This is a genomic window from Pseudomonas putida S13.1.2, assembly GCF_000498395.2.
Classification (GTDB): Bacteria; Pseudomonadota; Gammaproteobacteria; order Pseudomonadales; family Pseudomonadaceae; genus Aquipseudomonas; species Aquipseudomonas putida_Q.
Genome location: NZ_CP010979.1, coordinates 6,489,324 through 6,545,775 on the forward strand (window position 1 = coordinate 6,489,324; position 56,452 = coordinate 6,545,775).

General features: G+C 63.0%; 54 protein-coding genes and 1 pseudogene (2 of these 55 only partly in view). 30 read left to right on the top strand and 25 right to left on the bottom strand.

Annotated elements, in window-relative coordinates; all coding sequences use genetic code 11:
* The 3 genes from N805_RS28740 to N805_RS28750 form a co-directional block, all read right to left on the bottom strand.
* Positions 1-702, bottom strand: partial view of a TonB-dependent siderophore receptor gene (locus N805_RS28740; protein ID WP_019473517.1) — the 5' end (the start) only. The gene continues 1,734 nt to the left of window position 1, outside the view; the window shows 702 of its 2,436 coding nt (coding positions 1-702); its start codon is at positions 700-702; its stop codon lies beyond the left edge, outside the window.
* 258 nt (positions 703-960) lie between these two features.
* A complete protein-coding gene (locus N805_RS28745; RefSeq protein ID WP_019473516.1) occupies positions 961-1,926 on the bottom strand; it encodes a FecR domain-containing protein in 966 nt (321 codons plus the stop codon).
* Between the two features lie 4 nt (positions 1,927-1,930).
* Positions 1,931-2,461 (bottom strand): sigma-70 family RNA polymerase sigma factor, encoded by a 531-nt coding sequence (locus tag N805_RS28750; RefSeq protein ID WP_019473515.1) that lies wholly within the window; start codon positions 2,459-2,461, stop codon positions 1,931-1,933.
* A 332-nt stretch (positions 2,462-2,793) separates the two neighbouring features.
* Here N805_RS28750 and mqo point away from each other — a divergent pair, with 332 nt between their 5' ends.
* Positions 2,794-4,431 carry a malate dehydrogenase (quinone) gene (gene mqo, locus N805_RS28755; protein ID WP_019473514.1) on the top strand — a complete coding sequence of 546 codons (1,638 nt, stop codon included), beginning with the start codon at positions 2,794-2,796 and terminating at the stop codon, positions 4,429-4,431.
* 139 nt (positions 4,432-4,570) lie between these two features.
* Here the strand turns inward: mqo and N805_RS28760 are convergent, their stop codons facing one another.
* Positions 4,571-4,906, bottom strand: a complete 336-nt coding sequence (locus tag N805_RS28760; RefSeq protein ID WP_016488623.1) for an ArsR/SmtB family transcription factor — start codon at positions 4,904-4,906, stop codon at positions 4,571-4,573.
* A gap of 49 nt (positions 4,907-4,955) precedes the next feature.
* Between N805_RS28760 and xenA the strand changes: the two genes are divergently transcribed.
* Positions 4,956-6,047 (top strand): xenobiotic reductase XenA, encoded by a 1,092-nt coding sequence (gene xenA, locus N805_RS28765; RefSeq protein ID WP_019473513.1) that lies wholly within the window; start codon positions 4,956-4,958, stop codon positions 6,045-6,047.
* 133 nt (positions 6,048-6,180) lie between these two features.
* Here xenA and N805_RS28770 read toward each other — a convergent pair whose 3' ends face one another.
* The 5 genes from N805_RS28770 to N805_RS28790 form a co-directional block, all read right to left on the bottom strand.
* Positions 6,181-7,428, bottom strand: a complete 1,248-nt coding sequence (locus tag N805_RS28770) for an NAD(P)/FAD-dependent oxidoreductase (RefSeq protein ID WP_019473512.1) — start codon at positions 7,426-7,428, stop codon at positions 6,181-6,183.
* A 2-nt stretch (positions 7,429-7,430) separates the two neighbouring features.
* The gene (locus N805_RS28775) at positions 7,431-9,008 is read right to left on the bottom strand and encodes an aldehyde dehydrogenase (NADP(+)) (protein WP_019473511.1); all 1,578 of its coding nucleotides are present in this window, start codon (positions 9,006-9,008) and stop codon (positions 7,431-7,433) included.
* 197 nt (positions 9,009-9,205) lie between these two features.
* Entirely contained in the window at positions 9,206-10,153 is a 948-nt protein-coding gene (locus N805_RS28780; RefSeq protein ID WP_028613413.1) for a dihydrodipicolinate synthase family protein, read from the bottom strand.
* A 44-nt stretch (positions 10,154-10,197) separates the two neighbouring features.
* Complete coding sequence (locus N805_RS28785) at positions 10,198-11,124, bottom strand: 4-hydroxyproline epimerase (RefSeq protein ID WP_019472076.1); 927 nt, start codon at positions 11,122-11,124, stop codon at positions 10,198-10,200.
* Between the two features lie 23 nt (positions 11,125-11,147).
* Complete coding sequence (locus tag N805_RS28790; protein ID WP_019472075.1) at positions 11,148-12,761, bottom strand: APC family permease; 1,614 nt, start codon at positions 12,759-12,761, stop codon at positions 11,148-11,150.
* 377 nt (positions 12,762-13,138) lie between these two features.
* On the opposite strand from N805_RS28790, the gene N805_RS28795 reads away from it, so the two are divergent.
* Positions 13,139-13,921: an AraC family transcriptional regulator gene (locus N805_RS28795; protein WP_019472074.1), complete on the top strand. Its 783-nt coding sequence runs from the start codon at positions 13,139-13,141 to the stop codon at positions 13,919-13,921.
* Here N805_RS28795 and N805_RS28800 read toward each other — a convergent pair.
* Entirely contained in the window at positions 13,909-14,796 is an 888-nt protein-coding gene (locus N805_RS28800) for a LysR family transcriptional regulator (protein ID WP_019472073.1), read from the bottom strand. The two genes, N805_RS28795 and N805_RS28800, sit on opposite strands and share 13 nt — an antisense overlap.
* A gap of 139 nt (positions 14,797-14,935) precedes the next feature.
* Here N805_RS28800 and moaB point away from each other — a divergent pair, with 139 nt between their 5' ends.
* Positions 14,936-15,475 (top strand): molybdenum cofactor biosynthesis protein B, encoded by a 540-nt coding sequence (gene moaB / locus N805_RS28805; RefSeq protein WP_028613412.1) that lies wholly within the window; start codon positions 14,936-14,938, stop codon positions 15,473-15,475.
* 130 nt (positions 15,476-15,605) lie between these two features.
* On the opposite strand, the gene N805_RS28810 is transcribed toward moaB, so the two are convergent.
* Positions 15,606-16,505, bottom strand: coding sequence for a bestrophin family protein (locus N805_RS28810; protein WP_019472071.1), 900 nt, complete (start codon positions 16,503-16,505; stop codon positions 15,606-15,608).
* A gap of 20 nt (positions 16,506-16,525) precedes the next feature.
* Positions 16,526-17,530, bottom strand: a complete 1,005-nt coding sequence (gene moaA, locus N805_RS28815; RefSeq protein WP_019472070.1) for a GTP 3',8-cyclase MoaA — start codon at positions 17,528-17,530, stop codon at positions 16,526-16,528.
* Between the two features lie 339 nt (positions 17,531-17,869).
* Here moaA and N805_RS28820 point away from each other — a divergent pair, with 339 nt between their 5' ends.
* Complete coding sequence (locus N805_RS28820; RefSeq protein ID WP_019472069.1) at positions 17,870-20,200, top strand: FdhF/YdeP family oxidoreductase; 2,331 nt, start codon at positions 17,870-17,872, stop codon at positions 20,198-20,200.
* 126 nt (positions 20,201-20,326) lie between these two features.
* Here N805_RS28820 and N805_RS28825 read toward each other — a convergent pair whose 3' ends face one another.
* On the bottom strand, positions 20,327-20,788 hold the full coding sequence (locus N805_RS28825; RefSeq protein ID WP_019472068.1) for an Lrp/AsnC family transcriptional regulator: 462 nt from the start codon (positions 20,786-20,788) through the stop codon (positions 20,327-20,329).
* A gap of 92 nt (positions 20,789-20,880) precedes the next feature.
* Here N805_RS28825 and N805_RS28830 point away from each other — a divergent pair, with 92 nt between their 5' ends.
* Positions 20,881-22,062: a trans-sulfuration enzyme family protein gene (locus N805_RS28830; protein ID WP_019472067.1), complete on the top strand. Its 1,182-nt coding sequence runs from the start codon at positions 20,881-20,883 to the stop codon at positions 22,060-22,062.
* A 236-nt stretch (positions 22,063-22,298) separates the two neighbouring features.
* A complete protein-coding gene (locus N805_RS28835; RefSeq protein WP_028613411.1) occupies positions 22,299-23,252 on the top strand; it encodes an IS110 family transposase in 954 nt (317 codons plus the stop codon).
* A gap of 175 nt (positions 23,253-23,427) precedes the next feature.
* On the opposite strand, the gene N805_RS28840 is transcribed toward N805_RS28835, so the two are convergent.
* Complete coding sequence (locus N805_RS28840) at positions 23,428-23,664, bottom strand: YdcH family protein (protein ID WP_019470635.1); 237 nt, start codon at positions 23,662-23,664, stop codon at positions 23,428-23,430.
* Positions 23,665-23,915: 251 nt separating this feature from the next.
* On the opposite strand from N805_RS28840, the pseudogene N805_RS28845 reads away from it, so the two are divergent.
* The 4 genes and pseudogenes from N805_RS28845 to N805_RS28860 all read left to right on the top strand — a co-directional run bounded on the left by N805_RS28845 (position 23,916) and on the right by N805_RS28860 (position 28,026).
* Positions 23,916-25,552, top strand: a pseudogene (locus tag N805_RS28845) (phosphoethanolamine transferase).
* A 115-nt stretch (positions 25,553-25,667) separates the two neighbouring features.
* Positions 25,668-26,801, top strand: a complete 1,134-nt coding sequence (gene rnd, locus N805_RS28850; RefSeq protein WP_019470633.1) for a ribonuclease D — start codon at positions 25,668-25,670, stop codon at positions 26,799-26,801.
* Positions 26,798-27,091 (top strand): YcgL domain-containing protein, encoded by a 294-nt coding sequence (locus N805_RS28855; RefSeq protein WP_016498370.1) that lies wholly within the window; start codon positions 26,798-26,800, stop codon positions 27,089-27,091. The genes rnd and N805_RS28855 overlap by 4 nt, the downstream gene beginning before the upstream one ends.
* Before the next feature lie 2 nt (positions 27,092-27,093).
* Positions 27,094-28,026 carry a D-2-hydroxyacid dehydrogenase gene (locus N805_RS28860; RefSeq protein WP_019470632.1) on the top strand — a complete coding sequence of 311 codons (933 nt, stop codon included), beginning with the start codon at positions 27,094-27,096 and terminating at the stop codon, positions 28,024-28,026.
* A gap of 159 nt (positions 28,027-28,185) precedes the next feature.
* On the opposite strand, the gene N805_RS28865 is transcribed toward N805_RS28860, so the two are convergent.
* On the bottom strand, positions 28,186-28,779 hold the full coding sequence (locus N805_RS28865) for a nitroreductase family protein (RefSeq protein WP_016498372.1): 594 nt from the start codon (positions 28,777-28,779) through the stop codon (positions 28,186-28,188).
* Positions 28,780-28,922: 143 nt separating this feature from the next.
* Here N805_RS28865 and N805_RS28870 point away from each other — a divergent pair, with 143 nt between their 5' ends.
* Both N805_RS28870 and N805_RS28875 read left to right on the top strand, forming a co-directional pair.
* Positions 28,923-29,372 carry a YcgN family cysteine cluster protein gene (locus N805_RS28870; protein WP_026034370.1) on the top strand — a complete coding sequence of 150 codons (450 nt, stop codon included), beginning with the start codon at positions 28,923-28,925 and terminating at the stop codon, positions 29,370-29,372.
* A gap of 41 nt (positions 29,373-29,413) precedes the next feature.
* Entirely contained in the window at positions 29,414-30,622 is a 1,209-nt protein-coding gene (locus N805_RS28875) for a hypothetical protein (RefSeq protein WP_019470630.1), read from the top strand.
* A gap of 187 nt (positions 30,623-30,809) precedes the next feature.
* Here the strand turns inward: N805_RS28875 and N805_RS28880 are convergent, their stop codons facing one another.
* Positions 30,810-31,148 carry a YgaP family membrane protein gene (locus N805_RS28880; RefSeq protein ID WP_019470629.1) on the bottom strand — a complete coding sequence of 113 codons (339 nt, stop codon included), beginning with the start codon at positions 31,146-31,148 and terminating at the stop codon, positions 30,810-30,812.
* Between the two features lie 301 nt (positions 31,149-31,449).
* Between N805_RS28880 and N805_RS28885 the strand changes: the two genes are divergently transcribed.
* The 5 genes from N805_RS28885 to N805_RS28905 all read left to right on the top strand — a co-directional run bounded on the left by N805_RS28885 (position 31,450) and on the right by N805_RS28905 (position 37,530).
* Complete coding sequence (locus N805_RS28885; RefSeq protein ID WP_019470628.1) at positions 31,450-32,166, top strand: GntR family transcriptional regulator; 717 nt, start codon at positions 31,450-31,452, stop codon at positions 32,164-32,166.
* Between the two features lie 61 nt (positions 32,167-32,227).
* Positions 32,228-33,547: an NAD(P)/FAD-dependent oxidoreductase gene (locus N805_RS28890; RefSeq protein ID WP_026034369.1), complete on the top strand. Its 1,320-nt coding sequence runs from the start codon at positions 32,228-32,230 to the stop codon at positions 33,545-33,547.
* Between the two features lie 183 nt (positions 33,548-33,730).
* The gene (locus N805_RS28895) at positions 33,731-35,059 is read left to right on the top strand and encodes an MFS transporter (protein ID WP_019470626.1); all 1,329 of its coding nucleotides are present in this window, start codon (positions 33,731-33,733) and stop codon (positions 35,057-35,059) included.
* Positions 35,060-35,132: 73 nt separating this feature from the next.
* Positions 35,133-36,026: a dihydrodipicolinate synthase family protein gene (locus tag N805_RS28900; protein ID WP_019470625.1), complete on the top strand. Its 894-nt coding sequence runs from the start codon at positions 35,133-35,135 to the stop codon at positions 36,024-36,026.
* Between the two features lie 13 nt (positions 36,027-36,039).
* A complete protein-coding gene (locus N805_RS28905) occupies positions 36,040-37,530 on the top strand; it encodes an aldehyde dehydrogenase (RefSeq protein ID WP_019470624.1) in 1,491 nt (496 codons plus the stop codon).
* A gap of 185 nt (positions 37,531-37,715) precedes the next feature.
* Here the strand turns inward: N805_RS28905 and N805_RS28910 are convergent, their stop codons facing one another.
* The gene (locus N805_RS28910; RefSeq protein ID WP_028613410.1) at positions 37,716-38,186 is read right to left on the bottom strand and encodes an RNA methyltransferase; all 471 of its coding nucleotides are present in this window, start codon (positions 38,184-38,186) and stop codon (positions 37,716-37,718) included.
* 71 nt (positions 38,187-38,257) lie between these two features.
* Positions 38,258-38,629 (bottom strand): YajD family HNH nuclease, encoded by a 372-nt coding sequence (locus N805_RS28915; RefSeq protein WP_016488597.1) that lies wholly within the window; start codon positions 38,627-38,629, stop codon positions 38,258-38,260.
* A 132-nt stretch (positions 38,630-38,761) separates the two neighbouring features.
* Here N805_RS28915 and N805_RS28920 point away from each other — a divergent pair, with 132 nt between their 5' ends.
* Positions 38,762-39,040, top strand: a complete 279-nt coding sequence (locus tag N805_RS28920; protein WP_028613409.1) for a hypothetical protein — start codon at positions 38,762-38,764, stop codon at positions 39,038-39,040.
* Positions 39,041-39,212: 172 nt separating this feature from the next.
* Here N805_RS28920 and N805_RS28925 read toward each other — a convergent pair whose 3' ends face one another.
* A complete protein-coding gene (locus N805_RS28925) occupies positions 39,213-41,255 on the bottom strand; it encodes a S9 family peptidase (RefSeq protein ID WP_028613408.1) in 2,043 nt (680 codons plus the stop codon).
* Positions 41,256-41,501: 246 nt separating this feature from the next.
* Here N805_RS28925 and N805_RS28930 point away from each other — a divergent pair, with 246 nt between their 5' ends.
* The 5 genes from N805_RS28930 (at position 41,502) to N805_RS28950 (ending at position 44,585) form a co-directional block, all read left to right on the top strand.
* A complete protein-coding gene (locus N805_RS28930) occupies positions 41,502-41,999 on the top strand; it encodes a hypothetical protein (protein WP_028613407.1) in 498 nt (165 codons plus the stop codon).
* A 17-nt stretch (positions 42,000-42,016) separates the two neighbouring features.
* The gene (locus N805_RS28935; RefSeq protein ID WP_028613406.1) at positions 42,017-42,790 is read left to right on the top strand and encodes a class II glutamine amidotransferase; all 774 of its coding nucleotides are present in this window, start codon (positions 42,017-42,019) and stop codon (positions 42,788-42,790) included.
* Positions 42,791-42,799: 9 nt separating this feature from the next.
* Positions 42,800-43,321, top strand: coding sequence for a DUF2937 family protein (locus N805_RS28940; RefSeq protein WP_028613405.1), 522 nt, complete (start codon positions 42,800-42,802; stop codon positions 43,319-43,321).
* A gap of 62 nt (positions 43,322-43,383) precedes the next feature.
* A complete protein-coding gene (locus N805_RS31120) occupies positions 43,384-43,743 on the top strand; it encodes a transposase (RefSeq protein ID WP_019471226.1) in 360 nt (119 codons plus the stop codon).
* A gap of 8 nt (positions 43,744-43,751) precedes the next feature.
* Entirely contained in the window at positions 43,752-44,585 is an 834-nt protein-coding gene (locus N805_RS28950; RefSeq protein WP_028613177.1) for an IS3 family transposase, read from the top strand.
* A 184-nt stretch (positions 44,586-44,769) separates the two neighbouring features.
* On the opposite strand, the gene N805_RS28955 is transcribed toward N805_RS28950, so the two are convergent.
* The gene (locus N805_RS28955) at positions 44,770-45,681 is read right to left on the bottom strand and encodes a LysR family transcriptional regulator (protein WP_019474013.1); all 912 of its coding nucleotides are present in this window, start codon (positions 45,679-45,681) and stop codon (positions 44,770-44,772) included.
* A 130-nt stretch (positions 45,682-45,811) separates the two neighbouring features.
* Between N805_RS28955 and N805_RS28960 the strand changes: the two genes are divergently transcribed.
* The 4 genes from N805_RS28960 to N805_RS28975 are packed head-to-tail and all read left to right on the top strand — an operon-like array spanning position 45,812 to position 49,484.
* A complete protein-coding gene (locus N805_RS28960) occupies positions 45,812-47,098 on the top strand; it encodes an MFS transporter (RefSeq protein WP_019474012.1) in 1,287 nt (428 codons plus the stop codon).
* 9 nt (positions 47,099-47,107) lie between these two features.
* Entirely contained in the window at positions 47,108-47,887 is a 780-nt protein-coding gene (locus tag N805_RS28965; protein WP_019474011.1) for a 5-oxoprolinase subunit PxpA, read from the top strand.
* Positions 47,884-48,570, top strand: coding sequence for a 5-oxoprolinase subunit PxpB (pxpB, locus tag N805_RS28970; protein ID WP_019474010.1), 687 nt, complete (start codon positions 47,884-47,886; stop codon positions 48,568-48,570). The genes N805_RS28965 and pxpB overlap by 4 nt, the downstream gene beginning before the upstream one ends.
* Positions 48,567-49,484, top strand: coding sequence for a biotin-dependent carboxyltransferase family protein (locus N805_RS28975; protein ID WP_019474009.1), 918 nt, complete (start codon positions 48,567-48,569; stop codon positions 49,482-49,484). Before pxpB ends, N805_RS28975 begins: the two co-directional genes overlap by 4 nt.
* A gap of 114 nt (positions 49,485-49,598) precedes the next feature.
* On the opposite strand, the gene N805_RS28980 is transcribed toward N805_RS28975, so the two are convergent.
* The 3 genes from N805_RS28980 to N805_RS28990 form a co-directional block, all read right to left on the bottom strand.
* Entirely contained in the window at positions 49,599-50,777 is a 1,179-nt protein-coding gene (locus N805_RS28980) for a vWA domain-containing protein (protein WP_019473479.1), read from the bottom strand.
* 13 nt (positions 50,778-50,790) lie between these two features.
* Positions 50,791-51,636, bottom strand: coding sequence for an AAA family ATPase (locus tag N805_RS28985; protein WP_003254658.1), 846 nt, complete (start codon positions 51,634-51,636; stop codon positions 50,791-50,793).
* A gap of 229 nt (positions 51,637-51,865) precedes the next feature.
* Positions 51,866-52,939, bottom strand: a complete 1,074-nt coding sequence (locus N805_RS28990; protein ID WP_019473480.1) for a DUF748 domain-containing protein — start codon at positions 52,937-52,939, stop codon at positions 51,866-51,868.
* 133 nt (positions 52,940-53,072) lie between these two features.
* On the opposite strand from N805_RS28990, the gene cysK reads away from it, so the two are divergent.
* Together cysK and N805_RS29000 are read left to right on the top strand one after the other, a co-directional pair.
* Positions 53,073-54,047: a cysteine synthase A gene (gene cysK, locus N805_RS28995; RefSeq protein WP_019473481.1), complete on the top strand. Its 975-nt coding sequence runs from the start codon at positions 53,073-53,075 to the stop codon at positions 54,045-54,047.
* Between the two features lie 173 nt (positions 54,048-54,220).
* The gene (locus tag N805_RS29000; RefSeq protein WP_019473482.1) at positions 54,221-55,156 is read left to right on the top strand and encodes an aspartyl/asparaginyl beta-hydroxylase domain-containing protein; all 936 of its coding nucleotides are present in this window, start codon (positions 54,221-54,223) and stop codon (positions 55,154-55,156) included.
* A 157-nt stretch (positions 55,157-55,313) separates the two neighbouring features.
* On the opposite strand, the gene N805_RS29005 is transcribed toward N805_RS29000, so the two are convergent.
* Positions 55,314-56,171: an Ig-like domain-containing protein gene (locus tag N805_RS29005; protein WP_019473483.1), complete on the bottom strand. Its 858-nt coding sequence runs from the start codon at positions 56,169-56,171 to the stop codon at positions 55,314-55,316.
* Between the two features lie 64 nt (positions 56,172-56,235).
* Positions 56,236-56,452, bottom strand: the final stretch of a protein-coding gene (locus N805_RS29440) for an RCC1 domain-containing protein (RefSeq protein ID WP_050551691.1). The gene runs 3,677 nt beyond the window's last position; only the last 217 of its 3,894 coding nucleotides appear in the window; the start codon falls outside the window, past its right edge — the gene reads right to left on this strand; the stop codon is at positions 56,236-56,238.

Genomic DNA, 56,452 nt, shown 5'->3' on the forward strand with positions numbered 1-56,452 from the left:
ATACCGGTTGCCCTGCACCCGCAGGCCATCGCGCAGCAGGCCATAGCCATAGTCGGTGGCGTTGAAGCCACGGATGAAGAACAGGTCACCCGCTTGGCCATCACCGCCGGCAAACGGCGGTGAGAAAATACCTGGTACATAGCCCAGCACCTCAGTGAGGGTTTGCGATTGCTGGTCATCCATGCGCTGGCGGGTTACCACCGAAACCGAGCGCGGGGTGTCGGCCAGGGCGCTGCTGGTTTTGCTGGCGGTGGCACTGGCGACGGCGCGGTAGCCACTATCGCCCTGGCCGTTGCTGGCGAGCAGGGTAGCGGCGTTGATCGAGGTGGCGTCCAGTTGTAGGGCCGTGCCATCGGCAAGGGGTTGCAGCACATAACCCGCGCTACCTTGGGGCACGGCTTGCAGGCCGCTGCCCTGCAGCAGCCGGGCCAAGCCTTGGGCGATGCTGTAGTGGCCTTGCAGCCCCGGGCTGGTCTTGCCGGCGGCCAGTTCGTTGCTGCCGGCCAGGTAGATGCCGGCCTGGCTGCTGAACTGGTTGAGGGCGCTGGTGAGCGAGCCGGGTGCGATGTTGAAGCGGGTTTCTGCGTTGGCTGTCTGTTCGGCGTGGGCCTGGCTGGCGGGCAACAGCAGTGGGGCGGCGGCGCACAGCGAGAGGGGCGCGGCAAGTGCCAGGCGAAGCGCGGGGTGGAAGGGCGTCGGCATGCTGGTCTCTGGGATCGGAAGGGTGAGTTGGGAGGGCTATGCCGGGTTAACCGAACGAGATTGGAAAAAGGGAACCGGGTTGGAAGATTTTTTGACCGGCTCCAACAAATTTGTCAGCACCGGCACAGCGGGATCCAAATACCGTGTCGCCTGCTTCGCGGGCTTGCCCGCTCCCACAGGTACTACGCAGGCTGCGGGTTCACACCGCATCTGTGGGAGCGGGCATGCCCGCGAAGAACCCAGCGCGATGTACCGGTATCAAACCGGCTCGACTGTGACCCACCAGGGCGTCAGCCGCTGCACCCGCACCGGCAATGCCGCTTGCAACAAGGCCAGTGCGCGGTCGGTATCGTTGAGCGGGAAGGCACCCATCACTGACAGCTTGGCGACATCCGGGTGCCAACCCAGGTGCCCGTGGCGATAGCGCCCCAGCGTTTGCAGCAAATGCGCCAATGGCATGTCTTCGGCATTGAGGCGGTGATAAATCCACGACTCGCCCGCGCTTTGGGCCGGGCGGGTGTTGCTGATTGCCTCAGCGCTAAAGTCCACCTGCTGGCCCGCTGGCACGATGCAGCGCTCGCCGCTTTGAGCCGTGCACACCTCGACCGCGCCGGCGTACACATTCAGCCGGGTATTTTCGCCCAGCTGGCTAACTGCAAAGCGTGTTCCCAGGGCCTGCATGCGCCCTTGCGCAGTGTCGACGAAGAACGGGCGGCGCGGGTCGTGGGCGGTTTCCACCAGCAGCTCGCCAAAGCGCAGCCGCAGTACCCGGCTGAGGGTGGAAAACTCCATGTCCACGGCGCTCTGCGCCCCCAGCCACAACTGGCTGCCATCGGCCAGACGGGTTTGGCGGGTTTCACCGATGCCGGTGGCCATGTCGGCATCCCAGCCCGACAACGGGGCGCCGTGCCACGCCCGCCAGCCAAGCAGGGAGCCTGCGCCAAGCACCAGCAGCGACTTGAGCCCGGTGCGCCGGCTGAAGCGACGCGCGTCGTGCTCGCGCAGTGCCCGGCCCGCAGCGGCGCCTTCGGCTTGCAACGGGGCAAAACGCTGGCCGACCCGTTGCACATAGTGCCAGGCCGCCTGATGGTCGCCGTGCTGGTCAAACCAGTGCTGCCACTGCGTGCGCAACTGCGATGCGGCGTTTTCGTCCTGCAACTGCACGTACCAGTGCGCGGCTTGCTGCAGGCTGGCGTGGCTGAGTTTTTGCGCGGGCGAGGTCATGGCGTCACTCCACCAGCAAGCCGTCGAGTTCGGCTTCGAGAATGGCGCAATGCAGAAACGCCTGGGCCAGGTATTTCTTGATCATGCGTTCGCTCACCCCGACGCGTGCGGCGATATCGCGGTAGGCCAGGCCATCGATCTGCGCCAGCAGGAATGCCTGGCGCACCTTGCTCGGCAAACGCAGCAGCATGGCGTCCACCTCGTGCAGGGTCTCGACAATGATCGCGCGCTGTTCGGGGGAGGGCTGCAGTGCCTCGGGCTGCAAGGCCAGCTGCTGCAACCAGGCCTGTTCCAGCTTTTGCCGGCGCCAGTGGTCCACGCACAGGCCGCGGGCGATGGTCGCCAGGTACGAGCGCTCGCCGCGTGCTCCGTCGAACTGCCTTGGGCGGTTGAGGATGCGCACGAAGGTGTCCTGCACAAGGTCCGCGGCATCGCAGCGGCTGCCCAGGCGGCGGTACAGAAAGCCGAGCAACCAGCGCGAGTGGCTGTGGTACAGGGTATGGAGCGAGGTGTTCAACTCTGGGATCGAAACCACGGCGGCATCCGGCGCGAGCGCATAATGGTGCGAATGAGAAATGATCGCAATAGTAGGGGCGCCGAGAGAATACTGCAATCACTGCAAAGTTTGCGGGTATACCCTGGGACAACCCGTCACCTTGACGCGAGGACCGGCAATTTGTTTGCGCTGGCATTTCGGATACAATCAGAAAAACGATTCAGCCCTGTCGGTCAATTCGACAAAAGGCCGAGTCGTTTTCTGGTTCTCTGGCTGCCGAACAATGATCAACAACAAGCCTGCGCTGAAGAACACGGAACACCTGGGCCAGCCACAGGCCCTCCCTCCGTTCTCCTGACTGGAATAGATCAATGTTCAAGAAAGCTGGCAAGACCTTGCTGGGTCTGGCTGTCGCTGCGAGCTTCATGCAAGCGCACGCCGCAGAAACCAAAAAAGTAGATGTGCTGCTGGTCGGCGGCGGCATCATGAGCTCCACCCTGGCTGTGTGGCTGCACGAGCTGGAGCCAAGCTGGTCGATGGAGATGGTCGAGCGCCTGGACGGCGTGGCTGAAGAAAGCTCCAACGGCTGGAACAACGCCGGTACCGGCCACTCCGCGCTGGCCGAGCTGAACTACACCCCGGAAGACAAAGACGGCAACGTCAACATCTCCAAGGCCATCGAAATCAACGAAGCCTTCCAGATCTCCCGTCAGTTCTGGGCCTGGCAGGTTCGCCAGGGCGTGCTGAAGAACCCGCACTCGTTCATCAACACCACTCCGCACATGAGCTTCGTGTGGGGCGATGACAACATCAAGTTCCTGAAAAAGCGTTACGACGCGCTGCAGGCCAGCCCACTGTTCCGCCCGATGCAGTACTCCGAGGACCACGCGCAGATCGCCAAGTGGGTCCCGTTGATGATGGAAGGGCGCGACCCGAACCAGAAGCTGGCCGTGACCTGGACGCCAATCGGCACCGACGTCAACTTCGGCGAGATCACCCGCCAGATGGTCGGCCACCTGAAGACCCAGGACAAGTTCGACCTGAAGCTGTCCAGCGAAGTGCAGGACATCACCCGCAACAAGGACGGCTCCTGGCACGTCGAGTACAAGAACCTGAAGGACGGTACCGAATCGGCTACCGACGCCAAGTTCCTGTTCATCGGTGCCGGCGGCGGCGCATTGAAGCTGCTGCAGAAGTCGGGCATTCCTGAGGCCAAGGAATACGCAGGCTTCCCGGTGGGCGGCTCGTTCCTGGTGACCGAGAACCCGACCGTGGCCATGCAGCACATGGCCAAGGCCTACGGCATTGCCTCGACCGGCGCGCCACCCATGTCGGTACCGCACCTGGACACCCGCGTGCTGGACGGCAAGCGCGTGATCCTGTTTGGCCCATTCGCCACCTTCTCGACCAAGTTCCTGAAGAACGGCTCGTACCTGGACCTGCTGAGCAGCACCACCACCCACAACGTGTGGCCGATGACCAAGGTCGGTATCGAGCAGTACCCGCTGGTGGAGTACCTCGCTGGCCAGCTGATGCTGTCTGACGATGACCGCTTCGAAGCCCTGCGCACCTACTTCCCGAATGCCAAGAAGGAAGACTGGCGCCTGTGGCAGGCCGGCCAGCGTGTGCAGATCATCAAGCGTGATGCCGAGAAGGGCGGCGTGCTGAAGCTGGGCACCGAAGTGGTCGCGTCCGAAGACCGCACCATTGCCGGCCTGCTGGGCGCCTCGCCAGGTGCTTCGACTGCTGCGCCGATCATGCTGAACGTGCTGGAAACCGTGTTCAAGGAGAAGGTCGCTACCCCAGAGTGGCAGGCCAAGATCAAACAGATCGTGCCGAGCTACGGCACCAAGCTGAACGATTCGGCAGCGGCCACTCAGAAAGAGTGGAACTACACCGCTGAAGTGCTGCAGCTGGAGAAACCGCCGGTGATCGACGCCAGCGTCGACTTCGGTGGCGCGGCCAGCGAGCCGGTTGAAAGCAAGCCTGAGAACGACATGGCGCTGTAATCGGCCATTGGCATGAAAGAAGCCACGGGGGAAACCTCGTGGTTTTTTTTTGCCTGTTCGGGCCTTTCCGCGGCGGTTCGATGCATCGATGAACCCGCTCCCCCAGGTTCATCACTACCCCCAGGGCCTGCAGCAAGAATCATCTCTGGCGCAGGATGCACTCCAGCAGCCCGGGAAAACGCTCGCCCAGCATTTCGCTGCGCAGTGAATTCATATGGGTCGTCCCCACATTGCGGGTGTGCACCAACCCCGCATCACGTAGTACGCGGAAGTGGTGCGACATGCTCGACTTGGGCCGCCCACCGTCAAGCTCGCCACAGCTGGCCTCGGCAACGCCGGCCAGATGGCGGACGATTTCCAGGCGCACGGGGTCGCTGAGCGCATAGAGCAGGCGTTCAAGGATCAGGTCTTCAGCGTTGGGATGTTTATAGGCTCGCATGGCCGACATGATAACGGGGGTTTCACTAATTGCCATAGTTCGATTATGATCGAACAACAGTATTGAAATGAACCCGGAGTTTCCCATGTCCGCACTGTTCGAACCCTACAGCCTCAAAGACGTCACCCTGCGTAACCGCATTGCCATTCCGCCGATGTGCCAATACATGGCCGAAGACGGCATGATCAACGACTGGCACCACGTGCACCTGGCCGGCCTGGCCCGTGGCGGTGCCGGGCTGCTGGTGGTCGAGGCCACTGCGGTGGCACCGGAAGGCCGTATCACCCCCGGTTGTGCCGGTATCTGGAGCGATGCTCACGCCCAGGCATTCGTACCGGTGGTGCAGGCCATCAAGGCTGCAGGTTCCGTGCCGGGGATTCAGATCGCCCACGCCGGGCGCAAGGCCAGCGCCAACCGCCCGTGGGAGGGTGACGACCACATCGCCGCCGACGACGCGCGTGGCTGGGAAACCATCGCCCCGTCTGCCATTGCCTTTGGCGCGCACCTGCCGAAAGTGCCACGCGAAATGACCCTGGACGACATTGCCCGGGTCAAGCAGGACTTCGTCGATGCCGCCCGCCGTGCGCGTGATGCCGGCTTCGAATGGATCGAACTGCACTTTGCCCACGGCTACCTGGGCCAGAGCTTCTTCTCCGAGCATTCCAACAAGCGGACCGATGCCTACGGTGGCAGCTTTGACAACCGCAGCCGCTTCCTGCTGGAAACCCTGGCTGCGGTGCGTGAAGTATGGCCAGAGAACCTGCCGTTGACCGCGCGCTTTGGTGTGCTGGAATACGATGGCCGCGACGAGCAGACCCTGGAAGAGTCGATCGAACTGGCGCGCCGCTTCAAGGCTGGCGGCCTGGACCTGCTGAGCGTGAGTGTCGGTTTCACCATTCCCGAGACCAACATCCCGTGGGGCCCGGCGTTCATGGGGCCGATTGCCGAGCGTGTGCGCCGTGAGGCGAAGCTGCCGGTGACTTCGGCGTGGGGCTTTGGCACGCCGCAACTGGCTGAGGCCGCGTTGCAGGCCAACCAGCTGGACCTGGTTTCGGTAGGGCGTGCGCACCTGGCCGACCCGCACTGGGCGTACTTTGCCGCGAAGGAGCTGGGGGTGGAGAAAGCTTCCTGGACCTTGCCGGCGCCGTATGCGCACTGGCTTGAGCGCTATCGCTGAGAATGCCGGGGCCGCTGCGCAGCCCAATCGCCGGCAAGCCAGCTCCTACAGGTATTGCACAGGGCTTGAAGCCTGTGATGATCCTGTGGGAGCTGGCTTGCCGGCGATTGGGCCGCACCGCGGCCCCCCCAATCTAGAACCGATCCAGACGGTAGGCTGCCATCCCAGGCCCAGCGGCCCGCTCAGCCAACCGCCCCACCCACTCCGCCGTCACCGCCGCCTGGGTCAACCCCAGGTGCTGATGCCCAAACGCCAACAGCACTCGCCCATCACACACCCTGTCGATCACCGGCAACGAGTCCGGTAACGAAGGCCGCAAGCCCATCCACGGCGTCGCCCCTTCGACGCTCAAGTCTTGCCGGAACAACCCCTTGCTCAACCGATGCAACTGCCAAGCCCGTTGCATGCTAGGCGGTGCCTCCAGCCCGGCAAACTCCACCGTACCGGCCAGGCGCAAGCCTTCGGCCATGGGTGTCATGATGAACTTGCGCTCCAGCGAGGTGACTGCAAACGGCAGGCGCTGGTGCTCACCCGGCAACATCAGGTGGTAACCGCGTTCGGTGTCCAGCGGCACCCGCTTGCCCGTCAGCGCGGTGGTCAGTTTCGCAGAATGGGCACCACAGCTGATCAGCACCTGGCGGGCATTGAGCGTGCCCTGGTCGCTGGCCAGGCTAACGCCGGCACTGTGCAACTGCCCGCCATCGACCTGCGCCTGAACAAAGCGCACGCCGCTGGCCTTGGCCGCTTCGAACAATTCGCACACTACCCGGTAAGGGTCGATGAAGTGCCCGGTACGCGGAAAGAACAGCCCACCCAGCAGTGTCGGGCTCAGTTGCGGCGCCGCCTCGCGCACGGTGTCGGCCGACCAGAAGTCCACTGGCACCGCCTGCTGTTGCATGCGTGTACGCAACGCCTCCAGTGCCTGGCGGGACTCAGGCTTCTCGAACACCAGCAACGAACCATCCTCTTGAAACAGTTCGCTGCGCCCGATCGAGCCCAGTAGCCGCTGCCAGGCACCCAGGCTGGCCTCGTTCAGCGTGCGGATGCCGGCCACACTGCGCTGGAACGGGGCCGGGCGCAGGTTGAGCAGCAGGCGGGTGAACCAGGGCATGGCCTTGGGCAGGTACTTCCAGTCAAGGCGCAGCGGGCCCATCGGGTCGAGCAGCATGCGCGGCAAGCGCTTCAGAATAGACAGGTCGGCAATCGGGAACACCTGCTCGGTGGCGAGGTGCCCGGCGTTGCCATAGGACGCGCCCTGGCCCGGTGCCTGACGGTCCACCAGCAGTACCCGGCGGCCCTGGCGGGCCAGTTGCAGGGCACAGGCGACGCCGACAATGCCGGCGCCGACCACGGCGATATCGGCTTCAGGGGTCTGGACCATGCTTAGCCTTCCCGTTTGCCGTCGAGCAGGCGCCGCAGTTGCAGCGGGTTGCCGTGTTTCAGCGCCTGCGGCAGCAGCGCATCCGGGAGGTCCTGGTAGCACACCGGGCGCAGGAAGCGCAGGATCGCCGCCGTGCCCACCGAGGTGGTGCGGGCATCGGAGGTGGCCGGGAACGGCCCGCCGTGGACCATGGCATCGCACACCTCGACACCGGTCGGCCAGCCATTGACCAGAATGCGCCCGGCCTTGCGTTCAAGGGTTGGCAGCAGCGCACGGGCGCTGTCGATGTCGGCATCGTCCAGTTGCAGGGTCGCGGTCAACTGGCCCTCCAGATGCTCGGCCACTTGGCGTACCTGTGCATCACCTGCGCAGGCCACCACCAGCGACGCTGCGCCGAACACCTCGGCCTGCAGGGTCGGGTCGGCCAAAAAGGCTTCGGCCTCGGTCACGAACAACTGCGCCTGGCATTGGTTGGGGCCTTGTCCGTCCTGGCCACTGGCCGCAGCCCGGGCATTGGGGTTTTCCGCCAAGGCACCGATACCGGCCTGGTAAGCACTGAAGATGCCCGGGGTGAGCATGGTCTGCGCAGCGGCCTGGCGAACGTGTTCGCTGGCCGCGTCGATAAACCGCTGCAACGCCGGCCCTTGGCGGGCAATCACCAGGCCGGGGTTGGTGCAGAACTGGCCGGCACCTTGGGTCAACGAGGCGACGAAGCCTTGTGCCAGCGCTTCGGCGCGGGCCTGCAGGGCTGCCTCGAACAGAAACACCGGGTTGATCGAGCTCATTTCGGCGTACACCGGGATCGGCTCCGGGCGGGCCTGGGCCGCCTGGCACAGCGCGATACCACCGCTGCGTGAGCCGGTAAAGCCAACGGCCTTGATGCGCGGGTCGCTGACCAGCGCGATGCCCACTTCACGGCCGGAGCCGTACAACAGCGAGAATACGCCGGCCGGCAAGCCGCACAGCTTCACCGCCTGCGCCACCGCCTGGCCGACCAGCTCGCTGGTGCCAGGGTGGGCGCTGTGGGCCTTGACCACCACTGGGCAGCCAGCAGCCAATGCCGATGCGGTATCGCCACCGGCCACCGAGAAGGCCAGCGGGAAATTGCTGGCGCCGAACACGGCTACCGGCCCCAGAGCCACCTGGCGCTGGCGCAGGTCGGCGCGGGGCAAGGGCTGGCGTTCTGGCTGGGCGTTGTCGACCCGCACATCCAGCCATTCACCGGCCCGCACTACCCGGGCGAAGGTGCGTAGCTGGGTGCAGGTGCGGCCACGCTCGCCCTGGATGCGCGCCTTGGGCAGGCCGCTTTCGGCCATGGCGCGGTCGATCAGGGTATCGCCCAGCGTTTCGATCTGGGTGGCGATGGTTTCGAGAAACTGTGCCCGTTGTTCCAGCGTGGTTTCGCGGTAGGCATCGAACGCCGCCCAGGCCAGGGCGCAGGCCTGAGCCACGTGTTCGCCGGTGCCACCGAGGTAGGCCGGTTCCAGCGTCTGGCCAGTGGCCGGGTTGATGGCGCGGATGGCTTCGCGGCTGCCGGTTACCGGCGTCTGGCCGATCAGCATGTTGCCGGTGAGGGTCATGTAGCCTCCTTGGAAATCAAATTCGGGTATCAAGGGCGTTGTGGGAGCAACTGTCTTGCTCAATATCTGGAAGCTTGCGCGATCATTGTGGGAGCGGGCTTGTCCCGCGAACACCGGCAAAGCCGGTGCCAGGCACCGCGTCGCCTGCTTCGCGGGACAAGCCCGCTCCCACAGAGAACGCGGCGGGGCCTTGGTAATCAGGCGATGTTCTGCTCTGCCGACCAGCTGGCGTACCAGCTGCGGAACAGCGCGTACTGCTGCTCGGCGTAGTTGCGCTGGGCGTCGGTCAGCACGTCGGTTTCGTTGAAGTGCAGGCTGTACTCGCTGTCGCCGTTCAGCACCATCAGGTGCTTGTAGTACAGCACCAGGTCGCAGCCCTCATCGAATGACGACAGCACCGCCAGCGCCGCTTCCAGCTCGCGGGCCAGGCGGCGGGCCTTGGCGTCGCCCTTGGCCGCCTGCTTGCTCAGGCTTACCAAGTGCAGCACCTCACGGGGCAGGGCGTTGCCGATGCCGGTGATGGCACCGGTGGCGTTGCAGTTGACGAAGCCATGCACCACCTGGGTGTCCACGCCCACCATCAGGGTCACGTCGTCATCCTTGGAGGTGATGTGCTCGGCGGCGTAACGCAGGTCGGCACCGCCACCGAATTCCTTGAAGCCGATCAGGTTGGGGAATTCGCGGCGCAGCTCGAAGAACAGATCGGCGCGGGTGGCGAAGCCGTAGTAGGGGCTGTTGTAGATCACCGCTGGCAGCTTGGGCGCGGCGGCGAGGATGGCCGAGAAGTGGTGCTTCTGGGCGATCAGCGAGGCACCGCGGCTGAGCACGCGAGGGATGACCATCAGGCCGGCGGCGCCGACCTTGGCCGCGTGGGCGGCATGCGCTACCGCTTCACGGGTGTTCACCGCGCCAGTGCCGACAATGGTCGGGATGCCGGCGGCCACCAGGCGCGCCACGCCTTCCTGGCGCTCGGCCTCGGTCAGCAGTGGCCAGTCGCCCATCGAACCGCAGTACACCACGGCGCTCATGCCGGCCTCGATCAGCTGGTGGCCCTTGCGCACCAGGGCGTCAAAGTCCGGTTTGCGCTCGGCGGTGCACGGGGTCATCAGGGCGGGCATGGTGCCGGTGAAGATGTTGTCAGTCATTGTTGTTACTCCTGGCGAAATTGGGTTTTCGATAAAGCCGGGGCTCAGATGCCCCAGGCGAACGGGTCCTGTTCGTCGATCAGCAGGGTGCTGTCGGCGGTCATGTAGGCGCGGCCGGTAATGAACGGGCGAATGTGCTCGCCGTCGCGCTCGTAACGGCCATGGAACTGGCTACCGGTGATGCTGGCTTGTACCCAGGTCTGGCCCTCGGCAAGCTTGCCGTCGGCGGCCAGGCAGGCCAGCTTGGCGCTGGTGCCGGTGCCGCACGGGGAGCGGTCGTAGGCCTTGCCGGGGCACATCACGAAGTTGCGGCTGTCGGCGTTGGCGTCGTCGGCAAACAGCTCGACGTGGTCGATAGGCGCGCCGTTTTCGCCGGTGATGCCCTGGGTTTCGAGGGCCTTGAGCATGGCCCAGGTGTACTCGGTCAGCGCCTCACGGTTGCCCAGCTCGATACGCTGGCCGTGTTCGGAAACCAGGAAGAACCAGTTGCCGCCCCAGGCGATGTCGCCATGCACCACGCCATGGCCAGGCACCTCCACCGCCACCTGCTGGCGGTAGCGGTAGGAGGGCACGTTGCCGACGGTGATGGCGCCGTCTTCATGCAGGGTGGCGCTGACCTGGCCGACCGGGGTGTCGATCTTGTGCACACCCGGTGCGATCAGGCCCAGGTGCTGCAACGAGGCGACCAGGCCGATGGTGCCGTGGCCGCACATGTTCAGGTAGCCGGCGTTGTTGAAGAAGATCACCCCGCAGGTAGCGTCGGCCGACACCGGCGGGCAGTACAGCGCGCCGACCAGCACATCGTTGCCGCGTGGCTCCAGCAGGCAGGCACGCCGCCACGGGTCGTGCAGCTCGCGCAGTTCGTCGCGCTGTTCGGCCATGCTGCGGCCATGCAGTTGCGGGAAGCCCTTCATCACCAGGCGGGTCGGTTCGCCGCCAGTGTGGGAGTCGATGACGCGTATCTGTTTCATGGGCTTGTCCCTTGCGTAAAAGATCAGGAAGCGACGGCAGCAGGGCGGCCGGTATAGGGTTCAGCGCTGGCTTCGCTTTCGTCTTCACCTTCCAGGCGCACAAGGTGGGCAGGCACGCCCGTCGCGGCGCCCCAGTAGTAGATGCCCAACGCGCAGGCGGCCACGGCCACGGTGTCGAGCGGGTGGCCGATTACCCCCAGGCCGCCGAAGCTGCCCAGCCACGACAGCAGGATGGTCACCGCGTAGAACCCGATCAGCCATGCCGACGAGCGAACCTGCTGGGCCAGCGACAGGTGCTGGGTGGGTACGAAACGGCTGCACAGCAGGTACAGCACGAACATCACGATTTGCAGGGCCAGCAGCCACGACACGGTGTTCCAGCCCGACCAGTACACGATCAGCGCGGCGATGATGAACGACAGCGGGCCGAGCACGGCCATGCCCTTGACCCGGAACGGGCGCGGCATGTGGGGTGCATTGCGGCGCAGGGCGGCGACGGTGACCGGGGCGACGGCGTAGCTCAGCACCAGGGCAGCCGATACCACGTTGATCAGCGCTTCCCACGAGGGGAACGGCAGGGTCCAGAACACCGACAGGCCGAAGGTCAGCCACAGGGCCGGGCGCGGGATGCCGGACTCTGCATCGATGCGGGTGAAGTACTTGAAGAAGGTGCCGGTCTGCGCCCAGCCGTAGATCACCCGCGGGGTGGCGTTCATGTAGATGTTGCCGCAGCCGCTGGGCGAGATCACGGCGTCGGCCACCACCAGGTAGGCCAGCCAGCCCACACCCAGGGCCAGGGCGATGTCACGGTAGGGCAGGGCCAGTTCCTTGGTCACGCTGGCCCAGCCGTTGGCCAGCATTTCGGTCGGCACGCTGCCGAGGAAGGCCAGTTGCAGCAGGGCGTAAATCGCGGTGGACAGCAGCACCGACAAAATCAGTGCAATAGGGATGGTGCGCTGTGGGTTCTTCACCTCGCTTGCTACCGAAATGATTGGCGTCAGGCCCAGGTAGGCGAAGATGATGCCGCCGGCCGATACGGCCATTTCCACCCCGGACAGGCCGAACGGGGCAAAACCGTGGACCTCGAAGTTTTCTGGCTTGAAGAAGGTGAACAGCACGCCGATTACCAGTAGCGGCACAATGAACTTGAACACGCTGACCAGGTTGTTGGCCTTGGCGAAGGTTTTCACGCTGCGGTAATTGAGGAAGAAGAACAGCCCCAGCAGGGCGAACTGCACCAGCCAGCCGAGCACGGTCGGGTCGCTGGAGCCGGCCTTGGTCAGCCCGGGGAACCAGGCGGCGGCGTATTGGCGTGAGGCGACCACTTCGATGGCGATCAGGCTGGAAAAGGCGATCAGGGTGATGAAACCCATCAGGTAGCCGAGCAGTGGGCCGTGCGAGTAAACCGGGTAGCGCACCACGCCACCGGCACGTGGCAGGGCGGCGCCCAGCTCGCAGTAGACGATGCCCAGCAGCAGTACGGCGAAACCGCCAAGGAACCAGGAGAGGATGCCGGCCGGGCCGGCGATGGCCGACACGTGGCTGGCGGCGAACAGCCAGCCGGAGCCGAAGATGGCCCCTAGGCCGATGAAGGTGAGGTCCAGCAGTGATAACTGTTTTTTGAATTTGCCTGACATGGGTTCGCCTTTTTGTTGGTTATTGGATAGGCAGGTCTGATGTCACGAGATGCGGCTTTTTGGGCCGCGCTCTTGTAGGACTTGGGCGGCTTGCGTGGGGCATAGAGTGAACCGGTCGGGGCGACGGTTCTTGATGGTTTTCTGCAGGGGGGATGACGAAATCGGCACAGTTGCAAAAAATGCTGGCGGCCAGGGTGGGCTGGTGGATAGGCTGTAGGCCACATCGCACAAGGCCTGTAAGGGAGTGTTTATAGTGCCGGCCTCTTCGCGGGCAAGCCCGCTTCCACAGGTACGGCGCAGAATCCGAAACGTGTGGAGGACCTGTGGGAGCGGGCGAGCCCGCGAAAGGGCCGGCACAGCCAGCAGAGAACCGACAGATGACCGATACTCCCCTGGCAACCCTCTACCAGTCCCTCGACCAGCACCGCCCCGCCACCCTCGAGGCCCTGCTCGCCGGTGTATCGCTGCTGCTGCCAATCCTCGACGCCATCCCCAACGCCGCCATCTTCATCAAGGACCCGGCCGCCCGCTATGTGCTGGCCAACAACACCCTGGTCCAGCGCTGTGGCCTCAAGCGCCTGCAACCGCTGTTGGGCAAGACCAGCGCCGAAGTGTTCCCGGCACAGCTGGGCCCCGGCTACACCGAACAGGACCGCCGGGTGCTCAAGGAAGGCATGGTGCTGGAGGACCAACTGGAGCTGCACCTGTACGGCAGCCGTGAACCCGGCTGGTGCCTGACCCACAAGCGCCCGCTGTACAACCAGGCGGGCGAGATCATTGGCCTGGTTGGCATTTCGGTCGACCTGCAATCAGCCGCCGACAGCCACCCCGCCTATCAACGCCTGGCCGCGGTGGACGAGCACATTCGCCAGCATTTCCACCAGCCGATCAGCATGGGCGAGCTCACCCGCATCGCCGGTATTTCCGTGGCCCAGCTGGAGCGCTATTGCAAGCGGGTGTTCCACCTCACGCCCCGGCAGATGATCCACAAGGCACGCCTGGAGCACGCCCACCGCCTGTTGCATTCGGAGCTGCCCATCACCGAAGTGGCGATGTGCTGCGGCTACACCGACCACAGCGCCTTCAGCCGCCAGTTCAAGCAACTGACCGGCTTTACCCCACGGCAGTACCGCCAGGCCACCAGCGATCAGGTGGCTTGAAACAGCACCTTGGCCTCGGCGAAGCACTGTTCGGCAATCGCCGACCGCGGCTCGCTGCGCCGCAGCAGCAGGCCGACCGGGCTGTGAATGGCGGCGTCGGCCACCGGCACGATGCGCAGGTGTTCGCTGAGGTCTTCCAGGCCGCAGTCCAGCGGCATGATCGCGCAGCACATGCCGGTGTTGATGGCCTGGATCAGCTGGAAGGTCGAGTCGCTCTCCAGCACCGCATTCGGCTCCAGGCCACGGCTGCGGAAGCTCAGGTCCAATGATTGGCGGTAGTGCATGCCTTTGCTCAGCAAGCCCAGCGGTATATCGCTGAGTGCATCCCAGCGCAGCGGGTCGCCTGCAAACTGGAAGTGCCGGGTGTCGTGCAACAGGCCCATGGTGGTGGTGCCCAGTTCGATCACTTCAAAGAAGCTGGTGTTGACCTGGTCCAGGTAGCAAATACCCAGGTCGAGCTGGTTGCGGCTGAGCCCGTCGATGACTTGTTCCGAGCTCAGCGAGCTGAGTTGAAAGTGCAGTTCGGGGTATTTTTCGCGCAGTGGCAGCAGCAGGTGCATGGGGTTGAAGCTGGCCAGCGGCACCGTACCCAGGCGCAGGCTGCCGACCACCTGGCCGCGGCAGCTGGCGGCCTCGGCCTGCAGGCCGTCGTGGGCGGCGAGCAGGGTGCGGGCCCAGGCCAGGATGCGCTCGCCGGCTTCGGTAAAACCTTCGAAGCGCTGGCCGCGCTTGACCAGCACCAGCTCCAGCTCGTCCTCCAGGTTACGCAGGCGCATGGACAGCGTTGGCTGGGTGATATGGCACAGCGCCGCGGCCTGGCCGAAGTGGCGGGTCTGGTCGAGGGCGATGAGGAACTTGAGCTGCTTGATGTCCATGAAAGTGCCTGGCGTCTGGTTATGCAGACCTTAACCCACGTCTGCGATAGATGTCATTGATCGCCCGGTACGCCATATCGATTGGACGCCCTCGGGCCGTGGCTCTAGCGTGGCGACAATGCCATCAAGGAGTTTTACCGTGCGCATCCAACCCGATGCGGTCTTCGTACCGCTGAACATCGCCGTGCTGACCGTCTGCGACACCCGTACCTACGACAACGACACCTCTGGCGAGCTGCTGGCCAGCCGTTCGGTAGAGGTCGGCCACCGGCTGGTGGCGCGGGCGCTGCTCAAGGACGACCTGTACAAGATCCGCGCCCAGGTGGCGACCTGGATTGCCGATGAGCAGGTGCAGGTGGTGTTGATTACTGGCGGTACCGGCTTTACCGGGCGAGACAGCACGCCGGAAGCCGTCGAGTGCCTGCTGGACAAGCGCATCGACGGTTTTGGTGAGCTGTTCCGGGCATTGTCGATTCTGGATATCGGCACCTCGACCGTGCAGAGCCGGGCGTTGGCCGGGTTGTCCAACCGCACGTTGGTGTGCTGCCTGCCGGGCTCTACCGGGGCCTGTCGTACCGCGTGGGAGGGTATCCTGGCCGAGCAGCTGGATGCCCGGCACCGGCCGTGCAATTTCGTCAAACACCTGTTGCCGATCGAGGCCTGCGCAAGCCGGGGCTGAACTGGGTCCTGTACCGGCCCTTTCGCGGGTAAACCCGCTCCCACAGGATCACCACTGCCTTTGGACTTTATGCAGTCCCTGTGGGAGCGGGTTTACCCGCGAACGGGCCAGCACAGGACGGCGCATTTGCTCAGCTCAGCACATACCCCACCGGCAACAGCGCTGGCGGCAACTGCTGCTCCCCCAACCCCGCCAGCACATCGCGCTCCACGGTCCGCACCATGGCATCGGTCGGCAAATCGTTTTCATCGCGCCCGAACGGGTCTTCCAGCTCGTTGCCAATCGCATCCAGCCCGAAGAACGTGTACCCCACGATGGTGGTGAACAGCGGCGCCAGCCAGCCCAGCGGCTCGGCCAGGGCAAACGGCAGCAGAATGCAGAAGATGTAGATGGTGCGGTGCAGCAGCAGCGTATAGGGGAACGGCAAGGGTGTACCCTTGATCCGTTCACAGGTGGCCTGCACTTCGGTCAACCCCACCAGCCGCTGCTCCAGCAGGCTGTAGCGCCAATCGCTGATCTGCTGCTGCGCGGCCAAGCGCGAACAGTGCTCGCCCATTTCACGCAGGATGCCGTCACACACATTGTGGGGGCTGATCGCATCGGGCCGGGCCAACCACGGTCTGGCAGCTACCCGTTCGTCCTCGTTACGCAACCGTGCATTAAGCGCATGAGCGAAACCACACAGGCTGCGCAGCAGGTCGCTACGCAGTTTTTCATCTGCAATCACCACGCTTTCGCGCACGAACGAGCGGGTTTCGATGATCAGCTTGCCCCAGGCCTTGCGGCCCTCCCACCAGCGGTCATAGCAGGCGTTGTTGCGAAAGCTCATGAAGATCGACAGCGACAGGCCAAGCAAGGTGAACGGCGTGGCACTCACCGGGTAGAAAAACGCCGGGTAATGGCGCTCGACCAGCACGATCAGTGCTGCCAGCAAGGTCACCATCAGGCAGCGCAGGGCAATGCGCTTGACGATCGAACCCTTGAGGGTGAACAGCACACGCAGCACATCGGGGGTTGGGTGGACGATCATGGAAATCCAGAGACGGCCGCTTAGCCGCCGGTCATGTTCATGAAGCGCAGGATCTGCACGTCGCCACCGACTTCGAAGTGATGGCGGTAGGGCTTGAGGTGCAGCGAATCACGGATAGCCTTTTCCAGCCGTTCGGCATTGCCAGGGTGCGCGCGCAGCACATGCTTCAGGTCCACCGAATGTTCATTGCCCAGGCACAGCAGCAGGCGGCCTTCGACCGTCAGGCGCACGCGGTTGCAGGTGGCGCAGAAATTGTGGCTGTGCGGCGATATGAAGCCGACCCGGGTGTTCGCGGTTTCGGCCAGGCGCCAGTAGCGGGCCGGGCCCTGTGAGGATTCGGTGGATTCGATCAGGGTGAACTGCTCGGCAAGGCGCTCACGTACTTCATCACTGGAGCAGAACGACTCGCCGCGTTCGTGCTCGCTGATCACCCCTAGCGGCATTTCTTCGATGAAGGTGATGTCCAGTTCGCGATCAATGGCAAAGCGCACCAGGTCGACCAGTTCATGATCGTTGCGGCCCTTGAGCACCACGCAGTTGAGCTTGGTGCGCTTGAAGCCGGCCTTGCGTGCGGCGTCGATACCGGCGATGACCTGATGCAGGTCGCCGGTGCGGGTCAGCTGCTTGAAGCGCCCGGCGTCCAGGCTGTCGAGGCTGATGTTCAGGCGCGTCACGCCGGCATCGAACAGCGGCTGTGCCAGGCGCCCCAGTTGCGAGCCGTTGCTGGTCAGGCACAGTTCGCGCAGGCCGGGCAGGGCTGCGATGCGCCCGCACAGGTCGACGATGCCCTGGCGTACCAGTGGCTCGCCGCCGGTCAGGCGGATCTTGCGGGTGCCCAGGGCGACGAAACGCTCGGCCACCTGGAACAGTTCTTCGAGGCTGAGGATCTGCTGGCGCGGCAGAAACTGCATGTCTTCGGCCATGCAGTACACGCAACGGAAGTCGCAGCGGTCGGTGACCGACATCCGCAGGTAGTCGATTTTCCGGTTGAAGCCGTCAATCAGGGCCCGGCTGTTCTGTTCCACGTTCGCGCTCGAATGGGTTGGGACACATCTCCAAGCTATAACCTGGCCGCAGGGGCGTCAAATTGCTTTGTCCGACTGCTTGATCGACGGCCTCTATCATGGCATTCCCAAGCCTGCACCGAGTCGCCTCGTTCGCGGGCATGCCCGCTCCCACAGGTCCATCACAGGGCTGAGGTACAAGGTAATCCCGTGGGAGCGGGCGTGCCCGCGAATAATACTGCAACCCCATTCCGGCCCATGATCGAAACCGCTTATCACACCGTAAGATCTTTCGATTGGACGCCCCTGCCTCACGCTCAATAGGCTGGAAAAAAGCATCGAAGCGTGAGGATTCATCGCATGAGCCAGGACGAACACATCAGGGACTACAAGGGCGCCGCCGCCGGTTGGGGGGCGCTCAAGAGCGTCACCAAAAGCTGGCTGGGCAGCGAAAACGCCTTCAAGAACCTGCGGGCCATGCTCAAGACCAACCAGAACGGCGGCTTTGACTGCCCCGGCTGTGCGTGGGGCGAGTCGCCGGAAAGCGACATGGTCAAGTTCTGCGAAAACGGCGCCAAGGCGGTTAACTGGGAGGCGACCGGTCGCTCGGTCGACCCGGCTTTCTTCGCCAAATACAGCGTCAGCGCGCTGAGGGACCAGACCGACTACTGGCTCGAATACCAGGGCCGCCTCACGCACCCGATGCGTTACGACGCTGCCACCGATCACTATGTCGAAACCACCTGGCAGGAGGCCTTCGAGCTGGTCGCCACGCACCTGCGTGCGCTGCAGTCGCCCGATGAGGCCGAGTTCTACACCTCGGGCCGGGCCAGCAACGAGGCGGCGTTCCTCTACCAGCTGTTCGTGCGCGCTTACGGCACCAACAACTTCCCCGATTGCTCGAACATGTGCCACGAAGCCAGCGGCGCAGGCATGTCGGAAACCCTCGGGGTGGGCAAGGGCACCGTGGTGTTCCACGACCTGGAGCTGGCCGACGCCATCTTTGTCATCGGCCAGAACCCCGGCACCAACCACCCGCGCATGCTCGAACCGCTGCGTGAGGCGGTCAAGCGTGGGGCCCAGGTGGTGTGCTTCAACCCGCTGAAAGAGCGTGGCCTGGAGCGCTTCCAACACCCACAGCACCCGTTCGAAATGCTCAGCAACGGCTCTGAGCCGACGTCCAGCGCCTACTTCCGCCCGGCCCTGGGTGGTGACATGGCGGCCATGCGTGGCATTGCCAAGTTCCTGTTGCAGTGGGAGCGTGAAGCCCAGGCCAAGGGCGAGCCGGCGGTGTTCGACCATGCCTTCATCGCCGAGCACACCAGCGGCGTCGATGACTACCTGGCAGCGGTGGACGCCACCTCTTGGGAACACATCGTCAAACAGTCGGGCCTGACCCTGGCCGAGATCGAGCTGGCCGCACGCATGTACCGCAAGGCCGAACGTGTGATCATGTGCTGGGCCATGGGCGTTACCCAGCACCGCCATTCGGTGCCTACCGTGCAGGAAATCGTCAACCTGCAGTTGCTGCGCGGCAACGTCGGCAAACCCGGCGCCGGCCTGTCGCCGGTGCGCGGCCACAGCAACGTGCAGGGCGACCGCACCATGGGTATCGACGAAAAACCCAAGGCGGCGCTGCTCGATGCCATCGAAAAACGCTTCCAGTTCCGCGTGCCGCGGGCCCACGGGCACAACGCGGTGCTGGCGATCAAGGCCATGGAAGAGGGCCGGGCCAAGGTGTTCATCGCCCTGGGCGGCAATTTCGCCCAAGCCACCCCGGACACCCCGCGCACCCACGCGGCCCTGCAGAACTGCGCGTTGACCGTGCAGATTTCCACCAAGCTCAACCGCTCGCACCTGGTGACAGGCCGCGATGCGCTGATCTTGCCTTGCCTGGGCCGTACCGAAATCGACCTGCAGGCCGAAGGGCCGCAAGGCGTGACCGTGGAGGACACCTTCAGCATGGTGCACATCTCCAATGGCCAGTTGCGCCCGCGTTCGCCGCACATGCGCTCGGAGCCGTGGATCGTCGCCGGCATGGCCAAGGCCACGCTGGGCAACCAGCCGATCGACTGGGAGTATGCGGTGGCCGACTACAACCGCATTCGTGACATGATCGCCGACGTGATCCCAGGTTTCACCGGCTTCAACGAACGCCTGCATAGCCCGGGTGGTTTCCACCTGGGCAACAACGCTGCCGATCGCAGCTTCCGCACGGCCACGGGCAAGGCCCGCTTCATGCCCCACGCACTGCCGGAAGAGTTGATCAACGCCAAGGTACTGGCACGGGGTGACAAGCCCGACCTGATCCTGCAAACGCTGCGTTCACATGACCAGTACAACACCACCCTGTATGGCCTGGACGACCGCTACCGCGGGGTGTTTGGCCTGCGTGAGGTGGTGTTCGTCAACGAGGCCGACATCCGCCGCCTGGGCTTCGAGCCGGGTGAGCAGGTGGACCTGGTGTCGCTGTGGGAGGATGGCGTGGAGCGGCGCGTTTCCGGCTTCCGCCTGGTGGCGTATGACGTGCCTGAAGGGCAGGCGGCGGCGTATTACCCCGAGACCAACCCGCTGGTGCCGCTGGAAAGTTATGGTGAGGGGACCTACACCCCGACCTCGAAGTTTGTCGCCATCAAGGTCGAAAAAGCCAAGGCAGGGAACCGCATTGCCGCGGCGTTGGCCGCGGATTGACAGGTTGCCTGCAAGGGCCCTATCGCCGGCAAGCCAGCTCCCACAAGGACCGCACAGATTTCAGAACCTGTGATAAACCTGTGGGAGCTGGGTTGCCGGCGATAGGGCCGGTGCAGCCATACAGAATCAGGAACGGTGCACCGGGTAAGCCGTGGTGTACTTCATCTGCTCCATGGCAAAACTGGAGGTGATGTTCGACAGCCCATCGGTACGGGTAATCAGCTTTTTGTAGAACCGGTCATACGCCGCAATATCCCCCACCACCACCCGTAGCATGTAGTCCCAGTCCCCCGACATGCGGTAAAACTCCATCACTTCCTCGAACCCGGTCACGGTCGCGGCAAACTGCTCCAGCCAGGCGCTGTCGTGGCGCTGGGTCTTGAGCTGGACGAACACCGTCAGCCCCAGCCCTAGCCGTTCGGGGTCCAGCAGGGCGACACGGCCGAGTATGTAGCCTTCTTCTTCCAGGCGCTTGACCCGCTTCCAGCACGGCGTGGTGGACAGGTTGACGGCCTCGGCCAGGTCCTTGAGCGAGAGCGAGGCATCGCGCTGAAGCAGGGTAAGAATGTGCTGGTCGAAACTGTCCATATCGCGCGCGGGCCGTGTAGAAAAATTTTTCACAGATTACCCCAAGGCCAGACGATTTGGGTTGTGCGATAGTTGCAGCCTTCACTCTGCCAATGGGCCTGACCATGTCCGACAAGCCGCGCAATTTCGCCACCCTAACCATTCACGCCGGCGAGCAGTTCAGCGTCGCCGAAAACGCCATCTTCCCGGCCATCGTCACCGCCAGCTCGTTCACCAAGCGCAGCCTGGACGACAAGCCGGAGTACTCCTACAGCCGGGTCGGCAACCCCACCCGGCACGCCTACGAAACCTGTGTCGCCGCCCTGGAAGAAGGCGTGGGCGCGGTGGCCTGTGCCTCGGGGGTGAATGCCACTGCGACGGTGCTGGAGCTGCTGCCCAAGGACTCCCATGTGGTAGTGATGAACGGCGTGTATGGCGGCACCTTCCGCATCCTGGAAGACTACCGCAGCCGCACCTCGGGCCTGACCACCACCTATGTCGACCTCAACGACCTTGAGGCCGTGGCCGCCGCCATCAAGCCAGAAACCCAGCTGATCTGGATCGAGTCGCCGACCAACCCGTTGCTGCACCTGGTCGACATCAAGGCGGTGTGCGACCTGGCCAAGGCGCGGGGTATTCTTACCTGCATCGACAACACCTTCTGCTCACCGTGGAACCAGCGCCCGATCACCCTGGGCGTAGACCTGGTGATGCACTCGGCCAGCAAGTATATCGGCGGCCACTCCGACCTGACCGGTGGCGTGGTAGTGGCGGCCAATGATGCGCTGCTGGCACGCCTGCGCCGCATCAGCATGGCGATTGGCGCGGTGCAGGGGCCGTTCGACTGCTACCTCGCCCTGCGCGGCCTGAAAACCCTGGATGTGCGCATGGAACGCCAATGCAGCAACGCCCTGCAGGTGGCACGCTTCCTCGAAGGGCATGCGCAGATCGAGCAGGTGTATTACCCAGGCCTGGAAAGCCACCCCCAGCATGACCTGTGCAAACGCCAGATGCGCAGTGGCGGGGCGGTGGTGGCGATGAAGGTCAAGGGTGATCGGGCCGCGCTCAACCGCCTGGTCGAGGCATTGCAGATCTTTGTGCTGGCCGACTCGCTGGGCGGGGTGGAGAGCATGATCAACCACTCGTGGACCATGTCGCACTGCTCGCTGAGCCCGGAGCAGAAAGGCGTGATGGGGATCAGTGAGAACCTGCTGCGGCTGTCGATGGGGATCGAGGACTACCGCGACCTGATCGAGGACCTGGATGGTGCACTGACAGCGCTGGCTGCAGTGTAAGGGCTGCTGGCCTCTTCGCGGGCTCGCCCGCTTGTATGGTTAGACTTGAAGGGGTGGTGGGACTAAATGCCCGATTCTGACTGTTCACAGCAGTACAGACCGTGGGAGACATCGCCCCACCCCTTCCACCAAAGCGCCGATAAAGAATGCATCGTTTGCAAACGACGATAGAAGCAAGCCAGCGCCTCTTGGTGAAACCCCTTCAAGCCAAAAAACCATAACGTGAGGAGGCTCCCGTGGCAATGCAGGCTGGCAAATTGATCGTGGGTGCGGATGTCGCGAAAGCAGAGTTAGTGATTCATCACGATGATCGCGATGAGATCATCAAGGTGAAAAATACCAAACCGGAAATCAAGAAATGGCTGAAGCAACAGCCTCTCAACACGGCAATTGCTGTTGAGGCGACCAATGTTTACCACCTGGACTTGGTTGAGCTGGCCCATAGCCTGGGTTTCGAGGTCTATGTCATTGATGGATTCCAACTGAGCAACTACCGCAAAAGCGTGGGTGTACGGGTAAAAACGGACCCCACTGATGCTCGGTTGCTGTCCCGATTTTTGAGAAACGAGGGGGAAGACCTCCGCCCTTGGACTCCCCCTCCCGCCGTCTACGGCAAGCTTCAGAGCCTTCTGCGACGCCGAGCGGCCTTGGTGACTGCCCGCACGGCGATGACTCAAAGCTGGGCTAATGAAGCCCTGTTGAAAGCCGCCTTCACAACCTTTGTAAAATCGATAGACCGGCTGGATTTGTTGATCCAAAAGAAAATTAAAGAGGTGCTGCGCGAAGCTGGGCTGCACGAGCAAGTTGCTCGCTGCCAAGCGGTAGAGGGCATTGGGTTTCTCACCGCCACTGCCTTGGTAATGGCCTTTATGCGGGGCGAGTTCAAGAGCAGTGATTCGTACATTGCATTCCTGGGAATGGATCTACGAGTGATTGATTCTGGGCAGAAGAATGGACGTCGCCGCCTGACCAAGCGAGGCTGCTCAGAAATCCGTCGTCTGTTGCATAACGCGGCGATGTCAGCCAGCCGGACGGCCACTTGGAAAGGGATATACGAACAACATCGCAATGCGGGTAAAGCAACAACCCAGGCGTTGGTAATCCTGGCCAGAAAGCTTGCGCGAGTGGCATTCGCCCTGATGAAGAATCAGGACGAATATGTCTCCAAAGGTGGGAAACCGGCTTGCTGAAAACCATAGAATCTCCCACAGGTACTGCATTGCTTGCAGGCTTGGTGCTGTACCTGTGGGAGGGGTTGTTGCCGGGTTGACCTCTTCACAGGTAATTCACTTCCCTCAGGTGTTGCGCGGTCCCTGTGGGAGCGGGTTTACCCGCGAAGAGGCCCTTGGATTCAATGAATGCTTGTCAGGATTTGGGCGGATGGATGATCCGTTCGATCTTGTCCTTGATCAGCAACCGTTCCTTGCGCAGCCGGTTGACGGCGTCGTCGTTGGTACCGTTGCCTTCGGCGGCGACCACCTCCTTGTCCTTGGCGTTGTATTCCTTGTGCAGCGTGTGCAGCGTCTGGTCTTTGTCAATGAGCGCCTGGAATGCATCAGCGGTAACGTGCAGGTCAGCGAGCAGATCATGCGGAACTGGCATTTCTTCACCTCTGTCAGGGTTGTCGGAAAGGTCCTGACCTCTGAGGATAGCCGCGTTTGCGCAGGCTTGTGATGGCGGCCTGGCTGAATGGCAGCTGAATGGCTTTCACGTAATTGATAAAAGACGAAGCTTCACGAAATTGTTACCGTCTTTTTCACAAAAAATTGATGACGCGCTTTCTAGAGTTCGCCCAACTTTCCCACGGTGCCATCCGGCCGGGGGCTGATAATCACTCTTGATTGCGAACGCCGATGCTCAACTTCAAATCCCTGCGGACTGAATGGGTCACGCTGCTGGCCAGCCTTTATCTGCTGATTGGCTTGAACATGTTCCTGTGGGAGCATTTGCAAACGGTGGTGCCCGCCGGCCTGTCGGGGCTTTGGCTGAGCCTGGCGTTTGCGGTGCTGATGTTGTTCGCCTTCAACCTTATCCTTACGTTGATTGCCTTCCGTTATGTATTGAAACCCGTACTTATCGTGTTGTTCATGAGTGGCGCGGGTGTGGCTTACTTCATGAACCAGTACGGTGTACTTATTGATGCCGGCATGTTCCGCAATATGGCCGAGACCAATGTTGCAGAAGTACGCGATCTGCTGTCGCTGAAGTTTGCCGCCTATATCCTGCTGCTGGGTGTATTGCCTTCGGTGCTGTTGTGGAAGGCCCACATCGTCTACCGCCCCTGGCACCGCGAGCTGCTGGGCAAGCTGGTGGTCAGTGGTGCCTGTGTCGTGGCCCTTGGCTCGGTAGCGCTGGTCAATTATCAAGGTTTGTCGTCGCTGTTTCGCAACCACCACGAACTGCGCCTGATGCTGACCCGAGCAATATCGTCGGGGCCTCCATTGGGTATGTCAGCGAGCGTGTCGGTACTGCCTCGCGCCCGTTCCAGCATTATGGCGAAGATGCCAGGCGTGATGCCGCCTGGCAAAAACATGAGCGCAAATCGCTGACGGTGCTGGTCGTCGGTGAAAGTGCCCGGGCAGATCATTTTGGCGTGCTGGGCTATGACCGCGATACCACGCCGAACCTGGCCAGGGAGCAGGGCCTGCTGGCGTTTTCCGACGTGCACTCGTGCGGCACGGAAACCGCAGTCTCGGTGCCGTGCATGTTCTCGGGCATGAAGCGCAAGGATTACGACGCCCGCGTGGCGAAGAACCGCGAAGGGTTGCTGGACATTCTCCAGCGTGCCGGCCTGGCCGTGCAGTGGCGTGACAACCAGTCGGGCTGCAAGGGTACTTGTGACCGCGTGCAGTTCATTGATGTCAGCAACCTCAAGGACCCCCAACTGTGCGCGGATGGCGAATGCCATGACCAGATCCTGCTGCAAGGCCTGGACGCGCTGATCGACAACCTCGACAAGGATACCGTGCTGGTGCTGCACCAGATGGGCAGCCACGGCCCGGAATACTTCAAGCGTTACCCCAGTGGCGGCGAGCGCTTCACGCCGGTATGCCAGAGCAATGCGCTCAACCAGTGCAGCGAGCAGGAAATCATCAACGGCTACGACAACACCCTGGTCTATACCGACAAGGTGCTGGCGTCGCTGATCGACACCTTGCGCAGCAAACAGGACAAGGTCGACACGGCCATGATCTACCTGTCCGACCATGGCGAGTCGCTGGGCGAGTACAACCTGTTCCTGCATGGCACGCCTTACGCCATCGCCCCTGAGCAACAGAAGCACGTGCCGCTGCTGACCTGGTTCTCCGACAGCTACAAAGAGGACTTCGGCCTCGACACCGACTGCCTGGCCAAGCTCAGCGATGCCCCGCTGTCGCAGGACAACCTGTTCCATTCCATGCTCGGCCTGTTGCAGGTGCACACCGAGCTCTACCAGCAGTCGCTGGACATGTTCGCCAGCTGCCGGCCTTGGCTGGCGGCCAAGCGCTGAAACGCCGTTGCTGCACTCACAAACTGCACCATTGATCGATATCAAGGATGGCCCGGGTTTCACCAGCAGTGCCCGCGCCGTATATACTGCGCGCCAATGTTAGTGGGAGAGCCTCGTGGCCATCGAAATTCACTGGATCCGTGACGACCAGAGCCTGGCCGAACACTGCCGCGACTGGCAACAACTGCCCTTCGTCGCCGTCGACACCGAATTCATGCGGGTCGACACTTTCTACCCGAAAGCCGGGCTGATTCAGATCGGTGACGGCCAGCGGGCCTTCCTGATCGACCCGCTGCTGATCGGCAACTGGCAACCCTTGGCCGACCTGCTGGAAGACAGCGGTGTGGTCAAGGTGCTGCATGCCTGCAGCGAAGACCTTGAAGTGCTGCTGCGCCTGACCGGCAAGCTGCCGCAGCCGCTGTTCGACACCCAGCTGGCTGCCGGCTACCTGAACCTGGGCTTCTCCATGGGCTATTCGCGCCTGGTGCACGAGGTGCTGGGTATCGAGCTGCCCAAGGGCGAGACCCGCTCTGACTGGCTGCAGCGCCCGCTCTCGGAAACCCAGGTCAGCTACGCGGCCGAGGATGCCGTGCACCTGGCCGAACTGTTCACGGTGCTGCGCCCGCGTCTGTCTGACGACAAGTACGCCTGGGTGCTGGAAGACGGCGCCGAGCTGGTGGCCGCGTTGCGCCGTGAAGTCGAGCCCGAAAGCCTGTACCGCGACGTCAAGCTGGCCTGGAAGCTGGCCCCCCAGCAACTGGCGGTGCTGCGCGAACTGTGCGCCTGGCGCGAGCGCGAAGCGCGCAACCGCGATGTGCCGCGTAACCGCATCCTCAAGGAGCATTCGCTGTGGCCCATGGCCAAGAGCCAGCCGAACAACCTGTCGGCGCTGGCCAAGATCGACGAGATGCACCCGCGCACCATTCGTCAGGACGGTGAGTTTCTGGTCCAGCTGATCAAGCACGCCGGCAGCCTGCCTGCCGAGCAGTGGCCAGCGCCGTTGCCCGAGCCATTGCCGATCGAGGCCGCCGGCGTGCTCAAGCAGCTACGTGCCATCGGCCAGGCCGAAGGTGAGCGCCTGGGCATTGCCCCCGAGCTGATGCTGCGCAAGAAAGCCTTGGAGGCGCTGCTCAAGAGCGGCTACCCCAATGGCCCTTATCAACTGCCCGATTCGCTGCGCGGCTGGCGCCGTGAGCGCATGGGCCAGGCCCTGCTGGACAACCTGGCAGGTGCCGGAGAGACCCGATGAAACGCATTTGCTCGATCTACAAGAGCCCCCGCAAGAACGAAATGTACCTGTACGTGCTCAAGGCTGACGGCCTGGAGCGCGTGCCCGAAGGCCTGCTGCCGGCCTTCGGCACCCCCATCCACGCGTTTGACCTGGTACTCAGCCCAGAGCGCAAGCTGGCCCGCGAGGACATCACCAAGGTGCTGGAAAACCTCGACAACCAGGGCTACCACCTGCAGATGCCGCCGCTGGAAGATGAGTACATCGAGCACCTGCCCGAAGAGCTGCTGCGCCGTAACGACCCGGTCTGACCATGCGTGTACTGATTGCTGAGCATGATCATGCTCGATACGCCGGGCTTTTGCGCGAAACAGCGCCTGAAGTGGAAATACTGACCAGCGGTGACTCCGCCGAGCTGGCCCGTCAGGCAGCGCAGTGCACGGTGTGGCTGGGCCAGCCGGATCTGCTGGCGAGCTTGCTGCGCCAGGGCCTCAAGCCTGAGTGGGTACAATCGACATGGGCCGGTATCACGCCGTTGCTGGCCGATGGCCTGCCGCGTGACTACCGCCTGACCCGTGCGGTGGGCATCTTCGGCCAGGTGATGGCCGAGTACATGCTTACCTACATGCTCGGCCATGAGCGCGAGGTGCTGTCGCGCCTGGTCAGCCAGGTCGAGCGGCGCTGGGATGACCGCCCAGGGCGCACGCTGGAAGGGCGCAAGGTGCTGATTGTCGGCACCGGTGACATTGGCCAGCGGGTGGCCGAGTTCCTGCAACCGTTTGGGGTGGTGCTGTACGGTGTAGCCAGCACTGCCCGGGTACAGGCACCGTTCGTCGAGGTGGCGGCCCTGGCCGACTTGCCGCGCATGGTGGGCCAGGTCGACTACGTGATCAACCTGCTGCCGGACACCCCGGCTACCCATGACCTGTATGACGCGGCGCTGTTCAAGTGCTTCCTGCCCACGGCGTTGTTCATCAATGCCGGGCGTGGCGCGGCCGTGGTCGATGCCGACCTGGTCGAGGCGCTGAAGGAAGGCCATCTGGCCGGTGCGGTGATCGATGTCTGCCGGCAGGAACCACTACCCAAACAACACCCGTTCTGGACCGCCTGGGGGCTGTTGCTGACCGGGCACAGTTCGGCACCCACCTCGCCGGCAGCGATGGTGCGGTTGTTTGTCGAGAATGTGCGGGCTTATGAAGCGGGGCAGGGGTTGCGTGGGGAAGTGGACTTCGCCCGGGGCTACTGATTGATGTTGCCTGTGCCGGCCTCTTCGCGGGCTCGCCCGCTCCCACAGGGATCGGGCCAGCTTTTAGAAGTTGAGCAAGACAGTTGCTCCCACAGGTACAACACCGTGCCTGTGGGAGCGGGCGAGCCCGCGAAGAGGCCAGTAAGGCCTCCACAAGGCTTACAGGCTGAAATCACCCTCGGCAGCCAGCTCGCTCAACGGCTTGCGCGGGCTCGGCACTTCACGCGACTGCAGCGCTTCATCCAGGCTGGCCTTGTCACCCAGCTTGCCAATCGCCACCATGGCATGCAGCACGTAGCCTTCGGGAACCTTCAGTTCCTGACGCGCCAGGTCCTGGTCGAAACCGGCCATGCCATGGGTATGCCAGCCGCTGATGCTGGCCTGCAGGGCCAGGTGGCCCCAGGCGGAACCTGTGTCGAAGGTGTGCCACAGCGCCGGTTTTTCTTCCGTGGCGCCCGGGGCGGCAAAGGTGGTCTTGGAAATGATCAGCACCAGCGCCGAGGCCTGTTGCGCCCAGCTGCGGTTGAACGGCACCAGCAGGTTCAGGTAGCGCTCCCAGTTCGGCGTGTCGCGGCGGGCATACAGGAAGCGCCAAGGCTGCGAGTTGTACGCCGACGGTGCCCAGCGTGCAGCTTCCAGGAAGCTCAGCAGGGTCTCTTCGCTGATCGGCTCGGCGGTGAAGGCGCGTGGCGACCAGCGGTTGATGAACTGTTCGTTGATGGCGTAATCGGCAATGCGGGGGGTGGCGCTCATGACAGCTCCTGCAAACGGACGGGAAAGCCGCACGCTACTGCGTCCCGTCGCGACTGACAAGCGGTCTGGCTTTGCCGAAGGCCAGGCTCTAGACTGGCGCCGCCGCGCGCCGTGGCCCCAAGATGAATGCAGGAAACCGTGTGATGATCGCTGAAAACGCGCCGTTCTGGCGGCGCAAGACCCTCGAACAACTCAGCCCGCAAGAGTGGGAGTCGCTGTGCGACGGCTGCGGCCTGTGCTGCCTGCAAAAGCTTGAGGACGAAGATGACAACAGCGTCTATTACACGCGTATCGCCTGCAAGTTGCTGGACATGGAAACCTGCCAGTGCAGCGACTACCCCAATCGCTTCGCGCATGTACCGGATTGCATCCAGCTCACCCCGGGCAAGGCCGACCAGTTCACGTGGCTGCCAAGCACCTGCGGTTATCGCCTGGTCAGCGAGGGCAAGGACCTGCCGGCCTGGCACCACCTTGTCTGCGGCGACCGCCAGCAGGTCCATGAACAGCGCATTTCCCAGGCGGGGCGTATGCTCAGGGAGCAGGATGTGCACGAAGACGACTGGGAAGACCACCTGATCTTCCGCGCCAGCTGACCGGTGCGGCCCGCTGCCACGGGGAAACAAGGAGTTTCTGTATGCGTTGCCAGCTGTTTTTGCTGTTGGGCCTGATGGCCAGTTCGCCAGCCTGGGCGAAAAAGGTCGACCTTGACTACCAGGTGCGCCTGTTGCCCGCCAGTGGCCAGGCTGAAGTCCGCCTCACCTTGGCTGAAGGCAGCGCCGTGCGCAGCCTCGACTTCGACCTGGGCAAGGCCGGGGCCTTCAGCGGCTTCCAGGCCGACGGCCAATGGCGAATGCAGGGGCAGCGCGGCGTGTGGCAGCCGGCAGCCGGCAAGACCAGCCTCAGTTACCGCGTGCAGCTGGACCAGAAGCTCGCCAGCGGTGCCTATTCCTCGCGTGTTACCCCGCACTGGGCGCTGTTCCTCGGCGACCAGCTGGTACCGCCTGCGCGGCTTGACCAGCAAGATGGCACGGAGCTTGTGGCACGCCTGGCGTTCGACTTGCCCGAGGGGTGGAAGAGTATCGAGACCTCCTGGCCACGCATTGGCAAGGACAAGTTCCGCATCGACAACGTTTCGCGCCTGTTCGACCGCCCGACTGGCTGGATGCTGGCCGGCGACCTGGGCAGCCGCCGTGCCCGCCTGGGCGATACCGAGGTCACCGTGGCCGCGCCGGTGGGGCAGGGCATGCGGCGCATGGACAGCCTGACCTTGCTGACCTACGTCTGGCCGCAGTTGCAGGCGGTATTCCCGCGCAACCCGCCCAAGCTGCTGCTGGTCGGTGCGCGTGACGGCATGTGGCGCGGGGCAATGGCAGCGCAGGGTTCGCTGTACCTGCACAGCGCCCGCCCGATGATCAGCGAGAACGGCAGCAGCCCGTTGCTGCGCGAAGTGGTGCAGCTGTTTGCGCAGATCCGTGGGCGCGACGGCAATGACTGGCTGGTGGAGAGCCTGACCGACTACTACGCCAGCGAATTGCTGCGCCGTTCGGGCGGGGTAAGCGATGACCGCTACCAGGCCTGGCAGGCACGCCTGAGCAAGCAGGGCGCCAAGGTCACCCGGCTCAAAGGCGAACGCGCCAGCCCCGCTCAGGTGGCCCGCGGGGTGATCCTGCTACAGGCGCTGGACAAGGAAATCCGCATCCACACCCAGGCCAAGCGTTCGCTGGACGATGTGGTACGCGGGCTGATGCGCCTGCCCAGCGTAAGCACCGAAGAGTTCGTGCAAATCAGCGAGAACGTGCTGGGGCGCAAGTCCGAGGTGCTACAGAGCAAGGCATTACGCTAAGTTCGCGTGTACGAAGCGGTACGCAATGCCTGTAGGAGCGGCCTTGTGTCGCGAAAGGGCTGCGAAGCAGCCCCAGCGATATCTGCAACTATTCTGAGATTTTTGGGGGCGCTTCGCACCCCTTTCGCGACACAAGGCCGCTCCTACAAGGGCTGTGCACGCCTTTGAGAGCGGGCAGGTGCCTTGATCAACTGTCAGCCAACGGATCCTTCCCGGTCACCGTCACCCCTCTGGTCGCTGCCTTGGCGCTGGCCTTCAACGCCTCCAGCTCCGCCGCACTCTGTTCTATATCCGAACGCAAGCGGTGGTACTCCTGCCGATGCCGCTGCCACCACGCCTTGGTCGAGCAATGTCCGCTGACACCGCGTGCCACCGCAATACCTCCCACCACCAGTTGCAGCAAGCCGACCAGGCCTCCATGGCGCAGCCCCTTGCTCACCATCAGCGCTCCGCCAGCCAGCGAACTGACCCGTTCCAGACCATGGACATTGTGCTGCGAAGACGCAGCAGAGTGGATATCGAGCATGGCAAGACCTCCGTGTGAAATGTAAGCAGCTGACCTGCCGGGTGTCGCCAGCGTTCATTCGGGTCGCTCAGCGGCGCCAAAAATTGCTCGCTGTGTCGCATTTGGCGAATTACCTGTCTGGTTTGGCAATGCAGCCTCAGGGGTGTTTAATCCCACCCTGGGATCCGCTGTAACCCTTGTAAACAAAGGGCCAGAGAGTTTCCACCGTTCATCGAGAATGCTGTAGACACATTGTCTAACAGTGCCCTATAGTCGTTATACAAATAGTAGACACAACGCTATGACAATAAAGAAGGCCGCCATGAAAGCCCCCGCCCAACCCCTCGCCGCAGATGTGCCGCAGGACCGCAAAGCCGTCCTCGCCGAAGCGCTGCGCCGCCGGATCATGAGTATGGAACTGGCCCCGGGCGCCGTGGTGGACGAACTGGCCCTGTGCGAGGAGTTCGGCCTGTCGCGCCCTCCGGTGCGCGAGCTGCTGCGCCAGATTGCCGCTGAAGGCTACATCGAGCTGGAAGCCAACCGCGCGCCACGCGTCGCCGCCATGAGCCACGAGTCGCTGCACAGCTTCTACGTTGCGGCGCCGCTTATCTACGTGGCCACTACCCAGCTGGCCGCCACTTACGCCAGCGCTGAAGAAATCGAAGTGCTCAAGGCTATCCAGGCCCAGTTCCGTCAGGCCATCGAAGAACGCGACGTTGAAAACCGCGTGCTCTACAACGACGCCTTCCACCTGGAAATCGGCAAGATGGCGCACAACGACTACCTGATGCCGAGCCTGCGTCGCCTGCTGATCGATCACACCCGATTGGGCAAGATCTTCTATCGCCATCCCACTACCGATGACATGCAGCGCGACCTCGAAATCGCCTGCGAGCAGCACGAGCAGATGATTCAGGCCATCGAGCGCCGCGACCCGCAAGCGGCTGGCCAGCTGGTGCGCGATCACTTCGAACTGTCGCGCCGCCGCATGGCCGAGTACGCCGCGCCGCAAGGGCTGGATGTACCGATTCAGATATGAACTACCAAGGTCAGGCCACCGGCGTTGACCACCCGTCGACAACAAGATCCAGGTTAGTGAGATGACAAGAATAAGTTCGTTACCTGCCGATGATGCCACCTGTGGCTGGTACCACCTGAGCAAACCGCGTACGCCACGGCCGACCCACAGTGGGCACAGTCAGGCGCGCTGGGTGGTGGTGGGCGCAGGCTTCACCGGGCTGGCGGCCGCTCGGCAGCTGGCAACGAACTTTCCGCATGACGAGATCGTGCTGGTCGAAGCCCAGGAGGTTGGCTTTGGCACTTCCGGGCGCAATGCCGGCTTTGCCATCGACCTGCCGCACGATATCGGCGCCGAGGACTACATTGGTGACATCGACATCGCCAAGACGATCCTCAAGCTCAACCTGGGTGGCCAGCAATGCCTCAAGGACCTGATCGAGCGCTACGACATCGAGTGCCAGTTCCGCCATTGCGGCAAATACCAGGCGGCCATCGAAGACCGCGGCATTGCCGTGCTGGATGCCTACCGCCGCGGCCTGGACAAACTGGGTCAACCCTACGAAGCGATCGAGGGCCGCGACCTGCCCGATCATATCGGCACTGACTTCTACCGCAAGGGCCTGTTCACGCCGGGCACCGCCTTGCTGCAACCCTCGGCATTGGTCAAAGGTTTGGCCGATAGCCTGCCGCCCAACGTCTCGCTGTACGAACACACACCGATTACCAACGTCGAGTACGGCGACAAGGTGGTACTGCGCCACGCCAAGGGTTCGATCACCGCCGACAAGCTGGTGCTCACCACCAACGCCTTCGGCATGAGCTTCGGTTTCCTCAAGGGGCGCATGCTGCCGGTGTTTACCTACGCCAGCATCACCCGGCAGCTGACCGAGGAAGAACAGGCGCGCCTGGGCGGCAAACCCTACTGGGGCGTGATCCCGGCCGACCCGTTCGGCACCACCCTGCGCCGCACCGTCGACAACCGCCTGCTGATCCGCAACAGCTTCAGCTACAACCCCGACGGCCGTAGCAACCGCAAATATCTGGAACGCTTTGTTCAGCGCCACCGCGAGTCGTTCGCCCGGCGTTTTCCGATGTTGCCTGGGGTGAACTTTGAATATACCTGGGGCGGTGCGCTGGCACTGTCGCGCAACCACATGGGCTTCTTCGGCAAGTTGGCGCCGAATGTCGTCGGTGCACTGTGTTGTAACGGCCTGGGCGTTACCCGTGGCACGGTCACCGGCAAGTTGCTGGCCGACTGGCTGGCCGGTGACAAGAACGAACTGATCGAGTTTTTACTCAATGCCCCAGGGCCTTGTGTAAACCCGCCCAAGCCTTTGGTTTCCCTGGGCTTGAACGCAAACCTGATGTGGGGGCAGTTCCGCGCTGGCAAAGAAAGCTGATCGTTATCTGAGTTAGATCATAAAGCATTTTACGTCGGCGTCAGTTGGCCGGCACGGGCGCGGCTTGCCTGAAATTGATGATCGAGATGCGTCGTCCGAACACCCGGGGCTGAAGACGGTTTTCAGTTTCGCGGACACGCTCGCCTTGAAAATGTGCATATAGCAGACGGGGTAGGAATAACAATGACAAATCCGAATGTTTCGATTGAAGATGTACCGATCAACAACTTCCACCAATTGCTGACCCTGCGTTCCGGCGGCGGTTCGTTCGTCGATGGCTATGTACTGAGCATTATCGGCGTGGCCATGGTGCAGATGTCCGCCGGCCTGAGCCTGAACAGTTTCTGGCAGGGCATGATCGCCGCTTCGGCGCTGATCGGTATTTTCTTCGGTGGCTTTTTCGGCGGTTGGCTGACCGACCGCTTTGGCCGCAAACGGGTGTTCTTCGTTGGCCCGACCCTGTTCATCCTGGCCTCGGTGGCGCAGTTTTGGGTGGAGTCGGCGCTGGTCTTGTTCCTGCTAAGGTTTGCCATCGGTATCGCCGTAGGTATCGAATACCCGGTTGCAACGTCGCTGCTGGTGGAGTTCCTGCCCAGGAAGAACCGGGGCCCGCGCCTGGCAACCCTGACGGTATTGTGGTTTGCCGGCGCCGCTACTGCCTACCTGGCCGGTGAGGCAATCTTGCGCCAGGGTGGCGACGATGCCTGGCGCCTGGTGCTGGCCAGTGCTGCCGTAATTGGTGCGTTGCTGTTCGCCATCCGCCTGGGTACCCCCGAATCGCCACGCTGGTTGATCAGCAAAGGCCGCTCGGCCGAGGCTGAGCAGGTGATCAAGCGGGTGTACGGCAACGGTTTTTCGCTGAAGAACCTGCCGGAAGAGCCCAAGACCCGCAAGCTGTCGTTCCTCAGCCTGCTGCACTCTGGCTACGGCAAACGCATGCTGTTCGTCACCATGTTCTGGACCTGCTCGGTGATCCCGGTGTTCGCCGTGTACGCATTCGCCCCGAAAGTGCTGGGCGCGTTGAACCTGAAAGGTGACTGGGCATCGATCGGCTCCATCGCCATCACGTTCCTGTTCGTGGTGGGCTGCATCGTGGGCACCCGCCTGCTCAACACCCTCGGTCGGCGCACCACGCTGCTGCACAGCTTCTTCTGGTCGGGGCTGGCACTGCTGGGCCTGGGTGCCTTCAGCAATGGCAACGAGATGCTCATCCTGGTGCTGTTCGGTGCCTATGCCTTGTTCATCGGTGGCGCCCAGGTGCTGCAACTGGTGTACCCCAACGAACTGTTCCCTACCGAAATCCGTGCCGGCGCCGTGGGCGTGGGCACCTCCATGTCGCGGGTCGGTGCGGCAGTTGGCACCTGGCTGGTGCCCATCGCCCTCGACAGCTATGGCATCGGCGCCACCATGTATGCCGCTGCCGCCGTGACCTTTGTCGGCCTGGCCTTCTCGGTCGCCCTGGCCCCGGAAACCCGTTCGCTGAACCTGCAACAAGCGGCTTCGTTGAGCTGAAACCTTACAACCCGCCGCTGCGTGGTTGCGCGGCGGTCTTTACAACACTGAGCAACGCACTGGAGAACCTACCGTGAAATTCGAAGGCATCTACACCCCGGCAATCACTCCGCTGGCTGCGGACGGCTCGATCGACAAGGCGGCGTTCGCCGAGGTCCTCGAATACCTGGTCGAGTCGAAAATCCACGGCGTCATCATTGGTGGCTCTACCGGCGAGTACTACGCCCACACCACCCAGGAGCGCATCGAGCTGGCCGCCCAGGCCAAGGACGTGCTCAACGGCCGCCTGCCGCTGATCGTCGGCACCGGTGGCATCCGCACCGAAGACGCCGTGGCTTTCGCCCAGCACGCCAAGGAAATCAAGGCTGACGCGCTGCTGGTCGGCACCCCGCCGTACGCCCTGCCGACCCAACAGGAAATCGCCTTGCACGTCAAAGCGGTCGACGCCGCTGCCGACCTGCCGATCATGCTTTACAACTACCCGGGCCGCATGAGCGTAAGCATGGGCGAAGCGTTCTTCGATGCCGTGGCTGATGTGAAGAACATTGTCGCCATCAAGGAAAGCTCCGGCGACATGGCCCAGCTTCACCGGCTGGCCATCAAGCGCCCGAACATCCAGTTGTCGTGCGGCTGGGACGACCAGGCCCTGGAGTTCTTCGCCTGGGGCGCCCAGAGCTGGGTCTGCGCCGGCTCCAACTTCATTCCGCGTGAGCACGTGGCCCTGTACGAGGCCTGCGTGATCGAAAAGGACTTTGCCAAAGGCCGCAAGATCATGGCCGCCATGATGCCGCTGATGGACTTCCTGGAAGGTGGCAAGTTCGTCCAGGCCATCAAGAACGGCGTGGCGCTGAACGGCCTGAAGACCGGCGGCGTGCGCAAGCCGCTGTACGACCTGGACGATGCCGAGAAGCAGGAACTCAAGCGCGTGGTCAGCGAACTGAAAGCCACCATCGCCCTGATCAAATAAGGAGGCTGGCACAATGGCTGAATTGCTGAACAAGGAACAATACGCGGCCATCGCCGCCGAACTGCAGCTGCGTACCCAGGCGTTCATCGACGGTGAATTCCGCGACGCCATCTGCGGCCGCACGTTCGTCACCACCAACCCGGCCACCGGCAAGCAGTTGGCCGAAGTCGCCGCCTGTGACGTCAATGACGTCAACGTGGCGGTGGCGGCTGCCAAGCGTGTGTTCGAAGAGGGCACCTGGTCGAAGATGCAGCCGAACGACCGCAAGCATGTGCTGCAGAAGTTTGCCCAGCTGCTGGAAGACAACGCCCACGAACTGGCGGTGCTGGAAGCGCTGGACAGCGGCAAGCCGGTCAGCGAGTGCCAGACTGTCGACGTGCCGGAAACCATCCACACCATTCGCTGGCACGCCGAGCTGATCGACAAGATCTACGACGCCACTGCACCGACCGGCAATGCTGCCGTGACCATGGTGGTGCGTGAAGCCATCGGTGTGGTCGGCCTGGTGCTGCCGTGGAACTTCCCGCTGCTGATGCTGGCCTGGAAGATCGCCCCTTCGCTGGCCGCCGGTTGCTCGATCGTGGTCAAACCCGCCAAGGAAACCACCCTCAGCGCCCTGCGCGTGGCCGAGCTGGCCCATGAGGCGGGCATTCCTGCTGGCGTGTTCAACCTGGTGCCTGGCGGTGGCCGTGAAGTGGGCGAGGCCATTGGCCGTCACATGGACATCCCGATGGTCAGCTTTACCGGTTCCACCGACACCGGCCGGCTGTTCCTGAAATACGCTGCCGAGTCCAACCTCAAGCGCATTGTCCTGGAGTTGGGTGGCAAGAACCCGGCTGTGGTCATGAACGACTGCGAAGACCTGGACGAAGTGGCGCAGTTCGTGACCGCAGGTGCGTTCTGGAACATGGGCGAGAACTGCTCTGCTTCTTCACGCCTGATCGTGCACAAGGATGTCAAAGACGAGCTGCTCGGCTTGATGGCCAAGCACCTGAAGGACTGGAAACTGGGCGACCCGATGGACCCGGACAATCGCCTCGGCGCCATGGTGAGCAAGGCGCACTTCGAGAAGGTGAAGTCGTACCTGGAGTACGCCGCCGAGCATAAGCTCAGTATCGTCCAGGGTGGCGAGACCGAGGAGGGCGTGTTCGTGCAGCCGACCATCGTCGACAACGTAGGCCGCGACAACAAGCTGTTCGTGGAAGAAATCTTTGGCCCGGTGCTGAGCGTGACCAGCTTCGAGACCATCGATGAAGCCATCGAGCTGGCCAACGACACCATCTACGGCCTGGCGGCTTCGGCGTACACCGGCAGCCTGCGCAATGCGCTGCGCCTGTCGCGTGAAATCCGCGCGGGCGTGGTCACGGTCAACTGCTTCGGCGAAGGTGACGTCACTACGCCGTTCGGTGGTTACAAAGAGTCTGGCTTTGGTGGGCGCGACAAGTCCATCTGGGCACACGACCAGTACACGGAGCTGAAGACCATCTGGATCAACGCTGCGTGATCTGAGCAAGGCCGGTGCTGTTCTGACGGAGTTCGGCACCTGGCCGTTTTTGTGGTGGCTTTGCTGGCCCTATCGCCGGCAAGCCAGCTCCCACAGGTAACACAGTCTTCACGGCCTGTGCACGACCTGTGGGAGCTGGCTTGCCGGCGATAGGGCCGGTACAGGCCAGCGCAAAAGTGGCCTTTTTATTTGAACTTGGGCCCCGAGCGGGTATTCAGCCCTTTGGCCAAGCGGTCATACAGCACCACATTCACCGTCGCCGCGAGGTTCATGCAACCTTCGGTGGGGATGTAGATGGTCTCTTCGCACCACGCCCGCACCTCGGGGCTGAGGCTGCCGTCTTCTGGCCCAAAGATATAGATGGCCCGGTCCGGGTGGGTGTATTCCGGCAGTGGTCGTGCACCTTCCACCAGCTCCACCGCCACCGGGGTACAGCCCAGCGGGATGATGCGCTGCAGGTCATCGATGCCGATCAGCGGAATGTCGTAGTGCACGCGCTTGGTGTCGGTGACGAAGTCACGCGCGCGTTCGTAGCGTTTGCCGGTGTAGAACACCGAGTTGACGCCATAGCAGCCCGCAGCGCGCATCACCGAGCCGACGTTTTCTGCCGACTTGGGGTTGAACAGGCCGATGCAGCTGTATCGTTTGTTTGCCACGTACCGGGGCCCTTCGCGAAAAAAGCGCGATTATACGGGCTGCCCGGTAACAGCGGGGGCCGAATCGATGGTCAGTCTTTCTTCAACATGCCCGCCAGCGCGGCGAACGGGTTGTGGGTGGCCTTGGCGATGCTTGGCGTGCTGGTGGAGCCTTCGCTGAAGTATTGCTGGTCGGTGTAGCGCGAGTGCTCGTTGTCGTGGCAGTACAGGCACAGCAGCTCCCAGTTGGAGCCGTCCTGCGGGTTGTTGTCGTGATTGTGGTCACGGTGGTGCACGGTCAGCTCGCTCAGGCGCTTGCCGGCGAATTCGCGGGCGCAGCGGCCGCACACGTGCGGGTACATTCTCAGGGCCTTGTCGCGGTAGCCCATTTCCTTGTCACGCTTGGCATCGGCCAGGATGCGGTCGAGGCGCGCGGTGGCGGCGGCGGAAGAGGTGGAGCTCATGGTGTTTCCTTTGTTCTGATCAGGCAAATGACAGTTATGGCATTGAGTCTAGCGCGCTTGCAGGGCAAGCGGACAGGCGAAAGCGGTGATTTAGGCGTAGCCTGTAAGCAGGTTCCCGACAGGAGGTTGCTGATGTTTCATGCGATCCTGACCGCGCTGTTGATGGCCGGCCTGCCCATGGCCGAAGCTGCCAGCACGCCACCCCGTCTCACTACGCCAGTGCCTGGTGCACCGGGTACGCCCACGCCCACGCCATACCCGCAGATAACCCCGAGTACACCGCCCAAGGCCTACGACAGCCAGCCGGGGGCGCCCTTGTTGCCGCCGATGCCAGTGCCCGGGCCGCCGAAGGACCAGCCATTGCCGGGGTTGCGCCAAGACCCGCCGAGGCCGGCGGTAGAGGATGATTGAATACGGCGCGCCTGCTCTGGCCGCTGTGGGAAGAACGCATGTGCGCAAGATCCACCGCGGTCCCTGTGGGAGCGGGTTCACCCGCGAACACGGGCGAAGCCCGTGCCAACCACCGCGGTGCCTTCTTCGCGGGTAAACCCGCTCCCACAGGGGCCGCGCGGGTGCTCGAATTTTATGCCACACCCAGCTCGCCAAACACGAACGCATATTCCAGGGCCACATCCTTCAACCCCTGGTACCGCCCGCTCATCCCGCCATGCCCAGCCCCCATCTCGGTCTTGAGCAGCAGCAGGTTGCTGTCGGTCTTGCGCGTGCGCAAGCGCGCCACCCATTTGGCGGCTTCCCAATACTGCACGCGGCTGTCGTTGTAGCCCGCCACCACCAGCATCGCCGGGTAGGCCTGCGCTTTTACATTCTCGTAGGGCGCATACGCCTTGATCCGCTCATACACCTCCGGCTCCTCCGGGTTGCCCCATTCGTCATACTCGGTCACCGTCAGCGGCAGCTCGGGGTCGAGCATGGTGTTGAGCACGTCGACGAACGGCACTTCGGCTATCGCACAGCGGAACAGCTCGGGGCGCAGGTTGAGCACCGCGCCCATCAACAGGCCGCCGGCGCTGCCGCCGCTGATGGCCAGCCGCTCGGCAGTGGTCACGCCCTCGGCAATCAGGTGCTCAGCGCAGGCGATGAAGTCGCTGAAGGTGTTGGGCTTGTGCTCCTGCTTGCCGGCGCGGTACCAGGCTTCGCCCAGCTCGCCGCCGCCGCGCACATGGGCGATGGCAAAGGCCACGCCGCGCTCCAGCAGGCTCAGGCGGGCATGGGAGAACCACGGGTCGAGGCTTTCGCCATAGGCGCCGTAACCGTACAGGTACAGCGGCACGGCTTTGCCCAGGTCCTGGCGGCGACGTACCAGGCTGATCGGCACCTGGGTGCCATCCGCGGCGGTTGCCCACAGTCGCTCGCTTACATAGTCGTCGGCATCGAACTCACCCAGCACCGGGGTTTGCTTGAGCACGGCCTGGGCGCCGCTGGCCAGCACCAGCTGGCGCACCTGGGCTGGGCGGTTGAGCGCTTCGTAGCGCAGGCGTATGCGCGTGCTGGCGAACTCCAGGCTGTCTTGCACGTACAGGCTGTAGGCAGCGTCGGGGAGTTCCACGCGGTAGGCCGGCAGGCCTTGCGGGCGTACTTCGATGATTGGCAGGCCGCCTTCGCGCAGGCTCAGGGTGAGGGCGCCTTCATTCAGGCTGAGGCCTTCGAGCATGATCGCATCGCGGTGTGCCACCAGCACCTGCCATTGTTCACGGCTGGGCACCGGTGTGACCGGGGCGTGGTACAGGGCGAAGTTGATGCCGTCCTGGTTGGTGCGGATGAACCAGCGCCACTCGCCCTCGAGCTGGCCATGGTCGGGGAAGTACTCATGGCCTTCGATACGCGGCGCCAGGCAGGTGAACGGCGCCCGTGGGGTTTCGGCGTCCAGTACCCAGGCCTCGCTGGTGGTCTTGCTGTTGAGCAGCAGCACCAGCTGGCGCTCGGAACTGGTGCGGTAGCAGTGCAGGAAGAAGCGCCCATCGGCTTCTTCGAACACGGTTTGCGCATCGTCGCTGCCCAGGGTGTGGCGGCGCAGGCGCCAAGGCCGGTGGGTGTCGTCCAGTTCGGCGAAGAACAGCGTCTGGCTGTCGTTGGCCCAGGTCAGGCTGCCGTCGCAGTCGTCGAAGGGCAGGGCGGTGATGCTGCCAGTGGCCAGGTCCTTGACGTACAGGGTGTAGATTTCATCGCCGCTGGTATCGAGGCTGTAGGCCAGCAGGCGGTGGTCGGGGCTGATATTGAATGCCCCCAGCGACAGGAAGCCGCCATTGGCCAGGGCGTTGGGGTCGAGCAGCAGTTGCTCCTGGCTTTCATCGACGGTGTTCGAGTCGTCGGCCGGGCGCGGGCAGCGGTAGTGGCGTGGGTATTCGTCGCCTGCGGTGGTGCGGGTGTAGTACAGGTAGGAGCCCCAGGGGGCCGGCAGCGACAGGTCGGTTTCCAGGATGCGGCCCTTGATCTCTTCGAACAGTTGCTCGCGCAACGGCGCCTGGTCGGCCAGGCAGGCTTCCTGGTAGGCGTTTTCGGCTTGCAGGTAAGCAAGTACCTCGGGGGTGTCGCGCTGCTGCAGCCAGGCGTACGGGTCGGCGGCGTTGTCGGCGTGGGCGATGGGAGGTTGGGGCTTGGTTTGCATTGAGGGTCTCTTGGTTGGGGTTGCCTGTACGGGCCTCTTCGCGGGCACGCCCGCTCCCACATGGCCACCACTGGCTTGGCTACTGTGCAGTGCCTATGGCTCTTGCAGGAGCACCACAGCTCTTGAGGGCTGTGGGGTCCCTGTGGGAGCGGGCGTGCCCGCGAAGAGGGCGGTACAGGCAAACGCTGTCTGCGCCCGGAAAAGTGTTTATCATAGGCATCTCTTTGCCTGGCTTGCACGAACACCATGACCGAGAACGACTACACCTTCGCCTGGGGCCTGTACGCCGTGGCCGCCCTGGGCTGCTTGCTGGTGGCCTTCAAGCTCACCGGCTGGATGTGGCGCTGGCTGCGCGAACCGCTGCGGGTGGTGCTGGCAGTGCTGCTGCTGACCCCGACCGTGGTCGATCCGGTCAAGGACAGCTTCGCCCCGGCCATCGCCATCACCGCCCTGGACCTCGCCTTCAAGGTGGGCAACAACGCCTGGCGTGCGGTGTCCGACTTCGCCATGTACGGCATGATTGCCTTCGGCCTGTATTTCCTCTTTGTGCTGGTGCGCTGGCCGCTGGAAAAACGCGCCCGCGAGCGCCGTGCGCAAGCCGAGGCAGCCGCCAAGCGCCAGGTGGACGAAGATAACCAGGTCGCCGGGCAAGCCCCGTTGGCCGCCGAACGCGGCGACCGTTACCGCGACGACCCACGCCCTGCCGCACCCCGCGGCAATGGCCGGGTCGAGCCCCGTCTGTAAACGGAGGAGACACGCCTGTGTGCGAACTGCTGGGCATGAGTGCCAACGTCCCCACCGACATCGTTTTCAGCTTCACCGGCCTGATGCAGCGCGGTGGCCGTACCGGCCCGCACCGTGATGGCTGGGGTATCGGTTTCTACGAAGGCCGTGGTCTGCGCCTGTTCCAGGACCCGGCCGCGAGCAGCGAGTCGGAAGTGGCCAACCTGGTGCAGCGCTACCCGATCAAGAGCGAAGTGGTGATTGGCCATATCCGCCAGGCCAACGTCGGCAAGGTCTGCCTGTCCAACACCCACCCGTTCGTGCGGGAAATGTGGGGCCGCAACTGGTGCTTCGCGCACAACGGGCAACTGGGCGACTTCAAGGGCCTGGCCAGCTTCTACCGGCCGGTGGGCGACACCGACAGCGAAGCGGCGTTCTGCGACCTGCTCAACCGCATCCGCAGTGCCTTCCCCGAGCCGGTGCCGGTGGAACAGCTGCTACCGGTGCTGGTCGAAGCCTGTGCAGGCTACCGTGGCCGGGGCGTGTTCAACTGCATGCTCAGCGACGGCGACTGGTTGTTCTGCTTCTGCTCGACCAAGCTGGTGCACATTACCCGCCGTGCGCCGTTTGGTGCCGCGCGGTTGAAGGATGTTGACCTGATCGTCGATTTTCATACCGAAACCACCCCCAACGACGTGGTCACGGTGATTGCCACCGAGGCCCTGACCGAGAACGAGACCTGGCACCGCTACGAGCCGGGTCAATGGGCCCTGTGGCGGCACGGCGAGTGCGTGGCGCACGGCCAGAGCTAAGGACGCTGCATGTTCAGAAGTTACCTGCGGTTGCTGCTGTTCACCTTCGGCCTGCTGGCCGGTATCCAGGTCCCGGGGCTGATCAAGGACTATAGCCAGCGGGTGGAGGCGCACCTGTTCGAATCGCGCGAGGCGCTTGATGGGTTCCGGCAAACGGCCGAGCGCTTTTTCAAGGGCGACTTGCAGGCGTTGCTGCAGCATTACCGCAGCAGTGACGACCCGGTGTTCAACAGCGATGCCAACAGCATCGAAAGCCTGATGATCCGCAACCAACTGCTGGAAAACGAATGGCAGGCGCTGCAAGGGCCGTGGGCCCAGCGTACCTGGCATGTGCTGGTGCAGGCCGACCCGCAGCTGCGCGAGGAAACCCTCAATGGCTACAGCTACCAGATACTGCTGGTGCCCGAGGCAATTGGCTGGGGTGTTGGCGCGGGGTTTGTGCTGGCCTTTGTGGTCGAAAGCCTGTTGCTGGGGCTTGGCTGGGTGATCCTGGGCGGGCGGCGCAGGGCGGTGAAAGAAAGCTGGCGCTGACGCCTTACTACATCAGTTTGTGCGCAGCGCAGTCGCTGTAGGAGCGGCCTTGAACTGGCCTAATGATTTTGGACACCTTCTTAGGGCGCTATCATGGCGCCCAATTGGAGGCAAAATCAGTGCGAAAGTCCTACTCGAAAGAACACAAAATTCAAGCTGCTGAGATGGTGTTAGACGGCGGCCAGTCGGTTCCTGAGGTGTGCCAAATCCTCGGAATAGGTCGTACAGCTCTCCGCCGCTGGGTTGAGCAGGTACGGCAGGAAAGAGCGGGGAAAGTCCCTGCTGGGGCCAAGGCTATCACCCCGGATCAACGACGCATTGAGGAGCTGGAAGCTCTGGTTCGTCAGAAGGATCGGGATCTCGAAATCCTAAAAAAGGCCAGTGCTCTCCTGCTTCGGGACTCCAAAGATCATTCTCGCTGATCAACGAGCTGAGTGAGCAATATGGTGTTGTCGACTGCTGTCGCGTGCTTGGGGTCAAGCGCAGCAGTTTCTATGCCTGGCGCAAACGCCAAGGGCGTGAAAATCTCGAAAGGGATGCTCTACGCTCGCAGGTAATCAAGCTTTTCAAGGCGTCACGAGGCTCCGCAGGCTCACGCACGTTGATGCAGGAAATGCGACGTGAAGGCCATAAAATCGGGCGTTACAAAGTGCGTGCTCTTATGCGTGAAGCTGGTCTGGAATGCCGACAACGAAGGCCCCATCGGTATCGCTCATCGGGCGCGGAAGCACTGATTGCGGAAAACCAGCTGAAGCGAAACTTCAAAGTTTCGACGATCAATGAGGTTTGGTGTGGCGATGTGACTTACATCCAGGTTGGCAGACGTTGGCTCTATTTGGCCGCAATAATCGACTTGTACGCACGCCGAGTTGTGGGCTGGGCATTCTCAATGACTGCCGATGCCAGATTGGCCTGTGACGCGCTGCGTATGGCGTCTGAGTCCAGAGGTAAACCTGCAGGGGTGATGTTTCATTCAGATCAAGGTTGTCAGTACACCAGCCATAAATTCAGGGCTGTGCTTGAAGAGTGCAGCTTGAAACAAAGCATGAGCCACCGTGGCCAATGCTGGGACAACGCCGCCATGGAGCGATTTTTCGGGGCATTGAAATCAGAATGGGTGCCAGCAGGGGGCTATGAGTCCGAAGCTGCAGCTAAGGCCGACATCATGGCTTATTTGGTGCGCTACAACCTCAAGCGCCTCCACAGCTACAACGGCTATGAGACCCCGGTAGCCATGGAGGAAAAGCTCAGGGCAGCGGCATGAACCTTAACCGGTGTCCAAAATTACTTGACCAGATCACCTTGTGTCGCGAAAGGGCTGCGCAGCAGCCCCGGCAATTTGTGCATTGCTGCTGAGTCCCTGGGGCTGCTGTGCAGCCCTTTCGCGACACAAGGCCGCTCCTACAGGGACCGAGTCAGCCTGTGAGAAGTGTGGCGGTTGAAATCGGTCAGACCAGTACTATCCGCTGCCCACCCACATCCCGGGCATACCGCTCCAGCACCTGCCGGCAAACACCAACCACCTCGTCCACCAACGCCACCCCGGTCTGCCACGCCACCACCAACTCCAGGCTCGGCGGCGGTTGCAGCCCTTGAAGCAACACCAGCTCACCCCGGCCCAGCTCGGCATCCACCAATGCCGGCGGCAACGCACCAATGCCAAAGCCGTCGCGCAACAGCCGGGTAATTGCCGCCACCGAGTTCACGCAGTTCAACCGCGGCGCCTCTGCCCCCGCCGCTTGCAGCAGGCTCAGCACCTCTTGGTGCGGCCGTGAATTTTTCGAGAAGGTAATGATGCGCTCGCGCCCAAGCTCGGCCAGCGACGCATAGTCCCGGTGCTGGTGCGAGCCGGCAGCCACTACCCAGCCCATCGGGTAGCGCGCCAGGTCCAGGCTGCGGATCGACTGCTCGCGCAGCAGGTCGGTCTGCAAAATCACGTCGAGAAAGCCCTTCTGCAACTGCTCGCGCAAGTTCAGCGCGGTATCGGCCACCAGTTCGATTTCCACCTGCGGGTAGCGTTCGGTCAGCTCCGCCACCAGCGCGCTCATCCAGGTGTGGATTACCGTGTCCATCACCCCGATGCGAATGCGCCCGACCTTGGCCCGGTCGCTGTCCAGCGACTGCTTCATGGCCTTGGCGGTTTCCAGCATGCGTTCGGCATACTCCAGCACCTTGCCGCCTTCCGGGGTCAGGCTCACCCCGCGTGAGTCGCGCAGCAACAGCTTCACCCCAAGGTCTGCCTCCAGCGCGGCAATGCGGCTGGACACGGAAGCTTGGGTGGTGAACAGCTTTTCTGCCGTCAGGCGGAAGCTTTTCAGCCGGGCGACCCAGACGAAGGTTTCGAGGAAGCGAAGGTTCATGATCAGTTTTTCTTGTTCCAGACCGGCGGTTTTTATCGTTGGACTCAATTGTCGCGGCCTCTGAACAATGGCACCCAGGCCGCGACGCTTTATGTCGCCCATAAAACAATACCAACAAGCCGAGGCATCCATGAACCCCACCGGCGTGCAGCAGCAGGTCAGTTCCCCACCTTCGTCCGGGCCTTTCGCCTGGTACCGCGACATCGACAAACAGCAACGGCGCACCTTCTGGAGCTGCAAGATCGGCTATGGCCTGGACGGCATGGACACGCAGATGCTCAGTTTTGTCATCCCCACGCTGATCATGCTGTGGGGCATCACCACCACCGAAGCCGGGTTGATCCATACCAGCACGCTGATCGCCTCGGCCGTGGGCGGCTGGATCGCCGGTATCCTTTCCGACCGCATCGGCCGGGTGCGCACCCTGCAATTGACGGTGCTGTGGTTCGCCTTTTTCACCTTCCTGTGCGGCTTTGCCCAGAACTACGAACAGTTGCTGATCGCCCGGACCCTGATGGGCTTTGGCTTTGGCGGTGAATGGACCGCTGGCGCGGTGCTGATCGGCGAGGTGATCCGCGCCCAGGACCGTGGCAAGGCGGTGGGCATGGTGCAGTCCGGCTGGGCCATCGGCTGGGGCCTCACGGCGATTCTCTACGCGCTGCTGTTCTCCTGGCTGCCGCCAGAGCAGGCCTGGCGCGCGCTGTTCCTGCTGGGGCTGGTACCGGCTATCTTCGTGATCTTCGTGCGCCGCCTGGTCAAGGACCCGGAGGTGTACCGCGAAGCCAAGGCGGTGGAAAGCGCCGAGGCACCTTCGCACTTCTACGAGATCTTCGCCCCGGGCATGCTCTGGACCACCGTTCGGGCGTCGCTGCTGACCACTGGTGCACTGGGTGGCTACTACGCCATCACCTCGTGGCTGCCGACCTTCCTCAAGAACGAGCGCGGCCTGAGCGTGCTGGGCACCGGTGGCTACCTGGCCATGGTGATTGTCGGCTCGTACGTGGGCTATGTGGTCAGCGCGTACCTGTCCGACCTGCTGGGGCGCAAGAAGAACTTCATCCTGTTTGCCGTGGGCTCGTTCGTCATCGTGCTGCTGTACACGCAGATGCCGGTCAGCGATGGCGTGATGCTGTGGCTGGGCTTCCCGCTGGGCTTCTTCGCCTCGGGTATCTTCAGCGGCATGGGGGCGTTTTTGACAGAACTGTTCCCTACGCGCATTCGCGGTTCGGGGCAGGGCTTTTGCTACAACATCGGCAAGGTCATTGCGGCACTGTTCCCGTTGCTGATCGGCATGCTCGGCCAGAACGTGCCGCTGGGCCTGGGGATCGGCATGTTCTCCGCCGTGTCCTACGGGATTGTGATCGTGGCGGCCTTGAGCCTGCCGGAAACACGCGGCAAACAGCTGCAGGCGCGGTAAGGTAGGCCTATGAACAACAACAAGGGAGACCGCGTGGTGGAACGCCTGCTACTCAATTGCGACATGGGCGAGAGTTTCGGCAGCTGGCGCATGGGCCTGGACGCCGAGGTAATGCCCTACATCGATTGCGCCAACATCGCCTGTGGCTACCACGCCGGCGACCCCGGCATCATGCGCCGCACCGTGGCCCTGGCGCTGGAGCATGGGGTAACCATCGGCGCGCACCCGGCCTACCCGGACCTGGTCGGCTTCGGGCGCCGCTCCATGGCCTGCAGCCCCGAGGAAATCCGCGACCTGCTGCACTACCAGATCGGTGCGCTGGACGGCATCTGCAAAGTGCTGGGTGGCCGCGTGGCTTATGTGAAGCCCCATGGCGCGCTGTACAACGACATGATGGCCGACCCGCTCAAGCTGCGTACCGTGCTGGAAGCTGTGGCGGCCTACGACAGCAACCTGCCTCTGATGCTGATGGCCACCGCCGACAACCGCGCCGCCCAGGCCCTGGGCGATGAAATCGGTGTGCCGCTGTGGTTCGAGGCGTTCGCCGACCGCGCCTACACCGCCAGCGGCCATCTGGTGTCGCGCCGTTTGCCTGGCGCGGTGCATCACGACCCGGCGTTGGTGGTGGAGCAGGCGGTGCGCCTGGCCCGTGGCGATGCGCTGGTGGCGGACGATGGCAGCGCCCTGCGCCTGCAGGCCAGCACCCTTTGCGTGCATGGCGACAACGACAGTTCGGTGGCGGCGGTGCGGCAGATACGCCAGGCTCTCGACGCCCTGGAGCCGCAATGAAAGCGCGTATCGAAGTGGTGGCCATCGACAGCCTGATGGTGCGCCTGTTCGACCGTATCGACGAGGCCAACATGCCGTGGATGCTCGCCGCCAGCCAGCGCCTGAGCGCCGTGTTCGGCGAGCACCTGCTGGACCTGGTGCCGTCCTACACCACGCTGATGGTGCAGTTCGACCTGCCACCGGGCGAGGCGAGGGCGCGGATCAACCAGGCGCTGGAGGGTTTGCAGCCAGACACCGGCAGCGGCGGCCGGCGCCACGAGATCCCGGTGTGGTACGACGCCAGCGTCGGCCCTGAACTGCCTGTGCTGGCAGCCCGCAGCGGCTTGAGTGAAGCCGAGGTTGTGCGCTTGCACAGCGCACGTGATTATCCCGTGTTCGCCCTGGGCTTCGCCCCCGGTTTCGGTTTCATGGGCCTGGTCGACGAACGCCTGGCCAGCCCGAGGCTGAGCACTCCGCGCAAGCGGGTAGCAGCGGGTAGCGTGGGCATCGCCGAGCGCCAGACGGCGGCGTATCCGGCGGTATCGCCGGGTGGCTGGAACCTGATCGGGCGCACGCCGGTGCGCCTGTTCGACCGTGAGCGTGACGGCTACAGCCTGTTGCAACCCGGCGACCGGGTGCGTTTCGTGCCGGTTTCGCGCACCGAGTTCCTGGCGTTGGGCGGCGATGTGGAGGCACAAGGATGAAGCAATTGAAGATCGAGGCCAGCACGCCGCTGTGCCAGTTGCAGGATGCTGGCCGCTTTGGCGTGCGTCACCTGGGCGTGACCCAGGGCGGCGCGCTGGACTGGGTGGCCATGCACTGGGCCAACTGGCTGCTGGGCAACCCGTTGGGGGCACCGGTGGTCGAGGTGGCGCTGGGTGGCTTTTGCGTAGTGGCCGAACAGGATTGCGTGCTGGCCCTGGCCGGTGCCGACCTGGATGCCCGAGTCGATGACCAGCCTGTCGCGCCTTGGCGCAGCTTTGCCCTGGGCAAGGGCCAGCGCTTGACCCTGAAGCAGCCAAAGCAGGGCGTGCGGGCTTACCTGGCGGCACCGGGCGGGTTTCTGGGCGAAGATGTACTGGGCAGTTGTGCCACGGTGGTACGTGAAGCACTGGGTGGCATGGATGGCCAGGGTGCGGCGCTGGCCAAAGGCCAGGCGTTAGCGTTTACCGGTAGCGATGCAACCCTGCGCGAGGTGTCGCCAGCGCTGCGCCCGCAGTACGCACACAAGCCTGTGCTCGACCTGGTGATGGGCGCACAGATCGGTGATTTCAGCGGTACCAGCCTGTTCGAAGCCTTCAACCGGGAGTGGACGCTGGACAGTCGGGCTGACCGCATGGGCATCCGCCTGTTGGGGCCGCAGTTGGTCTATCAGGGCGCACCGATGATTTCCGAAGGGATACCGCTGGGGGCGGTGCAGGTGCCGCCGGATGGGCAGCCGATTGTGCTGCTCAATGATCGGCAGACCATTGGTGGTTATCCGCGGCTGGGGGCGTTGACGCCGTTGGCGCTGGCGCAACTGGCGCAGTGCATGCCGGGGGCGGTGGTTCGGTTCCGGGCGGTGGTGCAGGATGAGGCCTGGCGGGAGCAGCAGATATATCTGGACCGTTGGCGGTGAGGCTACCGGCCTCTTCGCGGGTAAACCCGCTCCCACAGGTACAACACAGCCGTTGAGGAATGTGGAGTACCTGTGGGAGCGGGTTTACCCGCGAAAGGGCCGGTACCGGCAACATCACTTGGACAGGTAGCGCATCCCTTCTTCCAACCCCTGCAAGGTCAGCGGGTACATCTTGTCCTCGATCAGGTCCCGCACCAGGTGGGTCGAAGCGGTGTAGTCCCAGGCCTGCTTGGGGTACGGGTTGATCCAGATGATCTTCTTGAATTTCTCCATGAAGCGCTGCAGCCACACATACCCGGCCTCTTCGTTCCAGTGCTCCACGCTGCCGCCCGGCTGGGTGATTTCGTAGGGCGCCATGGCCGCATCGCCGACGAACACCACTTTGTAGTCGTCGCCATACTTGTGCAGCAGGTCGAAGGTGGAATAGCGCTCCGAGGTGCGGCGCAGGTTGTTTTTCCACACCGACTCGTACACGCAGTTGTGGAAGTAGTAGTACTCCAGGTGCTTGAACTCGGTCTTGCAGGCCGAGAACAGCTCTTCGCAAACCTTGATGTGGGCGTCCATCGAGCCGCCGATGTCGAACAGCAACAGCAGCTTCACCGTGTTGCGCCGCTCGGGGCGCATCTGGATGTTCAGCAAGCCGGCGTCCCGCGCGGTATGGTCGATGGTGCCGTTGATGTCCAGCTCTTCGGCGGCGCCTTCACGGGCGAACTTGCGCAGCCGGCGCAGGGCCAGCTTGATGTTGCGCGTACCCAGTTCAACCTGGTCGTCGAGGTTCTTGTACTCGCGCTGGTCCCACACCTTTACCGCCTTGCCCTGGCGTTTGCCTGCCTCGCCCACGCGGATGCCTTCGGGGTTGAAACCACCCGAGCCGAACGGGCTGGTACCGCCGGTACCGATCCACTTGTTGCCGCCGGCGTGGCGTTCCTTTTGCTCCTCAAGGCGTTTCTTGAATGCCTCGATCAGCTTGTCCAGGCCACCCAGGGACTGGATCTGCGCACGCTCTTCATCCGTGAGCGAACGCTCGAACTCCTTGCGCAGCCAGTCTTCGGGGATCAGCGCCTCGATGTGCCGGTCGAGGTTTTCCAGGCCTTTGAAGTAGGCCGCAAAGGCCCGGTCGAACTTGTCGAAATGGCGTTCGTCCTTTACCAGGATGGCGCGTGCGAGGTAGTAGAATTCGTCCATGTCGGCGAACACCACATGCTTTTGCAGGGCCTGGTGCAGGTCCAGCAACTCGCGGACCGACACCGGCACCTTGGCCGCGCGCATTTCATTGAACAGGTTGAGCAGCATGGCCCGGCTCCTGTCAGCGGTTGCCGCGCCGGCTCATGAAGGCCAGGCGCTCCAGCAGCTGCACGTCTTGCTCGTTTTTTACCAACGCGCCGGCCAGCGGCGGGATGGCCTTGGTCGGATCGCGCTCGCGCAGTACGGCTTCACCGATGTTGTCGGCCATCAGCAGCTTGAGCCAGTCGACCAGCTCGGAGGTGGACGGTTTTTTCTTCAGGCCCGGCACCTTGCGCACGTCGAAGAACACATCCAGCGCTTCGCTGACCAGCGACTGGCTGATGTTCGGGTAATGCACGTCGACGATCTGCTGCAGCGTGGTGCGGTCGGGGAAGGCGATGTAGTGGAAGAAGCAGCGGCGCAGGAAGGCGTCCGGCAGCTCTTTTTCGTTGTTGGAGGTAATGATGATGATCGGGCGTTGTTTGGCCTTGATGGTCTCGTCGATTTCGTAGACGTAGAACTCCATCTTGTCCAACTCTTGCAGCAGGTCGTTGGGGAACTCGATGTCGGCCTTGTCGATTTCGTCGATCAGCAGGATGACCCGCTCATCGGCCTCGAAAGCCTCCCACAGCTTGCCTTTTTTCAGGTAGTTGCGCACATCGTGCACCTTGTCCACGCCCAGTTGCGAGTCACGCAGGCGGCTGACCGCGTCGTACTCGTACAGGCCCTGGTGGGCCTTGGTGGTGGACTTGATGTGCCAGGTGATCAGCCGCGCGCCGAACGAGGCCGCCAGCTGTTCGGCGAGCATGGTCTTGCCGGTGCCGGGCTCGCCCTTGACCAGCAGCGGGCGTTCGAGGGTGATGGCCGCGTTTACCGCCAGTTTCAGGTCGTCTGTGGCGACGTAGTCGCGGGTGCCTTCGAACTTCATGGGGTCTGTCCTCTGCTGTAAGCCTGTACCGGCCCTTTCGCGGGTGAACCCGCTCCCACAGAAACCCCATATGGCCAGAGATTTGTGGGGTCCCTGTGGGAGCGGGTTTACCCGCGAATAGGCCGGCCCAGGCAACACATGATTTGATTTGTTACCGACTATAACGCGGGGCCACGCGGCTGCAAACGCAGACCGGGTATTCAGTCCCTGAATGCCCCGTCACGCCGCCTCAGTCGGAATCCGGCGCGCCTCGCTCGTAGCGGGCATTGAACGCCTGGATAAACCCGTTACGCAGGATCTGCAAAAACGCCTCAAAGGCGCTGATATCCTGCTTGCGCACACTGCCACTGAGCTCCACCCGGGTGGCGAACTGGTTTTTCGGCTGGTTCTTCAGCACCGTCTCGGTCGCCCCCACCACCGCTTCCCACACCGAGCGGAAGAAGCCCTTGTCCTTTTCCTCGACGTCCTGTTGCCAGTCGAATACATCGACGTCACGCAGCAGCGGCTTTATGTAGCCGTTAAGCCGACCGTTTTCCGCCTGCGCCTCGATCACCACGTCCCCATGCCCGGCATTGAAGTCGAATTTGCCATAGGCGCTGGCGAAGTCGTTCAGTTTGCGCAGCTCGATGCCGGTGGCGCGCAGCCTGAATTCGAAGTCATCGAAATCACTGAACGGGTCGAACGTGGCACGGCTTTCTACCTTCGCATCGCCCGCGATCAGTGCAGTGCCTTCAAAACTCGCATCGCGACGGCCTTTGGGGTCACGGACATTGGTCAGGTTGCGAATGTTGGCGTTCAGCCGGGTGGCCTTCAGGTCGACCGGTGGCTTGGAGTTGAAGTTGCGGAACGTCAGCACGCCGTTGTCGATACGCACTTCGTTGAGTGTGATGGGCAGCAGTTTTTCCAGTTGCTGGCGCCAGTCGGTACCCCGGCCGGTCTGCGACGCCTGCTTGCTGCCACCGTCGACGAAGTTCAGCTCCGGGCGTACGAAGGTCACCTCGGCCACCACGGCCTTGTCGTACCACAGCGAATGCCAGCTCACCGAAAGGTCGATCAGCGGCGCGTCCAGAAACGGTACCGGCACCTTGCCGCTGGTCTTGACGATCTTCAGGCCGTTGATCTGGTACGCGCCGCGCCACCAGGCCAGGTCCACATCGGCCACCTGGCCACGGTAATCGCCCATGTCGGCCAGTTTTTCGTTCAGGTAGTTGCGCACCAGGTAGGGCAGGGCAAGGTGCAGGGCCACCAGCAGCACGACCAGGCTGCCCAGGCCGATCAGCGGCCAGCGATAACGGGCTCTCATCGGGACGTCTCCAAGGCGGGATGTGCGGTTGACCGCAACACGCCCAGCCGAGTTCGAACAGGCTTTACGGGCCACCGGTCGGGGCTTACCCTTTAGGTCTTTCCCGCTGTTTTTCATGCCAAGGACTCCTGCCATGAGCCGTATCTTTGCAGACAACGCCCATTCCATCGGTAACACGCCGCTGGTGCAGATCAACCGCATCGCCCCGCGTGGCGTAACCATCCTGGCCAAGATCGAAGGGCGCAACCCGGGTTATTCGGTCAAATGCCGCATCGGCGCGAACATGGTCTGGGACGCGGAGAGCAGCGGCAAGCTCAAGCCGGGCATGACCATCGTCGAGCCCACCTCAGGCAACACCGGTATCGGCCTGGCCTTCGTCGCCGCCGCACGGGGCTACAAGCTGATGCTGACCATGCCAGCCTCCATGAGCCTGGAGCGCCGCAAGGTGCTGAAGGCGCTGGGTGCCGAACTGGTGCTGACCGACCCGGCCAAAGGCATGAAAGGGGCCATCGAGAAGGCCAACGAAATCGTCGCCTCCGACCCGGCCCAGTATTTCCTGCCGGGCCAGTTCGAAAACCCGGCCAACCCGGCCATCCACGAAAAAACCACCGGCCCGGAAATCTGGAACGACACCGACGGCGCCGTCGACGTACTGGTGGCGGGCGTGGGCACGGGCGGCACCATCACCGGCGTGTCGCGCTACATCAAGCACACCCAGGGCAAGGCGATCTTGTCGGTGGCTGTGGAGCCCGTGGCTTCGCCGCTGATCAGCCAGACCTTGGCCGGCGAGGAACTCAAGCCCAGCCCGCACAAGATCCAGGGCATCGGCGCCGGCTTCGTGCCAAAAAACCTCGACCTGTCGATTGTCGACCAGGTCGAAACGGTGACCGACGAAGAGTCCAAGGTCATGGCCATCCGCCTGATGCAGGAAGAGGGCATTCTTTGCGGGATTTCCTGTGGTGCGGCAATGGCCGCCGCCGTGCGCCTGGCCGAAAAACCGGAAATGCAGGGTAAGACCATCGTCGTAATCCTGCCCGATTCGGGCGAGCGTTACCTGTCGAGCATGTTGTTCAGCGACATGTTCAGCGAGCAGGAAAACCAGCAGTAATCGGCCTTGCCGCTGACCCTGCGCAACAATCGGCGGCCTGGTTTATTGCAAAATCTTCATGAATGCGATCCCGCCCGGGTTGTTTTTACCGCGGCGGGATCGGTTTATGATGGCAGGATGATTTTCAGGAGAGCAGGTGGCGCAGCCCTGGCTCTTCCCCAAGGAGTGAAAGCATGACCTTTTCCTTTGCAGCCAAGGCGGGCGTCTTGCTGGTGTTTTTCGGCAGCGTGCTGTTCGTGCACCTGCGCGGCAAAGCCCGCCTGCCGGTGTTGCGCCAGTTCGTCAACCATTCGGCGCTGTTTGCCCCGTACAACGCCTTGATGTACCTGTTTTCCGGTGTGCCGTCCAAGCCCTACCTGGACCGTCAGCGCTTCCCTGAACTGGACGTGTTGAAAGACAACTGGCAGGAAATCCGCGAAGAGGCCATGCGCCTGTTCGACGAGGGCTACATCCGCGCCGCCGAGAAGGACAATGACGCCGGCTTCGGTTCGTTCTTCAAGAAAGGCTGGAAGCGTTTTTACCTGAAGTGGTACGACAAACCGCTGCCTTCGGCTGAAGCCCTGTGCCCGCGCACTGTCGAGCTGGTCAGCAGCATCCCCAACGTCAAGGGCGCGATGTTTGCGCTGCTGCCCGGCGGCAGCCACCTGAACCCGCACCGCGACCCGTTCGCAGGCTCGCTGCGCTACCACCTGGGCCTGTCCACGCCGAACTCCGATGCTTGCCGCATCTACGTCGATGGCCAGGAATACGCCTGGCGTGACGGCGAGGACGTGATGTTTGACGAAACTTACGTGCACTGGGTCAAGAACGAGACCGACGTTACCCGGGTGATCCTGTTCTGTGACATCGAGCGCCCGCTCAGCAGCTCGCTGATGACCCGCATCAACCGCCAGGTCAGTGCCGTCCTCGGCCGCGCCACCGCGCCGCAGAACACCGACGACGAGCGCGTGGGCGGCATCAACCAGGCGTATGCCTGGAGCAAGCGGTTCAGCAATAAAATCAGCACCCACATGAAGCAGTTCAAGCGTGCCAACCCAAAGGCCTACCGCGTGCTGCGGCCGGTGCTGGCGGTGGTGGTGGCTTATTTGCTTTATCGCTGGTTGTTCTGAGTCTGGTTTCAGGGGCGTAGTGCCCCGTTGTTCCGGCTGAGTGTTCAACGACTAAGCCTTGCAACGGGACCTCGACGATTGCTGATGGAGCCAGAGCATCGTCGACCGTTTCCTTCTGGCCGGCGCGCCTGCATCGGCGCCGGCCTGCCAGCATGCTTCAGCTCATTCCCGCTACTTGGCGCAGGGCGCTTGCGGCGGTCGATTCGCCCGTGATCACGGCAGTATGTGGGTGGAAGGTCCAAGCGGTACCTGCACCGATGGCCTGCCCCCAGATGGCCAGATTAGGTAACCACTGCTTCATCTGGCTGCCGTAAGTGCTATTGAACAACGCAAAGTCGGACTGACTCGGTACACGCATACCCAGCCCCCTGCACAGTCTCTCAGCACCGCTAAAGGTCGCACTGCTAGCGAGCATTTCAAGCCCCACAAGGCCGGTTACGCGCAACACGTACTGCTGCGTGGCGCCATCGGCCAGGGTTGCGGTGATGGTGGTGTTCCCATTGCGCAACACGCTGACATTGCCCGTGCTGTCTACTGTCGCGACGCTCGCGTTACTGCTCGTGTAGCCAGTGGCGCCCGTCAGCGGCCGGGCAAAATGCATTTGGGCGGGAAGGTTCTGGGGCAGTTTGATCACCCCATTGTGATAGAAAACCGGCAAACGCTGGGCTGAAAGATCCACCACATGGTCACCGGAAAAGCCCTCACTGATGTCGAAGTCCAAGGGCGCACTTGGGCCATCTTCGCCTACCGTGTAATAGACCTGCAGCTTACCGCTGCCCGTGGTGAAATACTGGTTGGCAAAGCGCAGGGTGATGGCCTGGTCGTTATGGTTGACCGGCAGGCTTTTGCTTGCCAGTTGCGTCCCATCTGCTTTGGCCAACACTACGGTGAGCTCTTCGCCTGCATACATAGCGTCGAGCTGGATGTCGATCGCAACGCCCAGCGGCGGCAACCGGTCAGGGTCCAGCCAGCCGGCGACGGTGTGTTGGGAACTTGGCGCGTTAAGGTTGCTCATGCGGTTGTCTCCTGTTGAGGCTGCGGCGCTTTCTTTGAAGCGCCGGCCCTGTTGTTAGGCGCTGTCAGTTACGTTGAGCGCGCAGCTTCTGCACCAGCTTGGGCTGTGAAGACAGGCTGTTACCGCCATAACTGCTGTCGCCCCAGGTCAAAACCCTGCCATCGTCGGTCAGGGCGGTGAACGCGTAGTAGTTGGAATAGATAGCCCTGACGTTGACCAACTGCCCCGTGATAGCACTTGAGTTGCCACCAGACGCTGCATTGCCCCAGCTTCTGACCGAG

Coding starts and splice junctions, on each gene's coding strand:
- N805_RS28745 (WP_019473516.1), bottom strand. CDS start 1,926: ATGACCTCGCCCGCGCAAAAACTCAGCCACGCCAGCCTGCAGCAAGCC.
- mqo (WP_019473514.1), top strand. CDS start 2,794: ATGTTCAAGAAAGCTGGCAAGACCTTGCTGGGTCTGGCTGTCGCTGCG.
- N805_RS28760 (WP_016488623.1), bottom strand. CDS start 4,906: ATGGCAATTAGTGAAACCCCCGTTATCATGTCGGCCATGCGAGCCTAT.
- xenA (WP_019473513.1), top strand. CDS start 4,956: ATGTCCGCACTGTTCGAACCCTACAGCCTCAAAGACGTCACCCTGCGT.
- N805_RS28770 (WP_019473512.1), bottom strand. CDS start 7,428: ATGGTCCAGACCCCTGAAGCCGATATCGCCGTGGTCGGCGCCGGCATT.
- N805_RS28775 (WP_019473511.1), bottom strand. CDS start 9,008: ATGACCCTCACCGGCAACATGCTGATCGGCCAGACGCCGGTAACCGGC.
- N805_RS28780 (WP_028613413.1), bottom strand. CDS start 10,153: ATGACTGACAACATCTTCACCGGCACCATGCCCGCCCTGATGACCCCG.
- N805_RS28785 (WP_019472076.1), bottom strand. CDS start 11,124: ATGAAACAGATACGCGTCATCGACTCCCACACTGGCGGCGAACCGACC.
- N805_RS28790 (WP_019472075.1), bottom strand. CDS start 12,761: ATGTCAGGCAAATTCAAAAAACAGTTATCACTGCTGGACCTCACCTTC.
- N805_RS28795 (WP_019472074.1), top strand. CDS start 13,139: ATGACCGATACTCCCCTGGCAACCCTCTACCAGTCCCTCGACCAGCAC.
- N805_RS28800 (WP_019472073.1), bottom strand. CDS start 14,796: ATGGACATCAAGCAGCTCAAGTTCCTCATCGCCCTCGACCAGACCCGC.
- N805_RS28810 (WP_019472071.1), bottom strand. CDS start 16,505: ATGATCGTCCACCCAACCCCCGATGTGCTGCGTGTGCTGTTCACCCTC.
- N805_RS28820 (WP_019472069.1), top strand. CDS start 17,870: ATGAGCCAGGACGAACACATCAGGGACTACAAGGGCGCCGCCGCCGGT.
- N805_RS28825 (WP_019472068.1), bottom strand. CDS start 20,788: ATGGACAGTTTCGACCAGCACATTCTTACCCTGCTTCAGCGCGATGCC.
- N805_RS28830 (WP_019472067.1), top strand. CDS start 20,881: ATGGGCCTGACCATGTCCGACAAGCCGCGCAATTTCGCCACCCTAACC.
- N805_RS28840 (WP_019470635.1), bottom strand. CDS start 23,664: ATGCCAGTTCCGCATGATCTGCTCGCTGACCTGCACGTTACCGCTGAT.
- N805_RS28855 (WP_016498370.1), top strand. CDS start 26,798: ATGAAACGCATTTGCTCGATCTACAAGAGCCCCCGCAAGAACGAAATG.
- N805_RS28860 (WP_019470632.1), top strand. CDS start 27,094: ATGCGTGTACTGATTGCTGAGCATGATCATGCTCGATACGCCGGGCTT.
- N805_RS28865 (WP_016498372.1), bottom strand. CDS start 28,779: ATGAGCGCCACCCCCCGCATTGCCGATTACGCCATCAACGAACAGTTC.
- N805_RS28870 (WP_026034370.1), top strand. CDS start 28,923: ATGATCGCTGAAAACGCGCCGTTCTGGCGGCGCAAGACCCTCGAACAA.
- N805_RS28875 (WP_019470630.1), top strand. CDS start 29,414: ATGCGTTGCCAGCTGTTTTTGCTGTTGGGCCTGATGGCCAGTTCGCCA.
- N805_RS28880 (WP_019470629.1), bottom strand. CDS start 31,148: ATGCTCGATATCCACTCTGCTGCGTCTTCGCAGCACAATGTCCATGGT.
- N805_RS28885 (WP_019470628.1), top strand. CDS start 31,450: ATGAAAGCCCCCGCCCAACCCCTCGCCGCAGATGTGCCGCAGGACCGC.
- N805_RS28890 (WP_026034369.1), top strand. CDS start 32,228: ATGACAAGAATAAGTTCGTTACCTGCCGATGATGCCACCTGTGGCTGG.
- N805_RS28895 (WP_019470626.1), top strand. CDS start 33,731: ATGACAAATCCGAATGTTTCGATTGAAGATGTACCGATCAACAACTTC.
- N805_RS28905 (WP_019470624.1), top strand. CDS start 36,040: ATGGCTGAATTGCTGAACAAGGAACAATACGCGGCCATCGCCGCCGAA.
- N805_RS28915 (WP_016488597.1), bottom strand. CDS start 38,629: ATGAGCTCCACCTCTTCCGCCGCCGCCACCGCGCGCCTCGACCGCATC.
- N805_RS28920 (WP_028613409.1), top strand. CDS start 38,762: ATGTTTCATGCGATCCTGACCGCGCTGTTGATGGCCGGCCTGCCCATG.
- N805_RS28925 (WP_028613408.1), bottom strand. CDS start 41,255: ATGCAAACCAAGCCCCAACCTCCCATCGCCCACGCCGACAACGCCGCC.
- N805_RS28930 (WP_028613407.1), top strand. CDS start 41,502: ATGACCGAGAACGACTACACCTTCGCCTGGGGCCTGTACGCCGTGGCC.
- N805_RS28940 (WP_028613405.1), top strand. CDS start 42,800: ATGTTCAGAAGTTACCTGCGGTTGCTGCTGTTCACCTTCGGCCTGCTG.
- N805_RS31120 (WP_019471226.1), top strand. CDS start 43,384: ATGATTTTGGACACCTTCTTAGGGCGCTATCATGGCGCCCAATTGGAG.
- N805_RS28955 (WP_019474013.1), bottom strand. CDS start 45,681: ATGAACCTTCGCTTCCTCGAAACCTTCGTCTGGGTCGCCCGGCTGAAA.
- N805_RS28960 (WP_019474012.1), top strand. CDS start 45,812: ATGAACCCCACCGGCGTGCAGCAGCAGGTCAGTTCCCCACCTTCGTCC.
- N805_RS28965 (WP_019474011.1), top strand. CDS start 47,108: ATGAACAACAACAAGGGAGACCGCGTGGTGGAACGCCTGCTACTCAAT.
- pxpB (WP_019474010.1), top strand. CDS start 47,884: ATGAAAGCGCGTATCGAAGTGGTGGCCATCGACAGCCTGATGGTGCGC.
- N805_RS28975 (WP_019474009.1), top strand. CDS start 48,567: ATGAAGCAATTGAAGATCGAGGCCAGCACGCCGCTGTGCCAGTTGCAG.
- N805_RS28980 (WP_019473479.1), bottom strand. CDS start 50,777: ATGCTGCTCAACCTGTTCAATGAAATGCGCGCGGCCAAGGTGCCGGTG.
- N805_RS28985 (WP_003254658.1), bottom strand. CDS start 51,636: ATGAAGTTCGAAGGCACCCGCGACTACGTCGCCACAGACGACCTGAAA.
- N805_RS28990 (WP_019473480.1), bottom strand. CDS start 52,939: ATGAGAGCCCGTTATCGCTGGCCGCTGATCGGCCTGGGCAGCCTGGTC.
- cysK (WP_019473481.1), top strand. CDS start 53,073: ATGAGCCGTATCTTTGCAGACAACGCCCATTCCATCGGTAACACGCCG.
- N805_RS29000 (WP_019473482.1), top strand. CDS start 54,221: ATGACCTTTTCCTTTGCAGCCAAGGCGGGCGTCTTGCTGGTGTTTTTC.
- N805_RS29005 (WP_019473483.1), bottom strand. CDS start 56,171: ATGAGCAACCTTAACGCGCCAAGTTCCCAACACACCGTCGCCGGCTGG.